The sequence below is a fragment of the Enterococcus sp. C63 genome (assembly GCF_040887215.1).
Classification (GTDB): Bacteria; Bacillota; Bacilli; order Lactobacillales; family Enterococcaceae; genus Enterococcus_B; species Enterococcus_B hirae.
Window position 1 is genome coordinate 230686 of sequence record NZ_JBFOFI010000001.1, and the last position, 57671, is coordinate 288356.

Here is a 57671-nt window from a genome sequence, read left to right on the forward strand (position 1 = left end):
TCGTCATTACTCGTTACAATGGTCAGCCAGCTACGAATGTCTTCGTCAATAAATTAGAAAGACGTGATATCAAAGTCTACAAACATTCAGAAATTGAAGATTATCCAATTAATGTTGAAAAAATCGTTTCTGAAAACGGCTTTGGCAAAAATGAATATATTGAGACCAGTAAGCCAATCGTTGTTGTTACTGCTCCTGGACCTGGTAGTGGCAAACTAGCAACATGTTTGAATCAGCTTTATCATGAAAGCCAAAAAGGACAATCAGCAGGTTATTCAAAATTTGAGACCTTCCCTGTTTGGAATGTCCCATTGAAACATCCACTAAACATTGCCTATGAAGCTGCCACTGTGGATTTAAAAGATGTCAATATGATCGATTCCTTCCATTATGATGCCTATGGCAAGGTTGCTGTAAACTATAATCGAGATGTTGAAACCTTTCCAGTAATCAAACGGATCATTGAAAAAATCACTGGTAAAGAATCAATCTATCAATCCCCTACCGATATGGGTGTGAATCGTGTGGGATTCGGAATCGTTGATGATGAAGTTGTGCAAGAAGCTTCTCGACAAGAAATCATCCGCCGCTATTTCCAAACAGAGTGTGATTTCAAAAAAGGATTGATCGATGAGGAAGCAGTAAATCGAATTAAATTGATCATGGAAGAAGTAGGTCTTCAGCCTGAAGACCGTCAAGTGGTATTGCCTGCTCACGAGTATGCAAAAACTGTTCAAAATGACAGCAACGATCCTTCTGCGGTGATCGCGATCCAATTACCCGATGAAGTGATCATTACAGGACGCACCAGTTCTTTAATGAATGCTTCTGCTGCCGTCATTTTAAATGCGATCAAACATTTGGCACATATCTCAGATAATATTCCATTGTTGTCGCCACTTGTTCTAGAACGTATTCAAGGGATGAAGTCTTCCGCACTGCATTCTTCCGTTGATACATTGAGCCTAAATGAAGTACTGATTGCTCTTTCGATCAGTGCGGTCACCAACCCTATCGCTCAAGTAGCTTATGACAAACTTGCTGAATTAGATGGTGCTCAAGCTCACTCGACAGTCATCGTCAATAAAAATGACGAACAAACGTTGAAACAATTAGGTATTGATATCACAAGTGCTCCCTTCTATCCATCGGAAAATTTATTTTATCAATAAGCATTATTTCTTTATGAACAAATAGCTGAATAAACTCTTAAAAGATTTTATTTAAATTGCACCTGAAAAAGTGCAACTGATAATCTTTTAAGAGTTTTATTTTGTTGTATCCGTTTCAATTGAAATGTATGCGTTTCAGTCTAAAAAAGCGATGATAATCTTAGCAAAAAATTAGTATTTTAACGATAAAACGTGTAAAATTAAACGGAATTTTGATTAGGAGTGATAGTTTGAGTCAGATTTTAGGAATTATTGGATTACTTTTTATTTTTAGCCTTGCTTTTTTGATTAGTACCAACAAGAAAGCCATCAAAGTAAAACCTTTACTATTGATGATCGTGTTGCAATTTATTTTTGGTTTTATTTTGTTACGAACGACTTTTGGTACAGCAGTCGTTTCCATGTTAGCGAAAGTATTCGATCATTTACTGGCGTTTGCAGGTGAAGGAGTCAATTTCGTTTTTGCTGGGGTAGCCAATAAAGGCAGTGCGCCGTTTTTCTTAAATGTTTTGATGCCGATTGTTTTTATTTCTGCAATCATCGGGATTTTGCGATATATCAAGATCTTGCCATTATTCATGAAGGCAGTTGGATTGGGTTTAAGTAAAATCAACGGTATGGGGAAATTAGAATCTTACAACGGTGTTGCTTCAGCAATACTAGGTCAATCTGAAGTTTTTATTTCAATAAAAAAAGAATTGCCTTTCTTATCTGAAAAACGTTTATTTACCATGAGCGTTTCTGCCATGTCGACTGTTTCGATGTCGATCGTAGGTTCTTATATGGCGTTGATCGATTCTAAGTATGTAATTACTGCGCTGGTATTGAACTTATTCGGTGGGTATATCTTGGCCTCCATCGTTAACCCCTATGAATTAGAAGAAAAAGAAGATGAGTTGATCATTGAAGAAAACAAAGAACAAACTTTCTTCCAAATGCTTGGAGAATATATTCTTGACGGCTTTCATGTAGCGATTACAGTAGCTGCTATGTTGATTGGATTTGTTGCTCTTATTGCTATGATCAATGCTATTTTTAGTGGAATCTTTGGGATCTCTTTCCAAGAAATTCTTGGTTACATCTTTGCTCCACTTGCATTTATCAGCGGGATTCCTTGGAAAGAAGCTGTGGATGCGGGTAGTATCATGGCGACGAAACTTGTGACAAATGAATTTGTTGCGATGACAGAACTAGCTACTGGGAATCTGCATTTTACTGAACGTACAACAGCTATTTTATCTGTCTTTTTAGTATCTTTTGCTAACTTCTCTTCCATTGGAATCATTTCGGGTGCTATGAAAGGTCTAAATGAAGAAAAAGGAAACTTAGTTGCGAAACATGGATTAAAAATCTTGTTGACTGCCACATTAGTCAGCTTTTTAAGTGCGATCGTCACTGGTTTATTAGTCTAAATGATTAAATTTAATTGAATTGTATATTTAAAACACTCTCTTTGCTCTTTAGACGATTTTCTAAAGACTCAAGAGAGTGTTTTTTATAAGACAAAATTTATTGTCGTCCACCTGGAATATCTATGCGAAAAGAACAATTGCTAAAAGAAACTTTCTCGTGTATCGTTAATAAAAGAAATAAAGGTTTAAAGGAGATTCATAATGAACAAATGTTATGTATTTATTGGTCCTTCTGGTTCAGGAAAAACTTCCATTGCTAATGTTCTATTTGAACCAAAAGAAAAAATTGTCACTTCGACGACTCGTTCTCCTCGAAAAGGTGAAACTGACCAAATAGATTACTATTTTCTCTCTGAAGACAAATTTGAACAGTTGATCACTGAACAGGCATTTGTGGAATGGGATGAATATGCGGGACATAAATATGGTTCAACAAAGAGGGAGATTTCTCAAAAGTTGAGTAATGGCGATTGTTATACGATTTTAACTGCTGCTGGTTTTTGGGCACTCTACCATGCATTTGGTGAACAGATTCAGCCAGTATTTGTGACTATCGCTAAAAATAAATTGAAGCAACGCTTAGAACAACGTGGAGATGCTCCAGAACAAATCAAAAAAAGGCTTGCTCTTTTTGAGCAAGACACGAAGGAATTAGATGAGTTAAAAAAACGACCAAACCTCATTGTTTTAGCAAATAATGAAGGGTTAGAATCCACCAAAAACCAATTTAAGCGACAAATAAAAATGCTCAAAGAATGATCTTATTTTGATAAACAGGATTGATTAGCAAAAAAATCTCTCACTAGCTTCAAAACATAAACTAGTGAGGGGGATCAAACCAATTTTTGTCGTTCTGCATGTCCAATACCACAAATCAGCGAATGTAGTTCTTCTACTTTAGAATACATGCGTAACCAATTAGTCGGCTGGTCTAATAATAAACTGAGCAGTTCTAAATGATGGACCAATGTCCATTTTTTCAATACACCTAAACCAGGAAATTTTTGTTGTTGTTTCAAAGAAAGCAAGGCTAATATACCCGTTGTAATCAATAGTTGATCTTGGTTCCTCAATACCCACTGTTGCATTTTTTCAACAGCTTCAAAAAACTTTAGTGCTTGATCCTTAGCTGAATCGTTCGTATCAGAAATAAAATGTTTTACTCTGAGATTACCATATGCATCAACATAGGTAAGATGAAGTGCCAATGCCCGACTAGGAAAACCTTTATCAAAATAGCGCCTTCCTTCAATCGTAAAATCTGAAAAGCCATGATTCCCCTCTTCTTTAAAAAACAAATAGTCGTCGCTAAAAAAATCATCTATTTTTTCGCTATAATCTTCTACGTGTTTTCTTGGTTTAAAGGCTTCTTTTATGATGATTTTGTTTTCTGGTAACCAGATATGGAACCGACTATGGTCTGGTAACAAAAAATGAGTATCCATTTTTGAAAGTTCTTTCCATATTTTTGGATCACGCGGCTGATGTTGTCCATCAAAAATGATCAATTTAGGTGGTTGCTCCATGATCTGTTGGTAATTATCGGACGTGATGATCATTGCATGTTGAATGGAACTATTTTCTTTTTCTTCCCATAAATGTAAATGTTCATCAAAAAGTTTGAACTGACCCACTTGGGGATTATCGATGATGATCAGCGGGTGATTTACTTTTTGGAATAACTCGACAACGTTTTTAAAGGTAGCTGAATCACGAACTGGTTCGATGATGGGAACCACCTTTTTAGATAATAGATTCTGTTGAATCATTTCTTTTAATGCTAAAAGATCAAACTGTTTCCCTCTCAAATAAGGATAGTACATACTTATTCACTCCAATGGCTCTGTTGGCAAGCGTCTAACTTGCTGCTTTTGTCGAAGATTCTCATAATCTAGCTGTAAAGCGTTGATTTCTGCTTGTAAATCTTGGATCGCTTGATTTTCTGTTTCCTCAATAAATCGTTCATAATAACGCTCTTTGGCAAATGGATCTTGAGAATCTGAACGTTTTTTTAATTCTTTATACAACTGATCAGTTGGAAAATATTTGACGCCTCGTTCCATCTGTTTGGCTTTTCTTACTTCTCTAAATAATGAAGCCATAAAACGGTTGAGTAGCGCCTCTTCTGCCACTGCTAACGGTTGCTTCATTGCTTTTTTAGCAATAATGAATGTACCAGAAGCTGGCATCTCTTCTGCTATCCCGTAAGGTCGATAAACTAAAACACCGATACCAGTGGGGATTTCAGCTTTGACTTCATCAAAAAGTGTTTGAGGTAATACAAAATAATTGTAATTCCCGACAAACGATAATTTTGCAGTGGAACGAAAGTCCGCTTTTGATACTTTCAACTCATAGCAACGCCACTCTCTTGTACCATCAAACTTTGTAAGACAACTTAATGTATCTACGATACCATGGTCGTCAGGCATGGTCACCTCTTCTACGACAATGCCCCCTTGTTCGATACAGTATTGATAAAGAGAAGTTTCCATTTCGATCGTTAAAGGAGTTTTCAATTCCTCCACCTCCGAACATATTTTCGCCTACCCATTCTACCTTAGATCCAACAAAAAATCTATCGTTAATTATTATTTGAATCGTTTCCTTAAAAATATTTAGAATTAGTTTTTGTTCACTTTAATCCTGCGAAATGAATGGGACAAAACATCGTCACGAGGTAGCTGACAGCCAGAAAAAAACAGTCGAGTCTAAATTTTTCTTAGTCCCAACTGCTTTTCTTCAACTGACTATTATTGATAACTTGGCGGTAAATAGAATTTTTGATGATTTTCAAAGATTTCGCCAATTTGAAAGAGCAAGTCTTCTCGTCCTCTGGCAGCCATGAATTGGATACCCAAAGGCAGACCTTCCTCACTGATATGTGTGGGTAAACTGATTGCTGGTTGTCCCGTCAAATTTGCCAGTTGGGTGTAAGGCGTGATCTTTAAACTTTCCTCAAACATTTCAGAAATAATTGCTAAACTTTCTTGTTCGTTGCATTCGTTGATTCCAGCCATTTTTGCCCGAATTTCATCGCTTTGAAGATCAGTGGAAATTTCTGGAGCAGTAAATGCTGTTGTCGGCGAAAGAAAAAGATCAACAGTTTGAAATAGTTCTTCCATTGTGATTGCTGCATGATCCCAAACATGAAGCGACTGGATATAGTTCGCTGCAGAAACCTTCTTGCCGTATTCTAGTAGTACCCAAGAAATCGGTTCAAGTTCATTTTGAGCAACCGACCGTCCTAACCCAGATTCAATCGAGTGAATCATACTAGCTGTTTCTGCTCCATTCATTTGATAATAAGACTGAATCAAGGCTCTTCCATCAAGAGGGTAATTGATTTCAATGATTTCATGGCCTTCTTGTGCTAAAAATGTCACCGCATTGGTCACTGCTTGTCGTGCTTCATCGCTGATTTTTGTGTGGATCGGTGATTCTGTGCAAACAGCGATTTTCAACCGTTTTTTTGGTGGATGCTCTTGCCATTCCGCTGGCGAAACTTGATAAGGCGCTCCTGAATGGATACTTCGCAGTCCTGCAAATAAAGCTTTGGTGTCTCTCATAGAAATGGTCAAACCAAAATCAATCGCTGCTCCTTGCCAACCTCGCCAAGCATGAGGACCAACTGGCATCGTTCCTCGTGAAGGTTTTAAGCCAATCAGACCACAAAAGGAAGCAGGTATGCGAATTGATCCTCCACCGTCACTAGCACCAGCGATCGGTAAAATGCCAGAAGCAACAACGGCTGCTGCCCCACCACTTGAACCACCTGGCGAATGCGCAAGATTCCAAGGATTTTTAGCTGGACCATAAAGTTGTGGGTCGGTGATATTTTTAAATCCAAACTCTGGCGCATTTGTTTGTCCAAGTGGGATAAGACCAATTTTTTTAACTTGCGAAACAAAATTTGAATTTCTAGATGAGCGATGAGTTTGAAAAAGCTTTGAGCCTGATGTAGCTAACCAACCTTGCTTTTCCTGTCCTAACATTTTCAACGGGAACGGCAAGCCGCTTAAAGGCTGTTCATCCTTTAGAATTGGTGCCTCATCTTTAATCGGTTGGTCTGTTTCAAAAGTAACGAACGCATTTAATTCTGGATTTAATTTTGCTACTTTTTGGCTAACCTCTTTGACTAATTCCTTGTAACTGAACTGCTTCTTTTTTAGACCCTTCACGATCTCCATGCCATCTTTCAAGTAAATCCCTCCTTTTATTTGTCATACCTTTGTGCCATTTTCTCATATTTCTATTCAACAAACAAAAAGAATGATTACGCTTCATGTTAGAAACGGTGGTGCTTTTATCAGTAATTATATACACCTATTGAATCCTAATAGCTAAGGTACTATTCATGGCAAACCAACGAATAGACTAAAAGCTAACCACCAGTTATTATTCTAAAACCACCGGATCGCATAAAAATAAGCCAAAGATTTCCAAAATAAGAGAAACTATGTTTGGATTCTTTGGCTTATTTTTTATTGTTGTCTTTTATTTTATCACTTAGAGAATCGTTAACGATTAGATCGTTTTTAGTTTCCCTCTAAATTCATCGATGGTTCGATACCCTTTTTCTGTCATGATCTGTTCGAGTTCTTTCGTGATGCGATCAAAAATTTTCGGTCCTTCTTTGTGAAGTTCGGTACCGATTTGTAGCATAGTTGCTCCACATAATAAATGTTCAAAAGCATCCTGTCCATTCCGAATGCCTCCAGTACCAATAATTTTGATCTCTGGTTTCAAGCGAGTATAAAAAGCACGGACGTTCGCTAAAGCGGTTGGTTTCACATATTCTCCACCAAGTCCACCGAAACCCTCTTTAGGTTTGATCACGACTGCTTCTTTTTGAGGATCGATATACAAACCATTGCCGATACTATTAATAGAATTTACATAAGTTAAAGGAAATTGATTCAAAATTTCAGCCATTTGATCAAAATGCGCCAAATCAAAATATGGGGGCAATTTGATTCCTAATGGTTTGGTGAAACGGGCAAAAACTTGTTGCAATAAATCTTCCGTCGCCTCAAAATCATAGGCTAACTGTGGTTTGCCAGGAACATTGGGACAAGAAAGATTCAATTCAGTGATTCCTTGAAAGTCACTCTTTTCAATCAATGTCAACATTTCCAAATTTTCTGCTGCACTCATACCTGCAATAGAGAAAAAGAGCGGTTGTGTCTGCTGTTTTTCATAGTTCAATGCATAATCTAAGTAATAATCAAATCCACGATTAGGTAATCCCATGGAATTAATACTTCCAAGAGGTACATCGAAATAACGAGGTTCTGGATTTCCAGCACGTTCATTCAGTGTACAACTCTTTGTGATAAAAGCGCCAGCATTGGATTGTTCCAATTCAACTAGTTCTGTCGTTGTCATGCAATGAACACCGGAGGCATTCATAAAAGGGTTAGCAAAAGTATGATTAAAAAAAGTCGTTTCTAAGGTCAAGTCATTCTCTCCTTTGATGAATCATTTTTTCTAGTTTATCATCAAGTCAAGCAAAAGCAAATAGGCTCAAGACAATTAATCATCATTTTCAGTTGCTAAAACTTCTCCTGTTTGACTATTGAGTTTTACTTGAGTACTCTTATTCCCGTTTTTCACTTTCACTTCCCAGTAAGTGGTACCAAGTTCCTTACTAAGATCCCAGTCAGTGGCTGTTCCCCCACCCGCTTGTTTTTCAGCGATCTTTGCTGCTTCTTCAATACTTAGAAGTTTACTTGTGTCCAAAGCATCTTCTTGTTTCTTCTGTCCATTTTGTTCATCTTGATCTAAACGCTCAGGATTTTGTTTTTGAATTTCTTCGTTTGCTGCATTGATCTTCATTTCGTATTCATTTTGATCATCAACACCATCGATTTTATAGAAGAAACTTCCCCAACTACTATCTAATTCTAAACTGGTAATCGCTGCATTTGGATATTCTTTTTGAAACAACTCAATCGCTTTATGTGCAGATACTTTGATCTCTTTTGTTGCATTCGTCCCAGAATTCATTGTTTGATTTGATGCTTCGGTTGAAGAAGTTGTTTGTTGACCAGTACTTGTTGACGTAGTCGCTGGCGCTGGCGTTGATTCTGGTGTAGCCTGATTCGATTGACACCCTGCTAACAATAGTAAAGAAAACAGCCCACAAAAAATAACATTAGTTTTCATAAAATTTATTTCCTTTCTTGAATAAAAATCACTTTAATTTAAGTATACACAAGTAAAGTTGTTCTGTCATTTTTGAACAAATCAATCATTAAATAGCAAAAAAAGACAAGACTAAAAAAGTAATCAGTCTTGTCTAAAAAATCAAAATAAGAAAAAATTGTCTCCGCTTCTACGAACAAGCAAAACGTGTTTTAAGTAAAAACGCAACGCTTCCTTTCAATTGCTAATATGTAATATCTTTATTGACTGCTATTCTCAGTTTCAGAAATGTCAGGTATGATCCAGTAATTATCTTTATTATGACTATTGATATATGTACGAAATTTTTCTGATTGGTAGGCTTTCTTAATCGCTTTTGCCCAATCCGTTTTTTCATTTTCTTTTGTCACAGCAGCTACGATTTGTAATTCAGGCACCATTTTTTCTAGCTCGATCAAATGAAGTTGTTGTCGAATTCCTGCATCTTCAACTGTGCTTCCAGGTATGACTTCAAAATCAAGGTCATCCAACACGTGTGGTAAAGTGTTCGTGTCCATCTCTTTGATATTTAACTGATAGGGGTTATTTGTGATTGCTTTTGCAGTCAAGTCGGTACTTTTCACTTGTTTATCCACTTGAATAAAACCAGCTTTAGCAAGAACCGCATAGGCTCGTGCTGCATTACTCGGATCTTGGGGAATCCCAATCATCATTCCTTTTTTCACCTCTTCTTTACTTGTATATTTGGAAGAGTACAAATTACACGGAACAGAGGGTGTAGCAACTAAAGGAACTAAATCAGTCCCATTCTCCTTATTGAAAACATTCATATAAGCGGAGTGTTGAGCAACGTTTACATCAATCTTTCCTTCACCTAAGGCAGTATTTGATTGGATAAATTGAGAAAATTCAATTCGTTTAATCGTATATCCTTCCGATTCTAATATAGGTGCAATCGCATCATCAAATAAATCGTTATACGGTCCTCCAGTTACCCCCATGACAATTTCATGTTTTTTCTGAGCGTGTGATGATTGATCTTTTGAATGACAACCACCCCCAATGAGAACCAATACGAACAGACAGACTATAGTCACTATTTTTTTCATGAAGTTTACTCCTTAATATTTAATTTTATGATAAAGATAATTTCCCAGAAATTGGATACTGTTTATTAAAACAATTAAGATAACTACCGTTACAACAATCATCCCACTATTAAATCGCTGATAGCCTTGGGAAATAGCTAAATCCCCGATTCCTCCTCCACCGACAGTTCCCGCCATAGAAGAGGCATTAATTAGTCCAATCATTGAATTAGTAATGGCTAAAATAATCGCCGGTCGAGCTTCAGGTAGAATAAAGTAAAGAATGATTTCCAATCGGTTTGCCCCTAATGTTTTCGCACATTCGATAATTGTAGGAGGGATTTCTAGAATGGCTTGCTCGATTAAACGGCCCATAAAAGGAACAATATATAACGTTAACGGGACAATAGCAGCAGTTGTTCCAATGGAAGTTCCAACAACTAAGCGAGTAAAAGGCAAAATAGCCACCAATAAAATGATAAATGGCACTGAACGCAAGATGTTGATAAGCGTCTGTAACACCGTGTACATAAGAGAATTAGCTAAAACACCTTGTTTTCTGGTCTCTGCTAATAGTATGCCTAAAGGAACTCCTAAGCCGATAGCGAACACCAAAGAAATACTGACCATATAAATCGATTCATAAGTTGCTTTGAGAATGATCTCTGATGAAAGTATTTCAAACATCAACGGTCACCTTCTCATAACTAATTAGTTGGTCAATAAATTCATTATCAGGAATTTTATTTGTTAGAAAATACATCGCAAAAAAACGTTCTCCGCTAATATGTATGGTTTTGATATCATAGACCGTCCCCTCCATTTTACTTTCTTGAAAACGAGCATAATTTGTGGCATTCATCAGGAAGTAAAGGACATAATTAAAGGAAATCGATTCTTTTTTTGGATACTTAGGATAAATCATATCTGCTAAAAATTCACGAACTAAATTGCTTTGAGGGCTTAAAAACATTTTTTTGGTTGTTGCCTGTTCAATAACTTTTCCTGAATCAATGACAGCCACTTCATCACAAATTTCTTTTATCGCCTCCATTTCATGGGTGACCAAAATGATGGTGGTTCCTAGTTCCTCATTCACTTTTTTTAACAAATTTAAAATACTTTTTTTAGCGGTTGGATCAAGAGCGCTAGTAATTTCGTCGCATAATAAAAGCGAAGGCTCCGTTACTAACGCTCTAGCAATCCCCACTCGTTGTTTCTGCCCACCAGATAAATGGGAGGGATATGTATTTTTTTTCTCTATCATTGATACATAACGTAAAACGTTTTCAATTCTTTTGTCGTATTCCTGCTTATTGACTTTGCTAAATCTCAGAGCAAGTCGAATGTTATCAGCGACAGTTTTTGACTGCAATAAGGCATAATGTTGAAATATTGTGCTGCTTTTCACATCTTGTGATAGAGATATCTTACCTTTTGTTGGTTGATCTAATCCGTTTATTAAACGAATCACTGTACTTTTTCCTGCACCACTTCGTCCAATGATACCAAAGATTTTACCTTTTGGTATAAATAAATTGAGATCATTTAGGATCATGGTACCTCCAAAAGACTTTGAAACGTGTTCAAATGAAATCAAGCTCTCATTCCTTTCCGGCGCATTCATATAAAAACTTTAACTATGTGGGAATTAATAGAAAGACGATAAAAATCCTTAATAATTAAGTCTTTTTATGTAGTAGATGCGCACATCTATATTTTAATTTCTTCTTTTCGAATTAAATATAGCATGGAAAAATAGCCATGTCGAGACTAATATGTGATTTCAATCACATGGTCATTGATAAAAAGCGAGAAGCAGAATGTCCTTTCTTACACTTGATGAAAACAGTGATCAAGCAATGAACTACCTCGAAAAATAATCAAATGCAGTGGCGACAAAAAAATAAAGCTAAAAACATCAACAGAACGGCTCTGTATCAATGTTTTTAGCTTTGTATGTATTCAATTGGCGGGAATGTGTAGGAATCGAACCTACCCAAGAAGCTCTTAACTCCTCATACTGGTTTTGAAGACCAGAGGGAACACCAGAACCCATCCACTCCCCTAATAAAAACATTCTAACATTTTTCGTTTGTTCAATCAATATCAAATGCTAGAATGTTTGTAGTTATAAAAGACTGGACTAGCTTTAATATCTGTTAGTTGTTCTCTTTTTATTTTACTAGGATACGTTGCGGTAAACGTTTCATAAACCAAGCAACGAGTAAACAAGAAAGCATCTTATCCACAATATTTCCTGCAACAGTTGCCCAATAAGTTGCAGTGATCATTTCTTTACCGGAAGCCTTGAAAGCAAAAATGAGGATGTCCGTTCCTGAACCGGTAAAACCACCAAATAAAGCTAAACGGATCGGCGCACCGATCATTGGACAAACAACGGCTAATAGTCCCCCTGCTATTAGCGCTTTTTTGTAAGAAAATCCATTCTTCGCTAGTAAAGAACAGATAATTGCTACAACAATATTTACGAATACAAAAGGAACAGCCAACGGTCCACTGATGATCCCCATTAATAAATTAGTGGCAATCCCAGTCATTACCCCATAACTCATACCAAAATTGGTTGAAATATAAATCGTTCCCATCGTATCTAAAAATAATAAGGGGATTTTCATTAGTGAAACAGCCTCACCTAAAACAACATTTAAAACAACGGCATTGCACATAAAGTCAATATTTTCATTTTATTATTCATCGTTTACTTTTCCTTCTAAAAATAGTTTTAATTTCTGATATAAATCGCCTTGTGATTCTTCTGTATACCAAGTTGGAACTTCAAAATAAGGATTAACAATCCCATGATTCTTACATAATTCAAAATACTCTTCCATTAGTACGCCTCGCTGTGCTGAGATGGAACAATTAGGACTTTCATTGATCCCGATGATTCCCAAATAGCGATAATCATTCGCTTGATACTCTTTGATTTGTTGAATGACTGGTTGCAACATACTTTGACATTTTTGACGATAGCCTGGTATAGCAACATATTCTTGATATGTCATTGGTGGTCTCTCTTTTCCTAAGGTCAAAAATTCAGGACAAGGCAATTGTAGCAACGCAACGCCTTGATTTAATAAAGAAATGGCCAAAGGAAAAGCACCACGAGCCCGTTCCCATCCAGGTATCACCGCATGTTGATTCAAGATGCAGTGTGAAACAACCACAAATTCTCTCTTTAATTTCATGTTATTTCCTCACAAAAAATCTTTTCTAAACTGACGAACACCTGATGAAGTTCTTCTTCAAAAATCGTGCGCATATCTAAATAGTTTCGTTCATTTTTTACCCGACTAATCACTGGAACAATTCCTTTTCTTAGTCTTCGTTGCAGCTCTTCCGCATGGCATTGCTTACTTTTTACTGTTACTGCATAGGTAGGTAATAAGCTTTCTGGATACGTTCCACCACCAACCGTACTATAATCTTTTTCGATAGAGACTTCGAGTTGCTCGATTTTTTTTAACTTTTCAGCTAATATTTGGGCTCGATTCAAACAATTTTCGATCTTATCCGATAGCATTTGCAAAGTAGGCAAGGATCGAATGGCTTCTTCTTCATCAAGATAAAGTTCTAAAGTTGCTTCTAATGCACTTAGAGCCATTTTATCGACTCTTAATGCACGCAGTAGCTGATTTTCTTTCATCCTCTGAATATACGTTTTTTTACCTACGATAATTCCGGCTTGTGGTCCGCCTAATAATTTATCTCCACTAAAGGAGACCACATCACACCCTTGCTCGATTACTTCTCGAACAGTCGGTTCATACGGTAAGCCAAAGCGTCGCATGTCAATGAGTAGACCGCTACCCAGATCATTGATTAACGGGACTTGATATTTTTGTGCTAAGAGAGCTAACTCTGATAAGTAAGGAGTTTCTGTAAATCCAATGATTCGATAATTACTGGTATGGACTTTTAAAATCGCTCCAGTTTCAGAAGTCAAAGCCTGTTGGTAATCTCTAATATGCGTTTTATTGGTTGTCCCTACTTCTCTAATTTTCCCACCTGTTGCGGTAATTACCTCTGGGATACGAAAGGACCCTCCTATTTCAACAAGTTCCCCTCGAGAAACCAATACTTCTTTATCAGTAGCCAAAGTATCAAGAATTAACATAACAGCTGCTGCGTTATTATTCACCACTAAGACGTCTTCTGCTCCGGTGAGTTTTTTTAGAATATGCGTTAAATGACTGTATCGGGTACCTCTCTTGCCACTAGTTAAATCCATTTCTAAATTTGAATAGGAAAAACTTATTGTCTTTAATTGTTCCTCAATTTTCTTACTAAGTAAGGAACGTCCTAAATTTGTATGCAGAATTGTACCTGTCCCATTAATTACTTTTTGTAACGAATATGTTCGTTGTTTCAATTTTTCAATCACTCGAATACAGAGTTCTTCAATCGCTGGAGGTAACACTTCTTCTTTTAAAACAGTTTTTCTAGTTTGTTCTAAAACACTTTGTACCTGTTGTTTGACTACTCCGTAAGAATACTTCTTTTCTAATATTTGCAATTCAGGAGTTTTTAATAAACGATCCACTGAAGGCAAATCTGCTAATCGTCGTTGTATTTCTCTAGCCATCGTTTACCTGCTTTCTATCGTTTTGCAATTATTCTCAACGCCTTTATGGTTTTTTCTATTTCTTCTTCTGTTGTAAAACGGGATAAGGATACTCGAACAGTTCCAGTATTTTTAGTTCCTAAATCTTGATGTATTAGCGGTGAACAATGGTAGCCTGAACGTGTGGCAATGCCAAACTCTTCCCACAGAATGTCACTGATTAAAGCTGATTCTGCAGATCTGATATTTAACGAAAAAACATCTATATGCTCTTTCGTGAAATCTCCATAAAACGTTAATTCTGAAATCTTCGTCGCTTCTTGGTAGAAGTAGTTTCCCAATGATGGTGTCTCTTGGGACATTAGCCAACCTACACTGGCTGCTAATCCAGCAATTCCTGGCACATTTGCTGTCCCAGCCTCCAACATTGCTGGCAATTCATCCGGCTGCTCCTTAGAGAAGGACTTCATACCATCACCACCAGTTATTATCGGTGTAAGTTTCAGTTTTTTGTGAATACAGATGCCACCAGTTCCTTGTGGTCCATGTAACGCTTTGTGTCCAGTGAAACAAGCCGCTGCGACCTTCCCATCACTTAAATCAATTGGTATATGACCAGCTGTTTGAGAAATATCTAAGATTAAATACAGCTGATGTTTGTGGCAAAAACGTTTTATCCATTCAATATCTAAAAGATTCCCTGTCACATTACTCGCATGATTGCAGACCACTACTTTGGTTTTTGCGTTTAATTTTTCAGTAAATTCTTCATAATTCAACTGTCCAGTGATCGGATGACTACTGATAATGTCGCAGGAAACGCCTAGTTTTTCTAATTGATAGAGTGGTCGCAGCACGGAATTGTGTTCCCAACTTGTGGTCAATACATGATCACCAGCTTGAATGAACCCTTTTAATACTGCATTAAGAGCAATAGTCACGCTTCCAGAAAAAATAATTTCATATAAATCCCCGGTATGAAAAAAATTTTTTAATGTATCTCTTGCCATTTCTATTAATTGATAAGCACGAATGGAATAGCTATGAGCGCCACGAGCTGGGTTGCCATACCTCTCACTTTCAAGCACATCCAGCATTGTTTGTTTCATACAAACCGGCTTTTGGACTGTCGTAGCTGCATTATCTAAATAAATAGTCATACTAGTCTCCTTCTTGTTTCCCTAAAATCCGATAATTTTCTACTCGTTTCGTGATGCCTAGTTTATCGATTGATTCTAGAATAAGCATGGAAGCTTTTCGGCTCGAGTTTGTCATATCACGAAAATCAGCCAGTGTCATTTTTTTGTTTTTCTTGATATAAGTCTGAATTTGTTGAATGGCTTGCTGATAAATCTTTCCTGACAGAACATATTCGTGGGTTAAAAAAACAGCGCTGTTGGCATCTAAAGCTTCCAATACTTCTTCAGCATTTTTGTCTAAAAGGGCTAACTCTTCTTTTTTTATCGGCATATAACCACTGTTTTTTAGGTAACGTTCAATTTTTTGTTTGGCGACTTGCTGATAGCTATTAAATTGTACTTGAAAATCATAAACAGATAATCGTTTCTGTTGTTCTTTGATTACGTTGAATTTTTTTAATAATTGAATCAAGACGAAAACTTCTTTTTCGGTCAAGCCATTTCGTATTTTAGAACGAAATTCTTCTAAAGGCATACCATCCCGTAGACGATATTTTTTATGATACTCTTCTAAGATCTTTTGTGCTTTTCCTACTAATTGTTGGTATCTTTCATAAAGTAAAAACCCACAAGAGGTAAAGAAGATTTGACTTTTATCCTGTAGTTCTTCTAATGAATGGCTTAGTTGATCAAGGGTGACACCCAGATAGGTCAACAATTCTTTTTCTACTGTAAATGGCTGTTTCTTATTTAACATAAAATCAATTATCATACTGTTTAGATTGCCATTTTCTTTCGCTTTTAAGCTTTCTAAAATCGCCTGCTTGAATCGTCGATGTTTTTTTGGAACGGCGTTTAAGACTTCACCTCCAGCAATCGTATGCATGGGTGAATAAGAGCGTAGAATAAAACGATCTTTTTCTTTTACAGAAACTTTTTCTTCTAATCGTAACTGCAAAAAGCCTTCTTCGTTTGGCCCAATCCAATCTAATCCTAATGGAACAGTACGAGCCATTACTTCTTTTGTTCCGATCAGCACTCTTACCCGATCCCATAGACTAATTCCCCCATCCGTTCCTGCCAAACAAGATACCTTAACATCCAGCATCCAGCTTTCCTCTAAAGAATCCGCGGTCGATAAAACATCCCCTCGCATGACTTCTTCACGGGTAATGTTTGCTAAATTGATAGCAGTTCGTTGTCCAGCATATGCTTTTTGAACGTTATTTTCATGTACCTGCAGATTTCTTATCCGAACTTTTCGCTTATTTGGGTAGAGATAGCAGTTTTCTCCAACGGTTAGTTCCCCTTCCAGCAAAGTGCCTGTAACTACTGTACCGAAGCCTTTTACACTGAAAACCCGATCGATATTTAGCCTTGGTGTTCCATTACTTACTTGTTCTGATGTTTGCTCCGTGTAGGCTTCGATTTTTTTTAGTAATTGTTTGATCCCTTTTCCGCTAATGGCATCGGTTTCAATTATTTCCGCTTTTTCTAAAGGCGTGTGAAGTAATTGATCACGTATATCTTCGATGACTAGTTCTTTCAATTCAGCATCAATCGTATCAATTTTTGTTAATACAATTAAAAAATGGTGGATTCCTAATAAATTCAAAATATCAATATGCTCTTTTGTTTGAGGCATGATTCCTTCACTAGCATCAATGACTAATAAAATAAGATTAAGACCAGGTAGTCCAGCAACCATATTTTTAATAAATTTTTCATGGCCAGGAACATCTACGAAACCCACACGTTGTTGATTTGGTAAATTTAAGTAAGCAAATCCTAGATTAATCGACATGCCCCTTTTTTTTTCTTCTTTTGTTGTGTCAGTGTCTATTCCAGTCAGCGCTTTGATCAATGTTGTTTTTCCATGATCAATATGCCCAGCTGTTCCAATTACAATATTTGCCATTTCTTTTACCCCTTATAATAAGTAATACGTTACATCCAGTCCAACTTGAAGCGCTTTATAAAAACCTTCTGATGACACATTATTTTTAGCTAAAATATGACGTATCTGATTTTCAGCTTCTAGCGGAAATTTTAAAGAAAAACCACAGCTAAGATATATTTTTTCGGGTGTAGGAATGATTCTTACAGATAGTTTAGCTGATTGGCACATCAGCTCAGCCCTCATTGCTTCACGTGTCGAATGAAATAATACCACTCCATATGACTTCATTGTTTACTCCTTAAGGTTTGATGATTTTCTTAGATTGTCGCATCATTTCAACAATATGATACATATTGGTCACTTCACCGACTTTACATTTTTCACTGAGATTATAATAGTTAAGACAGGCTCCACAAGCATAAATTTCTACCCCATTTTCCGCAAGAATCTGTAAATCCTCCAAGGAATCTGAGTTGTCGCTTACTAAATGGACCCCACCATTGTAGAAAATGATTTTTTCGGGCAAATCAGGTTGTTCGGTTAAAGAATAAATAAACATTTTTAATAATTGTTTCCCTAATTCTTTCGACCCTTGCCCCATCGTATTCGTGTCGACAACAACTATATAATTGTCTTCAATATCATTTTCTCTTGTAAGTTCTTGTTCATAAATAGAAGCTACCTCTCCTTTTTTCTTGGAGATACGTACAGTAAACGATTGTGCATCATTTTGCTTTACTTGATAATCATAACCTAGTTGTCCCGCCATTTTTTTTAGGTTTTGTGCAGCAATCTCATTATCGACAGTTGTTTCTACTATATCGTTTTCTTCCAAAGCTTTCTTTGTTTCAATCACTGGAAGGGGACATACTTTTCCCAATGCGTTAATTTTAACCATTTTGATTCTCCTTTCCATGTGTAGTTAATCATGGGATCAGTTTATTAGACTAATCGAACAATTTTTTTCTTAATAAACCATGATTTCTGCTGTCTTTTTTTTCGTAACAACGCCAAAATCTTTGGCTAAGATATTGGCTGATTTCAGCTCTTCTTCTAATTTTTTTGCTTCTTTAGCCGGGATACTTACCAATAATCCTCCAGATGTCTGTGGATCATATAGCAACTCTTCGATTCCTAAGTCATCGACATAAAAGGCCATCTTTTTTTCCATAAAATTTCGGTTTCGTTGTCCTCCAGCAGTAAAAAGAAAGGCTTTTGCTCCTTCATAAGCTTCTTCAAAATATGGCAGTTTTTCTGAATAGATTTCAGCTGAAAAATTGTCATGTAACATTTCATGAAGATGTCCTGCTAACCCAAATCCTGTTACGTCGGTACAACTAGTGATTGGATATTTTCTGATGATAGCCATCGCATATTTATTTAAGGTTTCCATACTTTTTGTTGCTTTGGCAAACCCTTCTTTGGTTATTGCCCCGGCGCTATAACCAATGGTAATAATGCTTACACCTAGAGGTTTTGTTAAGATTAAGTGATCTCCTTCTTGACAAGTATTATTTTTGTAAATATTGTTTGGATGAATTGTGCCAGTTACAGAAAGTCCATATTTGACTGAACGGTCATGGATTGAGTGCCCACCTGCTAAGATTCCACCTGCTTCTTGAACTTTTTCAGCCCCACCTCTTAAAATCTCTTTTAAAACCTGTAGTTCTTTTTCTTCAGGAAAAGCAACAATATTTAAGGCAGATAATACATCCCCTCCCATCGCATAAACATCACTCATCGCATTGGCAGCAGCAATTTTGCCAAATAAATAAGGATCTGTCACCATAGTAGGAAAAAAGTCTAACGTCTGAATAATTGCTAATTCATCGGTCAATTTGATAACGGCTGCGTCATCTGTTGCATCAAAGCCCACTAACAATTTTTCATCTTGGGATTTAGGGAGGTCTGCTAAAATATTTCCTAAATTTCCAGGACCAATCTTAGCGTTACATCCACCACAAATAATTAATTGTTCGATTTCTTTTTTCATTGGCATCCACTTCCTTTTCATATAGTGTAATAATTGATGACTTTTCCTCTACTGCTTACTGCTTCATTTTCTATAGTTACACCAACAATCAGAAAATAGCGTGCAAATCATTAAAATAACTATGCTAGTTTGGTGTACTAAAAATGAAGAAGTGGCTGTACAGTTCTTTCCACTCCTTCACATTTTGCTACTAGATTAAGCTTTTCTATTTTTTAGAAAACATTCCTTTTCGCATATATGTAATTCCTGAGTAAATAATTACAGCAATGATTACCCAAGTCAGCATATTCAAATCTAAGCTTGTGACAAATTTAACAGCAATAATTACCCCAATCACTCCACCAATCGTAATTGCCAAACTAACTTTACGCGCATAATCACCAGATTTAATAAAGTTACCTGAAGCAACGGGCATCAATCCTGCACAAGAAGCCATCATAATAGGAAAAGCAACAAGTGGACTTAATCCCAACATGTATACTAATGCCATGCATGGTGCATATAAACCTACGCCAATTGTCATTAATGCACCTAAAAGGAAATTACCGATGACGCCGATGATTAGCTTAAGACCTGTTAAAGCAGTCGCTTCATTTCCAGAGCCTAAGAGATCCAGCATTCCAGCTTGTTTTAGCCCCATTAAAATTGCTGTCACAATCAAAGCAAGTCCCATAAAAAACTGCACCTTTTTTTCAGGTAGCTTACTGACTGTTTTCGAACCCACAAACGAACCCACAATTGCTGCTGCAACTAATGAAAACAGAGTGATGGGTGATACTTTAACAACAGTAATGAAAATAAAAGCTTCAATGATTACCGGAATAGAGTGTGCCACATTGAGCGTTCCTGGTAATTGTCGATCGTTATCTAATTGCTTGGTAAATTCTAGTAACATGGTTGTTGGCGCAAAACTACCAATCCCTAATGTATCTAAAAAATCGGTAATTAACCCAATTGTTCCAGAAATAAGATAATTTCCTCCACCCCAATTTCCTTTATTTGCAAGTAAGTCGAGAACAAAAAAGAATAAGAAATAGAGTAATAAAACGCTTAATAAACCCAACAGTAGTTGTACCATGATACCTCCTTAATAGTAAGCAGAGTTTTACTAACCCATCATTTTTTGTGTAACCATCTGTAAATGGCTAGGACTAGAGAATTTAATTCACATTTTGGATGGTTATACCGTGTATTTTAATCAAGTAAAAATCCATTTTTTAATGAGTCTTTAGGATCGACAAGGAATTGATTAAATCCTGTAATATAAGCAGATCCCGTCACTTTGGGAATAATCGCTTGATAATTTCCTACACGTGTTTCCTTTGTAATTTCTCCCTTAAACATCGTTCCTAAAATACTTTCATAGACAAAACTTTCACCAATTTTCAACTCGTTTTTTGCATACAAAGTTGCTAATTTAGCACTCGTTCCCGTTCCGCAAGGTGAACGATCAACTTGTCCATCCCCGAATACCACGACATTTTGATAAGTAGCTTCAGGACTTTTAGCAGGACCATAAAATTCGACTAAATCGACGGTGTTAATATGTTTTAACCGAGGATGTTGGATCTCAATCGTTTGATTAATCGCTTCGCGGATTTTTAGACCTGCTTCAGTAAATCTTGACGCATTCTTCGGTACAATGGTTAAACCTACTTCTTCGGCTTTTAATATGGCAAAAAAACTTCCGCCAAAAGAAATATCCACATGAACTGTCCCAATATCGGGCACATTCACTGCCACATTTTCTTTATATAGAAAGGATTCCACGTTTTCAAAAGAGACTGATTCCGCAGAGTAATCTTCATCCAGACGAACCTCTCCGCAAACAATCCCCGCAGGTGTATCTTGCGTTACTTTAACCACACGGGTGCCTTCTCCTACATCTACCCAGCCCAATTCTACAGCTGCTGTCATTGCCGCAATGGTGTTGTGACCGCACATATTTAAATAGCCACCAGAATCCATGAAAATAATCCCGTAGTCTGCCTCATCATGAACCGGTTCACAAATAAAAGCCCCGAACATATTTTTATGCCCTCGTGGTTCATGCATCAGCATTTTACGTAAATCATCTGCTTGTGTTTCCAGGTATATTTTTTTATCCGCCATCGTTTTTCCATGAAATTTAGGAATGCCTCCTACAATTAACCGAGCGGCTTCACCAGCTGTATGGGTATCTACTACTGATATCATTTTTGATACTTTCATACTAACCTCCACGTTACTTCAATTTTTGATTATCTTTACGCATCTTTAGTTTTATAAAAGCGAGCGCTTTAACTGCATCATAGAAAGTGATCGTATTTTCTCCAACCACTTCCGTTTCAATCCCTGCTTGTGATTTATTAAAATCCAGCACATATTTTGTATAATCATTTTCTACGATAAACTTGGCTTGTTTCCCAATAAATTTGAGCCCAATAATACTGATGCCACGACGACCTATTTCTTCTAGGGTATTGGCAAAATCGATGTCTGAATTTCCCCAACCATCTGTTGATAAAACAACGCCATCTGTAGCCATCGCTTCTAGCCAAGTAGCTGTTCGTTGTCCGACTAGATGTTTCATTTCATTGCTTTGAGGCGTGCCAATAATAATAACACCTTGGAAATCAATGTCAGGATCTTTGCTTAAAACATCCAGTAAAGGATCTTTAAAAAGGTGCATCGAAGTTTCTTTAGTTGATGGTCCTATTCCCATAAAAATCCCCTTTTCTAACAATTAGACCATTGAACGAATGGCACCATCACGATACTCATTGGCAGATAAAAAGATGGGCATATTATTCATATCGATAATCGAATGACCACCCTTAAACCCACTAGGTTCATCTGGAAATAATAACATATCGTACATCGCACCTTGGCCAGCTACCTGCTTGACCAACGTCACTTTTGGCTTTCCCGGATTTCTTTTTTCTTCATAGATATGTGTTTCCGTTGCTTCCTTACCATCTAGCAACTTTAATTGTTCTCGGATTTCCTGCAGATAATTGTCAACTATCCGAAACAATTTTAAACATAACTCACGATCGAAAGGTGTTCCTTTCTTGACAAGTAAGTCAATCAAAATAATGTAATCCTCTGCGTTAGGTGTGCCCGGTCGATTTAAAAATAAATGATCATGCAATACACCATCAGAAGAACCAAACTCATGGAGCTGTTCACCCTCATCGATTGTGCCGGTCATTATGACCGACACTCCCGTTAATGTATGGGTGATACCCGTCCCCAAAACGCCTAATACTTTAGCAGAAATTGGTAAAATATCCATGATAGTATTTGTGTTGAGGTCTAACTGATGGGGTTCTAACAATCGGATCGTCAAGGATTTGACATCCTCACATAGACAATCAAATTCAGTTTTTATTTGTAGTTGATTGTGATCAAGCTTAAATTGATTTCCTATGGAAACTTTTTCCATATGGAAAACTTTCATTTTTAATGTTTCTCCTTGCATGCTGATCCCTCTTTACACATGAGCGATATATTCATAAGGTAATGGCACAATTTTCCCTGGTGTTTCAATTGAAACTAGGCTTTCTAAAGTATCTTTTAAGATACCTGTTTGCATGTCAATATTATGTGGTTCTCCGGCATTAGCACCCATCGGCACACGTGGTGCTACAGCTCTAGGTGAACCATTTTGCCGTACTACTGGTGGTAATGCGGCGATTAAAATAGTAGGAATCCCTGCTTCCTCAATTGCTCTCTGCACGATCACGGCAGTTCTGTGACAGGTCCCTCAACCAGCAGTCAAAACAACTGCGTCAACTTCTTCTTCCACGAGTTTTTGTGCGATTTCTGGTCCCGTCTGTTCATTAAAGGCATCTTGGTCACCGCCGCCTCCCATAAAGCCATAATGTACAGGGGCTGCTTCTTTAATAAAGCCAGCTTTTACTAATTCATGCAGTCGATCAATCGGAAACATTGCATTGACATCCCGATTAACGTCTGCGTTGTCATATCCACCATGTGAGACCATTAAATCTTCACTTGGTACTCCATCTGGAATCTCACGATACGTTGTGTCACCTGCCAAATTAAAGCGTGTATCACTTTTTAAGTGGACACCAGCTGCCGTTGCCAAAGCAATCCGCATTTCTTTCAGCTCTTTTTTAACGGGCGTAAAGACGGATTTGGGTGTGATTGGTACAAAAATTTCTGACTGTAATCCTTCGAATACTGTTAAACTCATCTACTCATTTTCCTCTCTCATTTTTATTTTCTTCTGTTGATTTTTTAAACGTCGACGTTCATGTTCTGTGATTGCTTCCACGTAATGAGTATTGGCTGCTTCTTCCAAAACCTCTGGATAACTCATCAAAAATCCAACTTCTTGTCCTATTTTTAAATCGTACTCTGAAATAATCATGCGCCGCGGAATTTTTAATTGACCTAGTCGTCCTTTGATATCAATAGTTACGCTCGCATCTCGAACTTCAACAAGTATCCCTTCAAACATTTGTTCAGTAGAGACATACTTTAATTTTTCGATTCTATCCATTTTGCACCTTATTTTATTCTTTTTCATAAATTTCTTGACGTTTTTTACTTTTCGGCAAAGATTGCTCATTTTCTTCCAGGTCTATTTTTCTTCCTGTTGTTTTTTCGATAATCTCAATGTTGTTTTGTTTGACATTCGGATTCCATTTACGTTCAGCTGGTTTAATTGTTCCTCCACCCATTAACGTTTTTAACATAGCTAAATCACGAATGGCGTCTTCTCTACACAAGGTATTATTTGATAAAATTTCATTTTCAATCCCTTGTTTTGATTTATTATTATCAACCATTGCGCCCATTTCAGAATTACCAACAACTAAGGCTCCTTGAACAGCACTATAAGAGTCGCCAACCACTTTGATTCCACGTTTTCCAATTTCTTCCATGTGAGAAGCGAAATCAATATGATTATTTCCGAAACCTTCAGTGGTTACAATGGCACCATCAATGTCCATGGCTTCGACAGTCATTCCTAAACGTTTTGAAACATAATATTTTTCAGTATTCGCTTGTGGAGAGCCGACGAACATAACACCGACTAAATCAATTTCTTCATCTGCCATTGCTTCTTTAACAAGCGGTTCTCGCCAATAATGGCGTGAAGTTTCTTTCGAAGCCGGTCCAATACAAGTTAACGCATGGATTCCTCCATCTAATACTTCTGTTGGTGCCAATAGGATTGGCAAATTGCCAAGGTCAACATTTGGTTTTGCGCCAAATGTTCCAACTGGCTCGATGGGCATAATCAAATTATCATGCATCGCACCTTGCCCCATTATTTCTTTGATGATCAAAACTTTCTTATTGCCAATTCGACGTTTCTGTATAATTTCTTCTGAATGTATCACCAATGATTCATCCGCTTTTTTGAGGGCTTCACGAATTTCTTGAGTGATGTAATCAGAAGCTTTGTGAGCGGCTAGCGGACCCGGACGTTCCATATTCGCGTGTTCTTTGATTGTCACTTGGGTTTTAATAAAGATTTCTCCTTTATCTGGTGCTCCAGGTCGTCCCCACATAATGTTACGATCTAATTCTCCTTCAGAAGAACCAAATTCACCGATTTGAACTCCATTAGCATCCGTCCCTGTAACAACCATGACGACACCATCCAGTACTCGGGTAATTCCATGCCCAAGATCGCCTTCAACTTTTGCGGCAATTGGCTGAACGTCCATAATCGTTTCACTATATTCAGTGTATTTATCTGGTGTAATGATTTCTAAAGTCATATCTTCAACGAGCTGTTCCAGTTCAACTGCTTCAGCACAAATTTCTGTCATTTTTCGTAAAATTAAAGTTGTTCCTTCGATTTTTGTTTCTTCCCCAAAAATCACCCGATCAATTTTTAGATGATCATGTCGTACAGAACGAATCACTTTTTCTTTCACCTGATTTGAGTTTTCCAAAACCGGCGCTGGTATTACTGGCGTTACTTGCTCAGGAATTATTGATTCCGGTGCAGGATTTACCGTTTCGGTTAACTGAGTAGCCATCATTAAAGGAAGCTCTAAATCAATTCCTTTTCCTTCAGCAATATGAATTTTAATAGTCTGACCACTCGTTACAAAAGATGAAGCAGTTTGAATTGGCGTCGCAATTGTTTCAGAAGTCTCAACTTCTTTTTTTTCATTTAAATGAACTTCTTTCATTCCTTCAGATACACCTTCCAGTAATTCTTTTGTCAATGGAATCAACGCATCCGTTGTTTCTTTTAATGTTGTACCAAGTACTTGTTCAATTGTTAACACATCTTCAGAAAATTCAAGTAACCCTGATTCTTCCAGATCAAGAAAAATTGCGGGGTCCTCTAAATTTTCTGGCGTAATCACTGTGCCTGCTTCCGCACGACAACAGAGTACAGCTAGATCTTTTGCATGTTCTTGGGCAGTTTCAGCCGTAATAGACATTCGTTAAATCATCCTAAAATTTAAATTTATTTCGTTGTAGGTAATTTACGATATAGTCTGTGCCCATCTGCCCGAAGTACATGATCTGTATGATGATAAACCGGAACTCCTAACCTAGGAGCTACACCAATAACGGTGTTCGTTCAATCAGAACAAGTTCCAGTCATCACAACTTCAGCACCTGCTTTTTTCAAAGCAAAGACTGTTTGTGCTTGTCCTGGACATATACCTGGCAAGGTACATCTATATCTTCCATTCACTTTTACCATTCGCTTACAGCGTTGTGTAGCAACAACTTCAGCACCCATGTTTTCAGCTATTTCAGTCATTCTTTCTTCTGAACCGCCGCATTCACAAAGTAATAGTCCTATTTTTCGATGTTCTTGAGGAAATGGCATAGCAACCAATACCCCTCCGCTGGTTTTCGTAATGGGGGTTTCTTCCGTGCCGCTATGACCAGTCATTGGTCCACCGATCACAATTTCTCCATGGGGCTCAATAAAACCTCCAACTTGATCAATTAATTGCTTGACAGGTGTTCCAATTGGGACATCTTTAAAGACTGTTTTCTTTTGTTTTACACGACCAGATACCGTAAGATCTTTATCAATAAATGGCTTTCGCTGTTTAATCGCTTCGACAATGCGTTTAATTGTTTCAACATTATCCACTACTGCTCCGATTTCGATTGGTAGTTGACCAGGGTCTAAAGTGATGTTCAACACTTCACGAATCACTACACGTTCATCGCCTGCAGGATAGATGTCAGGTAATTGGTAAACATCTATTGTCGGTTCATTGTTGGTAAACTTTAACAATTGTATGACTAACTCTCGATGTTTTCCTTTAACGGCAATGATTCCTTTGGGTGCTTTCGTAATGCTCATGCAATACTTTATTCCACGAATCAATTGTTTGATTTGACTTTTCATTTGCTTTACATTGTGAAGTAATAAAGCTTCACATTCTGCACCATTTGCGATAAAGATGCCTTCTGGTATTTCACAAGATAATTTTATATCTGTCGGAAACCCAGCTCCACCAGCTCCGACAATTCCGGCTTCTTTGATTGCTTGAATATAAGAGGATGTTTCTGGAATAGGAAGATAACTTGAAAAATTTTGCTTTTCATCAATCTTTAGCACAATCTGATCGTTGGTTACTTCTGATACAACACCTGAAAAGCTAGAATGAATGTTTGCTCCTAATCCATCTGGTTTAGCAATTTTTTGTCCACGTTGCACATATTCGCCTATTTTTACCATACTCTTTGATGAAGCGCCTACATGTTGTTTTAATGGTATAAGAATTTTTTCCACTCTTTTCACCTCCCTTGTTTTACTTGAACTTGAGTAAACTAGCCACCCACAGCTCATGTTTATAATATCACAACATGGAGGTTTGATGAACGATTTATTTATAAACAATTGTTATTTATAGTTCTATAAATACTTTTATAAAAACGAAAATATATGTATTGTTTTTTATTTAAATATAGATAAAAAATAACAACATGTACTTAATGATTATATACATAGAGTGAGAACTGATGGAAAATCTTTTTTCACTTTATTGAACGACACATATAGTCTATGCAATTTTGATTATCATAATTTTTTCATTTTCATTCATCAAAAAATACAGTTTAGCACGGTTGCTCTTTCAATATCTGTTCTATTCTATTGGCAAAATCAGCTCGATAATCATCTCCTTTTTAGCTAATAAAAAATCTAAAAAATAGGTTGGCCAGCATTAGACATTTTCACAAAAAAAAAGGGACTGGGACAAAAGTTGTCTCAGTCTCTTCTAGTATCTCTAAAAACGAATAAACGGTGTTCAAACATCAGCTACTTGAAATAAGCCTGAATTTTTCAAAACATGAGAAGCTGTTTCAAAAAATTCAGGCTTATTGTCATCAGAGCTACCCGATGTTTTTACGACCTCTGATTCACGGCGTTCAAGAAGCAACTCCTTAATAACAAGGGAGGAGCTAAACGCTTCTTTCAAAGCCTCTTTTCATGCGAATCTTAATTAATATTTTTTATTAGGTTTCTCCCCTTATGCACGATGCATTGGAAGATCATTATTACTTGGTTGAACAAGTAAGTATTGGATAACATCAATGTTACTTGATTCAAAAGATGCTGCACAAGCTTGAAGGTAAAGATCCCACATTCGATAAAAGGAATCGCCCATAGTTTCTGTTACCTTGTCTTGTACTTTATGGAAATTATTTGTCCAATGTTCTAAAGTAAGCTGATAGTCCCGACGCAAACTTTCTAAATCAATTAACTGTAAATCATTATCCGTAATATCTGTTACGATTTCTGCTAATCCTGGAATGTATCCACCCGGGAAAATATATTTGTTGATCCAAGCATTAACTGCCCCACCTTGCTGACGAGTAATACCGTGAATCAACGCTGTTCCTTTAGGAGCTAGTAATTTTTGGATGACACCAAAATACTCTTTTAAGTTGTCTGCTCCCACATGTTCAAACATCCCGACACTTGTAATATGATCAAACGTTTCATCTTTTAGATCACGATAATCCATTAATAAGACCCGACATTTATCTTCCAGATGTTCTTCTTTGATCCGATTAGTAATATGGTTATATTGTTCTTCACTCAAGGTAATACCAGTTGCTTTTACATTGTATTCTTTGATAGCTGTAAACATCAAGGTTCCCCAACCACAACCGATATCTAATAACGTATCATTATCCTTGATAAAAAGTTTATCTAAGATGTGGTGGACTTTATTGATTTGGGCTTGTTCCAATGTATCTTCAGGTGTCTCAAAATAAGCACAAGAATAGGTTAATGTTGGATCTAGCCACATTTCATAAAAATCATTTCCTAGATCATAATGTGCATGAATATCTGCTTGATTTTGTTTTTTTGTGTGTTTTTGCTTTTTAGGAAGCCATTTTAAATAGTCGCTCCCTCTTAAAAAGCTGTTTGCTTGTTGGTAAGCATCGTTGATCAACGCTTGGATACTTCCCTCAATCTCAATACGATGATCCATGTAAGCTTCACCTAGAGCTAGAGAGGCGTTATTTGTGATTTCTTTCATTGGTATTTCTTCATGGATCTTAATTTTGATTTGGGGAGGATTGTCAGTATCTCCATAGCGTTTTGTCGTACCATCCCAGTAAGTAACTTCGACTGGAAGGGAGAAAGAACGTGAAAATAATTGATTATATACTGTTTTTTCTAACATGATTTTCCTCCTTAGAATTGCTACTATTTAACGTTAATACTAAAAATTAAAAGAATCAACTCAGAAGGGTATTTTTCAGAAAAAAATCTATGTTACCTATCAAATTTTCATTATTTTCACATTTATTTTCTCATAATTAGTTGATGATCTTAGGCCTTGACTTCATCTTTAAATCCAGTTTTAGCAAAAATCCATAGCAATAAAAGAACTGAAACAGTTGATTGAATACCTAACATCAAAACAAAATCAAAATAAAAGAATCCAACAATCGTGGCAATAATGGAGCCAACTCCAATCACATTCAACATTAAATTGGCACTTTCTTTGAATGTTTGGATGGAAGAAAAACGACTCTTTCTAGTTAGCCATAAAAAGAAAGAAGCACCAAATAAAATGAAGCTAGTCATTATAAATAAGATGATTCCTAAACTCATACTATAAGATAAAATAATCATTGGACGATTACTGGCGTAAAATTCCTGTTCTAAAAATGCTTGAAACTCTTGTGGCGTTCGGACTGATTCGGGATTGAAAGACGCTTGGTAATTCATTTGATAGGTTCTTATACGCCCCTGTTCTTTTTGCTGGATTGTCCAATGATTTTTTGCGAAATCAATAAAGGCGTTTTTTTCGTTTTTTTGTTCTTTCGTCAATCCTGACCCAATCAGTATTTCGTTATTCTGATAAATCGTTATTGGTGAGTGATTTATTTGCCCATTCTCCATGGGTAATTCTGAAAATTTATTTACTCCATCTTGATCGATTAGTTGGTGAACTGTCAAAAATTGCTCCATAGGGATTGCTTTTACCTGATTGGTATAATACATGGTAATCGGCATAACCATCAACGCGACCAAGAAAAGAAAGATCAGACTCAATTTAGGCCATGACAACTGTCTTCTACCAGCAAAAAGACGTCTAGGACTATTTAAATGAGAAAAGTAATTCAAAGGAAATGTTTGCATCAACACCTGCTCCTAACCTTTTGTGCCACCAGAAGTCAAACCAGTGACAAAGTTTTTTTGTAAAAAGAAGAACAATAAACAAATCGGTAATGCAATGAGGATCGCTCCTGCGGCAAATAATGAAACCCGTTGATTTGTCACATCAGAAATGAATGTTTGCAAACCAACTGCCACTGTTTGATTTTCTGGTGTGCGTAGTAAAAATTTAGCGAGCATGAAGTCTCCAAACGGTCCCATAAAGGCCCACAATGCTTGAACGGCAATCATTGGTTTAACTAACGGTAAAACGATTTGTAGAAAAATCCGGAAATGACCAGCTCCATCTAATTTAGCAGATTCATCTAAATCAAGTGGAACAGTATCAAAATAACCTTTCATTAGCCAGGTATTCATCGGAATTCCCCCACCAATATAGATCATTGTTAAGAACCAGTATCGATCTAAGGCGTTAAGTAGAAAAGCCATGACGTAAAAAGCGGTCAATGCAGCCATCGTTGGAACCATTTGAATCACCAGGAAAAACATCAAGCTTGATTTGCGTCCAATGAAACGGTAACGACTATAAGTGTAACCAGCCAAAGTTACAACAGTCACTTGGATAACCATTGTTAAAATGGAAATAATCAAGGTATTTTTATACCAAGTACCATATAACGTTTCTGAGAATAGCCGTCTAAAATTTTCTAGTGTCCAGTCACTGGATAAATCCAGACTAAAAGCAGCGATATTACCTGATTTAAATGCTGTACTGGCTGTAATCAACAATGGATAGATAATGATGATCGACAAAAGAATCAAAAAAACATAGGTCAAGAATTGTGACAATCTTCGTTGGAATTTAGCACTTGAATTAAATTGTTTCATCGCTTAGTCCTCCATATTAAATGCATTAGTCTTTTTAAACACAAGTAAAGAAACACAAATGACAATTGCAGAAATAATTAGTGTAATGGCTGAAGCCATGGAGTATTGTGGCGAGGTTCCCGTCGTTAGTTTATAGATCCAAGAAATCAAGATATCTGTTGAACCTGCGCCCCCTCCTACACTTCCAGGACCACCGTTGTTAAATAAATAAATCATCGAGAAATTGTTGAAATTACCAGTATACTGAGTAATAAACGTTGGCGCTGCTACTAGAAAAATAGCCGGTAACGTGATATTAGAGAAACGTTTCCAAGCATTTGCACCATCGATTTTTGCTGCTTCATATAAATCTTCAGAAATGGATTGTAAAATACCTGTTACCATGACATAGATATAAGGGAATCCTAACCACCCTTGAACCATAATGATCGCAACTTTCGTCCAAAATGGATCTGTTTTCCATGAAATCGCGCTAATGTCTACGAATGGCAGATGATTGATAAAAGGAATCACTTGGGTGTTGATCGCCCCCACACTATCATTGAAGATATTAGAGAAACTCATAATTGTTATAAATGCTGGTACCGCCCATGGTAAAAGGAAAATAATACCAAAAAAACGTCTAAATTTAATAAATTTTTGGTGAGCAATAACGGCTGTAAAAATACCTAATGTGATTTGAAGTGTCGTTGCACATAGTGTCCAAATAACAGTCCAAGAAAACACAGAGAAAAAGGTATTACGGTAAGAACTTAAGAAGAAGATACTAAAAAAGTTTTTTACTCCGATCCAATCAATCAAACTAGCAGGTGGGATATGTTTGAAATCATAGTTGGTAAATGCTGTAAATAATGTGACTAGAACTGGAAAAATAATCGTAAAAATCATCAAAAGATAGGCTGGAAGTGTAAGCAAATAAGGAAAACCCTCATCACCAATATTATGTATAACTTCCTTCATCGTTCGGTTGATTTTCTTACCTTCTTTGCGTAAAACTGCGACACGTTTGGCATCTAACAGATTCAGTCCATAGAAAATAAAAAAAATAACCGTAATGATTAGTTGCAGCGTTCCTTGAATCAAAATAAATAAGGAGTGATCCTCCATCGGAACCGTTCCCAGTGTGACTATGCCAATCAAAGAGTGGAAGCCACCAACTATCAGTTGTAGAATAAATGCTACGAAAATACCTAGAAATACGATTCCTTTGAACGCTTGGCCATTAGCAAATTGCCCTAAGCCAGGTATGAGAGACATAAGTGTAATTTTTCTTACATTGATATTATTTTGTTCGTCTTGCATAACGATACCCCCAGTACTACTATTTTATTCTTTGCGCAAGGAAATGAATCAGTCGGCTATCCATAATAGCCATCTATAAGTAACTATTCATAGCAGTTATACATAGTAACTATAAATAGTAGCTATCCATGACAGTCATCAATAATTGCTATCAAAAACAATTTTCCATTCATTTGTAGTCCTCACTCAGTTGCTATAAAAAACTCTGCTCGTGGATGTTATTCACACGAATCAATGTGAAACAGTTAAAGAAAATACACCGTTCAACTGTTTCACCTATTGATCCATGATTTGTTTTATGATTTGGTTGACCAAATGAGATTTAGTGGTCTATTATCACCACATCTAGTAAAAATATCCATTTGATCGTGAATAGAGATCGCTTTGTTACTTTTAATATTTTTGCTCAATCGCTTCTTTTATGGTTTTCACTGCTTGGTTAGCAGATTCTTTTGGCGATTTAGAACCTGAAGCTGCATCAAACATTAAGTTTTCAGCACCAGTCCAAACTTCAGCCATTTCTGGAATATTTGGCATTGCTTGCGCAGTTTCATACTGATCAATCACCGCAGTTGTCAATTCATCATTTTTTGATTTAGCTGTTTCACGTGCTGCTTGATTGGCTGGAATCTCATTGACCATTTCAAAGAATTTTTCTTGATTTTTTGTGTTTGTCACATAGTCTAACCATTTTTGTGATAATTCTTTGTTTTTAGAATAGTTACTTGCTACCCAACCTTTTCCTCCACCAAACGGTTGATAAGATTCGCCGTTGTTCAATGTTGGAATTTTTGCTACCCCATAATTGATTTTGTTGTCTTTATAAGTTTGTGCTTGCCAAGGACCATCAATGATTGCTGCTGCTTTGTTAGACATGAATTGTTGGCTAACGAAATCGCCTGCACTCTTGATATCTTGCATCCCTTTTGGCCAAACATTTTGGAACCAGTTTGTAGCATAAGTGATTCCTTCGATTGATCCTGCATTATTTAGACCAATATCTGATGGATTAGTTCCGTTGTCACCAAAAACATACCCGCCATAGCCTGCTAGTAAACCATAAGAATAATAGAAATCAGTCCATTTTGCTAAGAATCCAGTATTTTTTCCTGCTTCTGATTCAAAGGCAAAGCGTTTGTCTTTGGCTAGATTTTCTAATTCTTTGAAAGTGGTTGGTGCTGCATCTACTAGATCCTTGTTGTAGTACAAGACTAATGTTTCGATCACCGCTGGTTCGCCGTAAATTTTTCCGTCATAGGTCACTTGTGCTTTATCTGTTTCATCATAGTCGGCTTCATTTCCTAATTTGACTTCCGCTAAATGGCCTTGTTGTCCTAACGCACCAATTCGATCATAGGCTGCCATCATCACATCTGGTCCTTTACCGGCAGGTCCATCCAAAGAAAGCGCTTCTAATTGATCGAACATATCTTTTTCAACTAGCTTGATTTTGACATCATTCTCTTTTTCAAAATCACCCTTGATCTCATTGATGTAATCTTTATAACCAGAATCTACCGATACAGTTAATGTTTTTTCATCATTTCCACTGCTAGCTGTATCAGCTTTTCCATTACCACAAGCTGCTAATCCACCTAAAATACCAAGTGACAATAAACCCAACCCTAATTTTTTAACATAGTTTTTCTTCACTTTTTGTTCCTCCACTTCCATAAATGTTGTTTGTATAAAGAGTATACTGTTATAAAACGACAACTTGCAAACGCTTTCTGCATGTTACCGGTAACAAGTTATTCACACATCAAAATGAATCCGAATTGTTGAATTTCAGCTTTCCCATCATTTAATAATTCACTATTTTGGCTTAAGATAATTTCATTTTTCTGATCAACCAAATAACTTGTAGAAGATTGATTAAAAATAGCATGGATCTTTTGGCCGTTCAATTCACGAGAAAAATGAATCACGTCTTGACTATCATCAATTAGCTCCCAGCAAATCGTACCTGTGATTAAAATTTCAGATAATCGTTTCCGAAGATAAATCAATTCTTTAATAAAACCGTATAATTCCGTATCTTGTTGCTCTTTCTCCCAGATCATACATTTACGACAATCAGGATCATCTTCTCCAGTCAATCCGATTTCCGTTCCGTAATAAATACAAGGTGCGCCTTTTTGTAAAAACATGAAAGTAAGTACAGCTTTCATCAACTCTTTATTTCCATTACACAAGGTTAGGATTCTCGCAGTATCGTGGGAATCTAATAAATTAAATGTCCCTTCGTTTACTTGATCTTGGTACAGCATCTGCTGATGGTTCATGCCACTTGCCATTTGTGAAGCAGTGATTTTTCGTTTGACAAAATAGTCTTTGATTGAGTCTGTAAACGCATAGTTCATTACAGCATGGAACTCATCTCCTTGTAACCAAGCTTGGGATGAATGCCAGATTTCGCCTAAAATATAAATATCTGGTTTGATTGCAGTGACTTTTTCATGGAACAATTTCCAGAAATGATGATCGACTTCATTAGCGACATCTAAACGCCACCCATCAATATCAAATTCTTTCACCCAATAAGCAGCAATATCTAGTAAATACGATTGAACCTCAGGATTTGCTGTGTTGAGTTTAGGCATGAAAGGTGTAAAAGCAAACGTATCATAAGATAAATTTGCTGCTGTTTCGGGTAAATTCGTCATTTGATAGGCATCCACAGGAAAAGAATGAATATGGAACCAATCTTTATAAATTGATTTTTCGCCATTTTTGATCACATCTTGCCATTGGGGCGAGTCACTACCAATATGATTGAAAACAGCATCTAACATAATGCGGATACCCTTTTTATGCGCTTTTTCGATTAATTCTTTTAACAAGCGTTCGTCACCAAAGGCTGGATCAACCTTCAAATAGTCGATCGTATCGTATTTATGATTAGACATAGCTTGGAAAATCGGGCAAAAATAAATACCATTGATTCCCAAATCGACTAAGTAATCGAGGTGATCAATCACACCCTGTAAATCACCACCAAAGAAATCATCTCGGTCAGGTGCTTTACTTCCCCATGGTAGCGTATGAGCTGGATCGTTAGTTGAGTCGCCATTCGCAAATCGTTCAGGAAATATTTGGTACCAAATCGTTTCTTTTGCCCATTGCGGTACTTTGAAACGATCAATTTCATGAAAATAGGGTATCCGGAAATAGTAATTTGCTTCTGCTAAGTTTGCTGGTTCATACGCAAAAATCCCTTGATCCCCGTAAAAACATTCTGTGCCATCAATCCCTACGATATGAAACCCATATTGTAACCTTCTAGTCGAGCTTGTTTGTTCCACTTCCCAGTAATCATGAACTAAAGTACTCAGACTTTTTTTCATTGGTATTTCTTCCAGATACCATTTTTGTAAATCAATCGTATAAGGATCGCCACTAATAAGATAAACCATTTTTACATCGTCTTTACAGGTACGTAAACGAATTCTGAAAGTATCAGCTGTATATAAAAAAGCATATTCACTTTCCGGTCGATGATAAATTGCTGCGGTGTTCATGTATTTCCTCCTTCATATTTAAGATTACGTGTTCACTATAAAAGAGTGAACAACAAAAGACAAAGCTTTCATTTATGTTATCGGTAACAGAATTCTGTTTCCCATGATTATCTCATCAAAAGGAGAAGTTAGGTCAATGGCGACATTAGCTGAATTATCGGTATTGTAGAAAGTGTAATTTTATACTCGCTACTTGCTGATTCATATAAAAAAAGTTCAACAAAAAGAAAGAATCCAAAAGAGAAAGAGCTGCTTTTGGATTCTTTCTGATTACTTGGTGTATCTCTAAAACGACCACAGTGATCATATTATTTGTCAAACGTTTATTATTAAGAAAAAAGGAGTTCCTTTTTGTAGCAATAACGTTCGATTTTTTCTTGATCAAGGACTGCCCCATTGCCTTTTCCTAAGGGAACTGCAAGTTTCCCATCAGTGAGGCAAGCTTTATTTTTGATGATATCATCGTAGTAATAGCGATCTGATGCCGATATATCGCTAGGGAAAGTAAAGTCATTTTGGCTGGCAAATTGTATATTTAAGCAACGTCCTACTCCCGATTCAAACATTCCACCTAGCCACACCGTCAAGTTATGTTCACGACAAAATGTTACGATGGATAATGCCTCAGCGATCCCACCCACTCTGGGGATTTTTAGATTAATCCCACGACAACTTCCCAAGGTATGAGCGGTTTTAACATCATTTAGTGTACGAATATTCTCATCTAAACAAATTGGTGTTTTTAATTGTTTCTGTAAATACGCATGCTCGATAAAATCCCGTTGATTAAAAGGCTGTTCAATCATCGCTAGGTTTAATCGATCCAATTCTAACAATACCGGTAGATCCTTTAATGTATAAGCAGAATTGGCATCTGCCATCAAAAGTAAGTGAGGAAATTCCTTTCGTAATAAGGTTAATGGTTCGATATCGTAATCTGGTTTGATTTTTAACTTCAACCGCGTATAGCCTTGAGAAACATACATTCGAGCTTGTTTTAACAATTTTGCAGAATCTGTGTGGATACCTAAACTAATCCCAACTGCTAATTCTGTTTTCGTACTTTTGAAAATTTCTCGGAAACTGACATTCTTTCGTCTGGCATATAAATCCCAAATAGCTGTTTCCAAGGCTGCTTTTGCCATAAAATTCCCTTGCACTTTCGTCAATCGTCGCTGAACTTCGAAAGGCTCTTTGATTGGAGACATAGTAAGTAAAGGAATCAATTCATTTTTGATGATCAAGCGACTCATGTCGATCGTTTCTTCAATATAGTCCGCTTGTTGGAAAGAAACCAACTCTCCTACTCCTTGATTGCCTAATTCATCCTCGATTATCAATAAATCAAACGCTTTTTCAGTTAGAATTCCATAACTCGTTTCAAAAGGGGTAGTCAAAGGTAATTTAAGTTGTAATTGCTCGATTTTTCTAATTTGTATCACTTTTTTCTTTCTCCATTATCCATTGATTTACTAGGGAAACAAATTTCGTTGGCTGTTCTAGATGAATACAGTGTCCACTTTTGGGAACCAACGCCATGGAAAACAGACTATTTTCTACAACCAATTTTTTTCCGATTTTTTGAAACTTAATATCATATTCTCCTGCTAAATAAAGGATCGGTCTTTGGATATTTCTAAGCGATGGCCAGTAATTCGTCTGTTGCCCAGTTCCCATGTACATCAAACTAAGCGCCAAACCAATTGGTTGTTGCATAAGTCTTCCTTTGCGAATCTTTCTTCTTGTCGAATCAGGTAGTTCTTTTTGACTTTCAAATAATGGAATTGATTCCCAATAATCTACAAAACCAGACAATGGTTCAGTCATGATCTTTTGCGCTAATAGAAGATCTTTTTTTTGACGTATGAGTCTTTCGCTTACAGAACTGATGCCTGGTGTACCACTTTCCATAATGATGCCTAAAATTCCTTTTGGTTGTTCAATCAGCCAAGTTAACGCGGTACGGGCCCCCATGGAATACCCCAACAAATAAAAGGCATCGATCTTTAATTGCAAAACCAATTGTGCTAAATCTTGAACAAGTAATGGAAGCTTATAGCGATAAGGATGAACATAAACATCCGTCTTACCATGCCCGATCAAATCGATTGCTAAAATATTTAAATCTTGAAAAGGCAAAGAAAAGCTCATGGAAGTTCCGGTAAATCCGTGTAAACAAATGATAGTAGGTCTCATTGGAGATGTTCGCTGTAACCAACGATAAGCATAATTAACACCATTGATTTTTATTTTTCCCTCACTCATTTCGATTACCGTATCCCTCAATCATGTGTTGCCAAAGCTCTGCTGGTGCTTTTTGTTCGCCAACGACTTCAATCAACGTCCAAGTTGAATTTTCTTTCTCTTCTCTATTGTCTTTACTGTCTATTCTTTCTCGACTTTCACAAACTATTTGTTCAAATTCAGTCAGCGATTTGGGCTTTTTATAAGCGCCGCAGTACAGATCTGCCACTTTCTCCAAGTCTAGATGTAAGGGTGTTGAAAACAAAGGATCAAAAAAGGAGTTATCTAATTCCCTTTGAGGAAGGAAAGAAAAGATACCTCCCCCGTTATTATTCAAAACGATCACAGTCACCGGCAGCTCAAGTTCTTTGATTATTTGTAACCCATTCATATCATGAAACAAAGCTAAGTCACCAATCAACAAAAACATCTGCTGTTTCTTAGCCGCACAAATACCTGCAGCTGTTGAAACAATCCCGTCAATACCATTTACTCCCCGATTCCCATAGACTGAAAATCGTTGTTTTGAAAAACCAGCGTAGCGATCAATAAAACGAATAGCATTACTATTGGACAAGAAGAGCGTTTCGTCAGACTCTAGCAACTGAAAAAGATGCTTACTGGCATTGCTTTCGTTATAGGCCTCTAAGGGTAAGGTTGTTTCTATCGTTTGTCGAGCAAGCTTTGCTCTTTCTTGCCAGTAGGATAACCAGTTTCTATCTTCATGAGTATGAAATGCTTCATCGCTCATGTTCTTAACCATGCTACAAAACGTCAGTGGATCAATTGGTAAAACATAATTACTTTGATGTAACCAGTCTTTCCAAGATTCGCTTTCATCAATGATGACATAAGTCAGTTCTTTTGACTGCTTTAAATAAAGCATGAGGTTTTTGGCCAATGGCAAGTTACCAAACTGCCAAACGATTTCGGGTGTTTCTAAGCGTTGATCGGCAAAGATCAAATCAACATGAGAAATATAATTGTCGCTTTCTTTCCCGCAATTTCCTAAATTTGTAAGTGGATCACCAAGAATAGGCCATCCTACGATTTCAGCTAGTTCAATCATTTTCGTTGCCTGTCGTGTGGTCAATTCTCTTCCAACAATAATCAACCCTTTTTTGGTCAACCAAGAATCAAGTTCTGGTAACGAAAAGGAAGTTACTTTATTGATCGTTTCCCCTTTTCTTGAATAATGACGTGTAAATGATTGTGATAAATCCGGCAGTAAAGGTTCTCGAAAAGGTAGATTCACATGTACAGGTCCTTTAGGAATTTTTATTGCAGCAGCCGCACTCTCCCAACCCTGAAAAAACGCATATCTTTCAAAAGATTCTCCTTCTTCTGGCAAAGCCATTCCGATATACTTTTTGACATGGCTTCCATACAAATGTTGCTGATCCATCGTTTGTGGTGCTCCTACGCCCTGCGCCTCTGGTGGACGGTCAGCGGTCAACACAACGAGTGGAACATTTGACGCCTCAGCTTCACAAATGGCTGGATAATAATTTGCTGCAGCAGTTCCTGATGTGCAAATCAGACCCACAGGTTCCTTTTGTGCTTTTGCTAAACCAAGCGCAAAAAAAGCAGCCGAACGCTCGTCCACGTTGATATAGCAATTGATTTCCGGGTCACGATAAGCCAATAAGGCCAGTGTTGTCGAACGTGATCCTGGGCTAATGACCATTTCTTTTAATCCACTTTCTTTCAATCCATGGATAAATGCTAATAAATAAGCAGTCAGCTCTTTTGTGTTCGTCATTCTTTTACACCTCGAATCATCGGTTGAAATTTTAGAGCAGTTTCTAAGTATTCCGCTTCAGGCGTTGAATCTGGCACAATTCCACAGCCAGCATACAACTGGACCTCAGTATCACTCACTACTCCAGAACGAATACCAACTGCAAATTCACCAACATCCTCAGTTAAACTACACCAGCCAATTGGACCACCGTATAACCCTCGCCCAATAGGTTCTTTTTCCGCTATCCAATCAATGGCTGCCTGTTTAGGAACACCGCCTAAAGCTGGTGAAGGATGTAGTTGTCGTATGACTTCTAAAAATGAGAAACCGTCCTGACGGCTCCCTTTCAACGTCAAACAAAGATGTTGAATGTCTCGGTTTTTTAAAAGACTTTTTTCTGATACTGTTAGTTTCCCCTTAATAAATGAGTGCATCTGTTCTGTTAAACGTTCGACGACTAATTGGTGTTCTCCAATATTTTTAGAGTCTTTTAAAAGTTTCTCTCCCAATGTAACGTCTTCTCTTTCGTTTGAACTTCTAGCGATAGAGCCAGCAATGCTAGCGGTCAAAAAATGGGTATCAGTCGCCTGAAGCAAACGTTCAGGTGTTGCGCCAATAAACGCTTGACCTTTTGCTTCTAAAACAAAGTGATAGGTGTTTGGTTGTTGACTAATCAGATGAAGTAAGATTTTTTCAACAGAAAATTCTTTGCCAACTAATTGAATCTGTCTTGCTAAAACCACTTTTTTAAGTGCTGATTTTTTATTTGCTGTGACTTCGATCGTCTCTTCAACAGCTTTTAAGAAATGAGGAACAGCTACTTCAGTTTCTTTTAATATTTGACTTGGCGAAAAATCTGGGACACATCGCTCTTTCATTTCATTAATGAGTCTCATTTTTTCTTTAATAAACTCATCGAGTTTTTTTAAAGTTTTAAAATGATTCCTTGCGGTTATTACAACGGTTAGTTGTTGATGATTTTGCTTGATTAATAGTTCGGGTAGAATAAAACAGCCCTCTGCCAATTCTCCCCAAATAGGCGCTTGTTTTTTGTTTTCAGCATCGAAAGGTAATCCTCCAAAAAGAATCGGAGTCTCTTTTTCAGGAACCAGAAACGAAAGTTTTTTAAAAAACTCTTGTTTAGCATTTATCAGGTCTTCGGTGGACCAGTTTCCACGCTTCTTTAAAAGATTACGCCCAAACCCCAAGAAACCGACATTTTTGTCTGGCGTTTGCCAAAAGAAACGTGTGCCTTTAAAGTCACTCGCTTTTGCAAAGAGATTTGCTAACGGTTCATAAGGAATCTTAAAGCTATAACATACATAGTCAGCTTCAGGTACTTCCTGTAGATTTAGATTAAATAAGTTGGTAGTCAATATAGTTCACTCTTTCTTCTGTTAAAAAAAGTCGTTTTAATGGTTTTCCTGAGGCTGTTTTTGGTAGATCATGGATGACAAAAATTTCGTCAGGATGTTTATAGGAAGCAAGTGGCTCCATGAGATTGCAAATTTCATTAACGCTGACCTTATCTATTAATTTCAAATAAGCTACTGGGCGTTGCCCCCAGTTAGGATCGGCTCTACCAATAACAATAGCCTCTGTAATTTTCTGACTTTTTAAAAAAATTGCTTCAATCTCAGCAGGGTAAATATTTTCTCCGCCAGAGATGATTCGCTCACTCATTCGACTAAGAATTTTTAGTTCACCAGTATCTGTTAAATAGCCCCAATCACCAGTACAAAACCAGCCCTCTTTCGTCCACGAATGTCGATCTCGTCCGTTGAGATATCCTTTAACGATCGACGGACCTTTCAAAAGAATTTCTCCAGATTCATTCGCTTGATCTGTCCCATTGATTTTAATTTGCACACCCATTAGCGGACGACCAACCGTGTCTTTAAACTTTGAATGCAAATTGATTTTACCTGCGACAACTTGGGAACATGTTTCTGTCATGCCATAAGACAACATAACGGGTAGCTTCAACTGGCAACAGTCTTCAAGTAAGGTAGATTCAATCGGACCGCCACCTAATAAAACTTGCTTCAAAGAAGAAGGATAACCGTCTTCTGGTACAAACGGCAACAGATCTTTTAACATTTTCGTGACTAACGACAAATAAGCGGTTTTTTCGCTTAAAATCAGTTGGTTGACTTCTGATGGGTGAAATTTTTCACATAAATGAACGCTAATTCCTAAAACAAGGGAACGTAAAAGAATCGATAAACCACTGATATGGTACAACGGGACGCAACAAAGCCAATTCTCGCCAGACTCGATAGCCATACTTTTTTGTGTAGCTAGGCTACTTGCTTGATGGTTTGAAAAAGTTTGAGGTACTCCTTTTGGCTTTCCAGTAGTCCCAGATGTATACATGATCGAGGCTATTTGCTCCAATTGATAGCCGAAATCAATTGGTGGTTCATTAATTCTCCCGATTAGTTCCTTTTTTTTCGGGAAAGAAATGATGGTTACATTTTCAAAGGAAAAATGTTCAGGATGTTCAGTGATCAATAGTCGTGTATTGGCATCTTTTAACTGATAAGCTAGTTCTTCACTGGTTAACCTTGTATTTAGAAATTGGATCTCCATTCCTAATTCCCATAGAGCTAAGATCGACTGATACATCATTGTCTGATTGTCGCTCAAAATGGCTACTCTTTTAATAGTTTTTTGTTGATTGCTTATAAAACGTTTGAAATAATAAGCAAGTTGCTGTACATAGTGATTCAATTCACTAAACGTTAGACAAGCATCTTTCGTATAAAAGGCTGGCTGATCTGGCTGTTTTAATGCTTGTCGTTGCAACCAACTATTTGGTTTTTGTTTAGGGAAATTTAGGAAATTGGTCAAAGTCCGGCTCTCTCTTTTCTTTGAATGCATCTCGTCCTTCTTGAGCTTCAGCCATCGTGTAGTAAAGTAAAGTGGCATCCCCTGCTAATTGTTGGATCCCCGCTAGTCCGTCTGTATCTGCGTTCATTGCAGCCTTGATCATTCTTAATGCTAAAGGACTTTTCTTCAACATTTCTTCTGCCCACTCTATCGTTACGTCTTCAATTTCGGCTAAAGGTACCACTGTGTTGATCCAATTCATTGCTAAAGCTTCTGTTGCGGAATACTGTTTCGTCATAAACCAGACTTCTTTTGCTTTTTTATGACCGATCACTCGAGCTAGATAGCCTGATCCATAACCGCCGTCAAAACTTCCTACATTCGGACCTGTTTGTCCAAATTTCGCATTTTCAGCGGCAATTGTGATGTCACAAACAAGTTGTAAGACATTGCCTCCACCGATCGACCAACCTTTGACCATAGCAATCACAGGCTTTGGAATGACCCGAATCAAGCGTTGGAGATCTAGCACATTCAAGCGAGGGATTTGATCATCACCTACATACCCGCCATTTCCTCGAACTTTTTGATCTCCACCAGAACAAAATGCTTGATCTCCTGCCCCGGTTAAAATAATCACACCAATATCTTGTCGCTCTCGACAAATAGTAAAAGCTTCAATCATTTCAAACACTGTCTTTGGAGTGAATGCATTGTGTACTTGAGGTCGATTAATTGTTATTTTTGCTATTTTATCATGTTTTTCAAAAAGTATTTCTTCATAGTCTTTAATTGTTTGCCATTCTCTCATATTATTCCTCCTCTAAGTTGAACATTCTTATTATACACAAAAGCCAAAGAAAATGTTTGTAATTTTATGTTTTTTAAGAATTTCTGTTATACTATTCAAAAAAACAAAAAAAGGAATGAAACCTAAAAATGAATTTAATCGAATATTTACAGATTGAGACAATATCTATCTCAAAAGAACAGGTTGAATTGTTACTACCGATTTCTGACATCCATCTCCAACCTTTTGGCTTCCTTCATGGCGGAATCAACGGTATCTTGATTGAAACCGCTTGTAGTATTGGTGCTAACCAACATTTAAGCTCGCCACAATATGCGGTAGGTGTAGATTTACACGTCAACCACCTTAACAGCGCTCAAAATGGACAATTACGAGTGATCGCACGTCCGACTAAAATTGGACGCTCTATCCAATTTTGGGCAGCTGAAATTTATTTAGAAAAAGAAAACGAACCAACCCCTGCTCATCTTATTGCCAATGGTTCTTGCACACTAACTGTTCGTAATGAATCGACATGACGTTGCATTTATGTCCAACCTTTTATCCATTAAATTTCCATCTTTATTTGCTCTTTATCGAAATAAGTAAAAGTAAAAGACATCTTTCATTTTTATTTCAATCGAGAAAAAATATTAATATTCACTATCTATAGCAACATAGTGAACTCATAGCTCCTCTATTTCTCAATCTGAAATGTTAGACTAACCTAACATTTTTTTAAAATAGTAGTTAACTTTAGGTGAATATTACGTTATAATGAAAAAAGCACTAAAAAATTAAAATACAATAATGAATGGATGAAGCAAATGAAAACGATGATTTGGACATACATAAAAATAATGTTTGCCTTAACCATTTTAGGCGTAGGTATCAATATGTTTTTAGGCCCCCACCATATCGCAGCAGGCGGTGTGAGTGGTTTAGGTATTCTCTTAGAATCGGCTTTAGGTTTTGATCGTGCAATGGTCATTTTAGTATTAAATATCATCATGTTGGTATTAGCTCTTGTATTTCTTGGAAAAAAACCTTTTTTCAAAGTGCTTTTTGGAAGTCTTATCTTTCCGCTGATTATTGCGGTCGTCCCTGAAATGATGGTTACGTCGGATCGTTTACTTTCAGTGATCTTTGGTAGTGCGATCTTTGCTCTGGGTGTCGCTATTTTATACAAAAATAATTCTTCAAGTGGCGGAACAACTATTCCACCACTGATCTTCAAAAAGTACTTTCATTTGAATACTTCGATTGGTTTATTGGTAACAGATGCGTTTGTTGTATCACTTAATTTATTTATTTTTGGGTTTGAAGAATTTTTATATGCCATTCTTTCGATCGTCATTACCTCGATTGTAATGTCTTATATTGAAACAGGAATGAATCGTAAAAAATCGATAATGGTGATGAGCGAAACCTCTATCGAAGAAATCCGCCAACGTTTAAGTGCGGAAATTGGTCGTGGCTTAACTTTATTAGAAGCAAAAGGTGGCTACAACCGCAAATCTAAAGAAGTTTTATTGATCGTCGTAACAGACCAGGAGTTTTCAAGAGTCAAACCATTGATCGAAGAAATCGACCCTACTGCTTTTGTGATTGTCAGCAGTGTAGCTGAAGTAACTGGTAGTGGCTTCACTTACCATCCAATTGAGTAATAAGAAGCTTATTCATAAATACTTCCTCTTCTATTTTTGTATTTCTTCTAAAAATTGATTCTGCTTAAATAATTTATCTAAAACGAGTGATACCATAACGTGTAGTCGCTCGTTTTTTTATGCCCATGCTGAAACGAATTAGTTGCCTTTCTCAATTAAGTTGTATACAATTTAATTGTACAAAATCAAATTTAAAGGAGTGTTTTTTATGAAAAAAATGTATTCTACAAAAATGATCAATACTGGTGGTCGTTCAGGTGAAGTTCATAGTCCAGATCATTCATTTGAACTTGCAATTGCGGCTCCTGGACGTCGTGTAGCCGATGCAACGAATCCTGAGCAATTATTTGCAGCAGGTTTCAGTGCTTGTTTCAATAGTGCGTTAGAATTGATTAAAAATCAAAAAAATATCTCTGGTGCTTCTACCATCAGTGCTCAAGTATCTTTGTATGCTGAAAATGAAATGAGTTTTGTTTTAGGCGTTGAAATTGAAGGTCATGTTGAAGGTCTTTCTTTAGAAGAAACACAAGAATTATTGGAAGCAGCTCATAAGGTTTGCCCATATTCTAAAGCAACTGCAGGTAATATTGAAGTGACATTGACTGCTGTTAACAGCTAGACATTTATTATAAAATCAGCTATGCTAACAAGGAACTACGAGAATCGAGGTGGAGAAAATGGAAGATTTATATTTAGAAAACCAGTTGTGCTTTCCTTTATATGCCACCTCTAAAGAAATCATTCGCTCGTACAACCCTTTGCTGAAGCCTTTAGATTTAACTTACACGCAATACCTGGTAATGCTTGTTTTATGGGAAAACCAACAAGTCACAATGAAAGAACTTGGTAGCTTACTTTGTTTAGATTCTGGAACCTTGACGCCCGTCATAAAAAAAATGGCTGACAAAGGCCTACTTCAAAGAAGAAGAGCAGATAAAGACGAGCGTATTACGATTCTATCACTGACTTCTAATGGAAAAGCTTTAGAAGAAAAAGCAAAAGATATTCCTGTTAAAATATTAGCGAGTCTTCCACTTGAACCGGATGAGCTTGTTCTTTTGCAAAAACTCAGCAAGAAAATGCTAACTAATTTTCGGGAAAAACACTAGGAACTAAACAGTCAAACTGCAGACATTGCTCATCAATGTCTGCAGTTTTTATTTTTTTCTTCCTAATTCCCTATTTCCGCTTTATAATCAAATATGTACGCTATGACTTAAATTACTTGGAGGTTGTTGATTTGTCTGTTTACCAACGCTTTTTGGCGAATGAAAAAATTCGTCGTATGACTGTTCTATTAATCATTATTGTAGTCCTTTTTCTTGTAAGAAGCATGATTACAACAATTTTACTAACTTTTATTTTTACGTATTTAATGATTCACTTAGTGCAAATTATCCAACGATTCATTAAGGTTCCAACCGGAGTATTAACCATTATTGTTTATGCTCTTGTGGTTTACCTAATCTATTTAGCATTTACAATTTATATCCCCGTCTTGGTACACCAAACATTTGACATGGTCAAATCAGTCATCAATTTCTATGAACATCAACCCAAAGACGCTGATCCGGTTTTACTTTATATCCATAATTACATTGAAAGAAATGATTTCTTTGAACAATTACAAAATGGTGCATCAATTGCTTTAGGCTATTTGCAAGACTTTGGTAAGATGGCTGTCGCCTTTACTATGTCTTTTATCTTAAGTTTCTTTTTTATGATCGAAAAGAAAAAAACAATCCTATTTTCCCGCTTATTCTTAAAAGGCGAATTTTCTTGGTTCTTCCAAGACATTTATTACTTTGCTGATAAATTTGTCAATACCTTTGGATTAGTATTAGAGGCACAGTTCATTATTGCTTTATTAAACACGATCCTCACAACGATTGCTTTAGCTGCTTTTGGTTTCCATCAGTTGCTTAGTTTAGCAATTATGATCTTTATTTTAAGTTTGATCCCAGTTGCTGGTGTCATTATCTCTTGTGTGCCCTTATCCTTTATTGCGTATTCTCAAGGTGGCATAAAAGATGTGGTTTACATCTTATTAACGATTTTAATCGTCCATTTACTTGAATCTTATGTTTTGAATCCAAAATTGATGTCTAGTAAAACAGAATTACCGATTTTCTATACCTTTATTGTATTATTGATCAGCGAACGCTTTTTAGGAGTATGGGGTTTGATTGTTGGTATTCCAATTTTTACATTCTTATTAGATATATTAAAAGTGAAAGAAATTCCCAACCATCCCCTCAAAGAGTGACTTTCTTTGAATCAGAACCTGTAAGATTTACTTCAGTTTAATTGTCATAAAAATTTTGTAACGTCTCTAGCTCTGAGAAATAAGTCGAAGAATCCCTTCTAGTTAGGGCATTCTTCGGCTTATTTTCCGCTAAAATTTTCTAGAACACCGCACACTTGTCTTGTTAATCCTTACAAAGTAAATCCATCTTAGAAAAGATCTTTTTTTATAAAAAGAGTTTTTTTATCAAAAATCAGTTTTTCTGGTAAAAAATTAAAATTGGTATTATCATTAATTTATATTAATAAAAGGAGGAGATGTATCATGTGTACATCCATTGTTTATGCAACTAAAGATCATTATTTTGGACGAAACTTAGATTTAGAGCTTTCTTATGGACAAGTAGTGACAATTACGCCTAGAAACTATCCTTTTAAATTTCGTCGAACGGATCCTCTACCCTCTCACTATGCGTTAATTGGTATGGCTGCAGTTGTTGATAATTATCCGTTATATTTTGAAGCAACAAATGAAAAAGGACTTAGCATGGCAGGTTTGAATTTCCCTGAAAATGCTCATTACTTTGAAGAAGACACTGGTAAAACCAATATCTCACCATTCGAATTTATCCCTTGGTTATTAGGAAAATGCGCAACAATCGATGAGGCAAAAAAATTACTTGCTGAGATCAACTTAGTAAATATCAATTTTAGTGAAGAACTTCCACTTTCTCCTCTTCACTGGATGCTTGCTGACCAAAATGAAGCTCTCGTGATCGAATCAACCATTGATGGTTTGAAAATTTACAATAATCCAGTCGGTGTATTAACAAATAATCCACCTTTTGATTATCAATTGTTTAATTTAAATAACTACCGTCATGTTTCTCCTACTGTATCTTCCAATCATTTTGCGAAAAATCTAGAGTTGGATGTGTATAGTCGTGGAATGGGTGGATTTGGCTTACCAGGCGATTTATCATCTGCTTCTCGTTTCGTAAAAGCTGCCTTTACAAAATGGCAATCAGTCTCAGGAGATTCAGAGATGGAGAGCGTGAACCAATTTTTCCATATATTAACATCCGTGGAACAACAAAAAGGATTGTGTGATGTAGGAAATGGGAAGTTTGAATATACGATCTATTCGTCTTGTTGTAACATGGACAAAGGGATCTATTACTATACTACTTACAACAATCACCAAATCACCGCAGTTGAAATGCATAAAGAAAATCTCGAAGGCACTGAATTGATTACTTATCCAGTGGTTGATCAAGAACAAATACATTATTTAAACAAATAAAAAATAAGTGATTTAATACTTATGGTTCATCACTTATTTTTCTAGTAATTTTCTATTTTATAAAGAAGAGAATGAGGATGTGCTCCTCATTCTCTTCTTTTAATAATAATGTTATTTGTTTGCTTTAACTTTGTTTTTCACTATTTCGTAACTTTCTCACTCCGAAAATAGAGAAAATGATAAATGTAAACCCAAGATACATAAAACTTGGTGTTGCTTTATCTGCTGTTTTTGGTAATTGACCACTTATACCATTACCAAGAGATTTTTCATTATTTGAGAAATTATCATTGTTTATTTCATAATTGTTTTCATTTTTAGGCGTTAAACTACCTGATAAAGACATCTGATGCGATTTTTCTTTGATCATATCTGGCAAAATTACTTGATTTTTCGTATTAACGTCAATTAAAGATTCCCCCACAGTTGGAAATTCTTCTCTCTTAGGTATCTCGATTTCCACTTGAGGTTTTTTCATTTCATCTGGCGTTGGATCAGTCGGTTCAACTGGATCTGGCTTTTCTTCCGGCGTTGGATCAGTCGGTTCAACTGGATCTGGCTTTTCTTCCGGTGTTGGATCAGTCGGTTCAACTGGATCTGGTTTTTCCTCCGGTGTTGGATCAGTCGGTTCGACTGGATCTGGCTTTTCTTCTGGCGTTGGATCAGTCGGTTCGACTGGATCTGGTTTTTCCTCCGGTGTTGGATCAGTCGGTTCGACTGGATCTGGTTTTTCCTCCGGTGTTGGATCAGTCGGTTCAACTGGATCTGGTTTTTCCTCCGGCGTTGGATCAGTCGGTTCAACTGGATCTGGTTTTTCCTCCGGTGTTGGATCAGTTGGTTCAATTTCTGGTAATTCGGTAAAATTATCCTCATCAACATTAAGCATTTCTTCAACTGTCTGACGTTGACTATAAGGCGTAAGATGCTGATTATCTGTCGGACTGCCATCAGCTACTTTGATCGTAAATAATGCTGGCTTTGTTAAATGTTGATTTAATGTTACAGTAAAGGTAAAACTAGCCTTATGTCCATTAATCTGAAGCGTAGTTGGATCGTACCCAATCGTCAATGCTGGATCAACATTCTCAAATACTACATTGGATTGTGAGATTGGTTGTCTATCGCCTGAATAGCTGACACTGGCTTTGACTGGTACCGTTTTTCCCACCGGAAATTTCATGATTCCTGAATTTGTTGTGGAAAATTCATCCTGTAGTGTGATACAATTCACGTTTGCCCACCCAGGCTCTTTCGTTTTAGTAACGATTGGGTGGTGCTCTTCAATCTTTACTTGTTGCGTTGCTTCGGCAGTTACCGATAGGCCTGTCAAAGCAACAGTAGCCATTATAAGTTTTAAGTGATTCATTTTTACATCTCCCCCGTTTCAAACACTTTTGGCTTGCAATACATAAGATAATACAAACGGCTAAAATATTATTACTGTTTTTTTGTTCAAAATAGCTAATTTTTTAGTAAAATGCTGGATGGAAAATCAAATGGAGGAATAACATGCAAACACAAGAAGCAATCAAAAAGTATCTTTTAAATAAAAAAAGTGTTACCAAGCTCAATATTTTTCTTTTTCTTGCAGAACACCCATTCTTCATTACCACTCACTACCTCGCTGATTATTTTGAGATGTCTGATTCTAATTTTTTGCTTTATCTCCAAGAATTAGAACAGGATTTTATGACACTTGATTTAGAAGATGTTTCTTTGATCAGGCAAAAGAAATTTGTCCAGTTAGATTTAAAGAATACAGATAGTGCAAAATGTTATTATGAATTATTTGGTAAATACTGTTTAGAATCGACAAATTTTAAAATTTTAACAGCCCTGTTAGAACCAACTGGTCATTCAATTGTTAGCATTAGTCAAACAACAAATTACAGCTCCTCTTATCTTTATTCCAAAATGAAAGCTGTCAATCAGTTCCTTAAATTGTATGGGATTGCATTTAAATTTACAGCTAAAGGAAAAAAAATCGTAGCAGGAACGGAAGTACAGATCCAGTATTGTTTTTTAGATGTTTATTGGAATATTTTTTCAAATACTTCTGTCCCCTATGGCATGGAAACCCCACAATCTATTACGTATGAACTAACAACTTATTTTAAACAAGAATTACTTGATGCCCTAAGTGGAGGGATGAAAGAGAAATTATTTTTACTATTAAAAATCTGTGTAGAGAACTTTCCAGTTACATCGTTGAAGAATGTCCAAAGAGAGTTTAAAGAATATGACTATATTGAGTACTTGGTTACTCCAGAATTTGATTTGCTTAACGATCATTTATCTATTTGTCATGAACAGCGGGTTTTAATCAACCTGTTAGCAAGATTAGCGATTTCAAAACTAGAAAGTGACGAGCTTAGCTTTCAACATTACCAAATGTTACTAGAAGCTAATGTTCCTTACATCGTTTACTCTAAAAAGCTAGTGGAGTCTTTTAGCCGACACTTTCATTTAAAAGTACCAGTCAACCAACAAAAACTTTATGCCTTGAACTTTGCTCGAAATAAACTTTTCAGTACTTTTTTGAATCCTGATCAACCCAATACTCCTTTACCTACCTATACTTTATATGAAGGAAAAGAAAATTTTGAAAACTTACAAAATGAGATCAAACAATTCTACGTCACTTTTAGACAAAAAATCAGTAAAGAGCTGCCAGATCTATTGATCAAAGAAAATATGCAATGGATCGTTGAAGACTTACTTCATTTGTATGATCGCTTTAAACCTCAACACTCGATCGTCATAGGTATCAATTACACCAAGGATTTTTATGTAAGTAAAGATTTGATGGTCAAAATCGAGCAGATCTTTTCTTCCGAGTCGATCATCATCCAAAAAAATTATATGGAAGAATGTGATATCATCGTCAGTGACTGTCCCTTAGAGCATCTGCCGCCACATATCAAAAAAATCTATTTATTGGACAATTATGTGACACCGCAAGAATGGAAAAAAGTAATTACTCAAATTGCTGGATATATCTTTGAATTAAAACAAGAAAATGATTATACATCTTGCACACCATTTTCTAATAAATGATCCAATGCAGCCGTTCATGGAAAAATAGTCGATGAATCCTACTAAACAAAGGAAGCAGCCACTATTCCCATGTACGGCTTTTTCTATTCTACCTATAAATAACCTCCTATTTTTACGAGACATTCTTAAAATAACCAAAAAACCTTTGACTTTGCAACCGTTATTAAATTATATTAATTATAAATAAAGCAAAATAAATTGGAGGTTTTCATATGTCATTGATTGGAAAAAAAGTTGGAGAATTTACCGCACAAGCTTATAAAAACGGAGAATTTATCGATATCAGCGATGCTAATCTTACTGGTAATTGGAGTATTATTTGCTTTTATCCAGCAGATTTCACTTTCGTATGTCCAACAGAATTAGAGGATTTACAGGAACAATACGATGAATTAAAATCACTAGGCGTCCAAGTATTTTCTTGTTCAACGGATACCCACTTTACACATAAAGCATGGCATGACTCATCTGAAGCTATCGGAAAAATAGAATATGCCATGATTGGCGACCCTTCTCACCACATTTCTCGTCTATTTGATGTATTGAATGAAGAAAGTGGACTTGCACAAAGAGGAACTTTTATCATAGATCCAGATGGTATCGTACAAGCAATGGAAATCAATGCTGATGGTATTGGACGTGACGCAAGTGCCTTGATTGACAAAATCAAAGCCGCACAATACGTACGTACGCATCCTGGTGAAGTTTGTCCAGCGAAATGGAAAGAAAGTGGTGAAACACTAAAACCTAGTTTCGATCTTGTTGGAAAGATTTAGAGGATGAGCCGATGTTAGATAAGGAAACGAAACAAAATTTAGCTCAATATCTTGATTTAATGGAAGCACCAGTTGTTTTTTCGGTTAGTATAGATGACACAGCCAATTCCCAACAACTATTCGAGTTTGTGAACGAAGTGGCAGATATGACTGATAAAATTACGGTTGAACAAAAGAAGTTGCCACGTACCCCTAGCTTTGAAATCAATTCTTTACAAAAAACTAGTGGGATCACTTTCGCAGGTATTCCTTTAGGCCACGAGTTTGCATCTTTCCTCCTTGCTTTATTACAAGTAAGTGGACGACCACCTAAAATAGCTGATACTTTGATTCAATCCATTTTAGAAATTAATCAGCCTCTACATTTTGAGAGCTATGTCAGTTTAACCTGTCACAACTGCCCTGATGTTGTTCAAGCGTTAAACATTTTAGCGGTTTTGAATCCGTTGATCACCCATACGATGATCGAAGGTGGGATGTATCAGCATGAAATCACTGAAAAACAAATCATGGCCGTGCCAACCGTCTTTTTAAACGAAAAAGAATTTGCTAGTGGACGAATGACGATTGAACAAATTTTAGGAAAAATAGCTGGCCCGAATCTAATGGAACAAAAGGAAATCAATACAAAAGAATTATTTGACGTTCTAGTTATCGGTGGCGGTCCAGCAGCAAGCAGCGCAGCGATTTACGCAGTTAGAAAAGGCCTCCGTACTGGACTCGTAACTGATACACTTGGCGGTCAAGTCGTAGAAACGTTAGGCATCGAAAATCTAATCGGTACACCTTACACAGAAGGTCCACGATTGATGAAACAAGTCGAAGAACATTTACGGTCTTATCCTGTTGATGTTATGACAAATCAACAAGTTGTGTCACTAAAAAAAGTAGCAGATCTCTTTGAAATCAATTTAAAAAGCGGCAATCAGCTGAAATCAAAAACAACGATTGTTGCAACAGGAGCTCATTGGCGTTCAATCAATGTTCCTGGTGAAAAAGAATTTAAAAACAAAGGAATTGCCTATTGTCCTCATTGCGATGGTCCCCTCTTTGCCGGAAAAGAAATCGCAGTGATTGGTGGTGGAAATTCAGGGATTGAAGCTGCCATTGATTTAGCTGGGTTGGCGAAACATGTATATATTTTAGAGTTTCTTCCGACACTTAAAGCAGATCAAGTATTACAAGATAAACTAGCTACTTTAACAAATGTCACTGTCATTCTAAATGCCCAGACGAAAGAAATCAGTGGTCAGACAAAGGTTGATTCGTTGAGTTATATCGACCGTTCCACCCAGGACGAACACACAATAGCTGTTTCAGGTGTGTTTATTCTGATTGGTTTGGTTCCTAATACGGATTGGTTAGTTGGAACACTTGAGTTAAATGATCGAGGAGAAATCATCACTGATGCCCATGGTGCTACCAGTGAATCAGGACTTTACGCTGCTGGTGATTGCACAGATAGTGCTTATAAACAGATCATTATTGCTATGGGTTCGGGTGCTACAGCAGCCCTTGGTGCATTCGACTATTTGATGAGAAAAGAATAACTTTGCTACAAATCTCAAAAGGTTAAGACAAGTTTATTCATCAACTTGCCTTAGCCTTTTGTTTATTCTTTTTTTACAATTGCGATAAGTACACATTTATTGAACAAACGAATATAATAAAAGAAAACTTATCGTAGGAGGTGCTATCATGAATCAACGAATTTTCACCATGAGTTTCTCAAGTGTCTACCCTCTCTATGTAAAAAAAGCTGAGAAAAAAGGATACTCTCGGTCAGAAGTGGATGAAATCATCCGCTGGTTGACTGGTTATACCGAAGAAGAATTACAAAAACAACTGAAAAATGAAGTAACGTTCCAAGTCTTCTTTGAACAAGCACCCAAACTGAATCCAAACAGACAGTTGATAACTGGGGTGATTTGTGGTGTGCGAGTGGAAACGATCAAAGACCCACTGATGCAGGAAATACGTTATTTAGATAAGCTAATTGATGAACTTGCAAAAGGCAAGAAAATGGATAAAATATTAAGAAGCTAAATCAAAAACAGGTTTTTGTTTGGTAGAATAACCGTTTACCGTTACAATAGAATAAAAGGAGGTTATGTTATGTTTGAAATGATACGTACTAATTTTCAGCGTTACGCATTGCTAAGGTCAGCCATTTACATCATTGCCGGACTTGCAATTGTGATCAATCCGACAGCTGTATTCCATTTTATTGGCTACCTCATTACAGCGTATTTTGTTTTATTGGGGATTTTGAATCTTTTAGAAGCAAATAAAAACCGAAAACAAACGGGTGCATGGGGATTTGGTTTAATTAGCGGGATTGCATTTTTTATTCTCGCACTAATCGTGTGGGTCTTTGCAGCAGCAATCGTCTCGCTCTTACCAGTTATCTTAGGTTTAGTTATTATCCTAAAAAGTCTCTTTCAATTATTCGTTGGACTTAACACCCGTTCGAAAGGTTGGAGTGCTTATAGTATTCTCTTATTGATTGGTGGTTTGATTTTATTATTCAATCCATTCAAAAGCGTCATGGTACTCTTCCAATTATTTGGTGGACTACTAATTTTCATGGGTATCTCAGAAATCATTAGCTATTTTAAAGTGAACAAGAGATATTCGTAAGTAAATAAGAGGTTGCATGACTATTAGTTTACCTAGAAGATGGAAGAAGTTGCTTTTTCCAAATGACTTTCGTTTCTAGGGGGAAACTTTCTGATTGCTCCCTCTTTTTATTTGCTTTAAAATTTTTCATTTTCCGAGTCTCTGATTGCTGATTTCTTATGCAATCTCTTTTTACCACAAATAAAATAATTAATGTTATTATATATTTGAGACTATTGAATAAAGAAAGGTTTGACTATCTTATGGAGTTTATTGGTATCTTGTGTCTAATCCTTGTTGCAACTACAATTGGTTCGCATATTTCAAGAAGATTTGGGATTCCGGCTGTTATTGGGCAATTGTTAGTTGGTGTATTACTAGGACAAGCAGGACTTGGCTGGGTTCATCCAAATATTTTAGTTCATGATTTTTCTGAAATTGGTGTCATTTTGCTGATGTTCTTAGCAGGTTTGGAAAGTGATTTATCCTTATTGAAAAAATATTTTAAACCAGGGATGTTTGTAGCACTTTTAGGAATCCTCTTCCCTGTCTTTTTCGGTTGGCTTACTGGCGAGGCGTTTCAAGTAGCGAACAATGAAGCAATCTTTTTTGGGATTATTTTAGCTGCGACTTCTGTTAGTATCTCTGTCGAAGTACTAAAAGAACTGAATGTTGTGAATACGAAGGAAGGATCAACGATTCTAGGTGCCTCTGTTGTTGATGATATTCTGGTTGTTCTAGTGCTAAGCTTCAGTCTATCTTTTTTAACAGGTAAGTCTACGAGCAACCTTCCCCTTCCTTTACTCTTGTTGGAACAACTATTCTATTTCTTATTTATCTTTTTATTAGTGAAATGGATCGCTCCATTTTTAATGTCTCTAGCAGAAAAAATCTATGCGAATTCAGCCATTATCATTATGTCATTAGTCATTTGCCTAGGAATGTCTTATTTAGCAGACCTGATTGGGTTAAGTTCAGTAATTGGGGCATTTTTTGCTGGGATTGCAGTGAGTCAAACAAAAGTAAAACATGAAGTTTACAATAATGTTGAAGCTTTAGGATATGCAGTATTCATCCCCGTCTTTTTTGTGAGTGTTGGTTTAGAAGTAGATTTTTCTAACTTTAGTGAACAGATACTATTTATTTTGATTTTGACACTCGTAGCGATTCTGACTAAACTTATTGGCGGATATATTGGAGCAAAATTCTCTGGTTTTTCTTCCAACAGTGCACTCATGGTAGGAGCTGGTATGATTTCTCGTGGTGAAATGGCACTGATCATTTTACAGATCGGACAACAAAGCAACTTGATTGAAAATCAGTACTACTCTCCTTTAGTGATCGTTGTTTTGTTAAGTACTCTGATCTCACCTCTGATTCTTAAATATTTCACTAAAAAAGTATACGCCAATTAACTTACTATCTATCAATGAATGTTGTGATGATAATGTCCATTCGTTATACTAGAGAAAAAGGACGGTGAAAAATGGACTCAAGACTTAAATTGATTAGTGAGATGGTCGATCTGACTAACGAGATCACTTGGCGTAATAAACCAAAATTAGAACAAGTACTCGAAGGCTATTCTTTAAATGAGATCGACTTAATCGAAAAAGTAGCATCAATTCCAAATCCAAATGTAACCAAATTAGCAAATGCTAGTTACATGACTCGTGGAGCGATTAGTAAGCTAACTAAAAAAATGATCACTAACGGCTTACTTGAAAGCTATCAGAAACCTGAAAATAAAAAAGAGCGTTACTTTCGCCTGACAGCTGAAGGTCAGCGTATTAACAAAATGCATCAAAAGCTCCATGAAGAATTTCTCAAAGAAAATGAGGTCGTTTTTCAACAAATGACTAAGGAAGAGTTTGATACTGTTTTTCGTTTTATCGGTCGCTTTAGAGAAAATTTAAAAAGAACAAAACTAGAAAAATAAAGTGCATGTGTAATCAACCGTGATCTTAAGATCACGGTTGATTTTTTGCTCTCTTCTTCGTTAGATTTCATTCTTCTATCGTAGTATCTCTCCGTTTATTGTTGACAAGGAAACAATAAACAGATACTATATAAAATGTTTCCTAGGAAACATTTTATAGCTAAGGAGTTTTGATATGAATACAACAATCAACAAACATGCACTCGTTTTTGGTTTCACTTCGGTCTTTTTGATTGGATTAGGGTTAACAATCGTTAATCCGGTCATCCCATTTATGGTAGAGCAATACACAAAAAACACACAGCAACAAGCAACCACGGTGACACTACTCAGTGCGATCTATGCTTTTTCCATGTTTTTAGCCGCCCCTATGTTAGGCGCACTCAGTGATCGGTTTGGTCGGAAAATTATTTTGATCAGTAGTTTGTTTGGCTCTGCGATTGGGTACTATTTATTTGGCTTTGGTGGAGCTTTATGGATACTTTTTCTTGGTAGAATAATTGAGGGGCTGACCGGCGGCGAAATCTCAGCTATTCTTGCCTATTTTGCTGATTTGACGCCAATTGAAAGTCGAACAAAATATTTTGGATGGATTAGCGCGACGGTTGGGATTGGAACTGCAGCAGGTCCTTTGATTGGTGGGTTCTTGGCACAGTACGGACCAGCAACTCCCTTATACGTTGCCTCCTTTTTGTCTTTGAGTAATGCGGTTTACGGTTAT

The 57671-nt window shown here is 36.7% G+C and carries 55 protein-coding genes and 1 tRNA gene (2 of these 56 only partly in view); 17 read left to right on the top strand and 39 right to left on the bottom strand.

What is annotated here, in order from left to right:
- From AB3H90_RS01025 to AB3H90_RS01035, 3 genes are all read left to right on the top strand, one after another.
- Nucleotides 1–1172: the 3' portion of a DUF1846 domain-containing protein gene (locus tag AB3H90_RS01025; protein WP_053766017.1), read on the top strand. The gene continues 331 nt to the left of window position 1, outside the view; 1172 of the gene's 1503 nt are visible here — the last part of the coding sequence; its start codon lies off the left edge, out of view; its stop codon occupies nucleotides 1170–1172.
- Nucleotides 1173–1402: 230 nt separating this feature from the next.
- Nucleotides 1403–2584, top strand: coding sequence for a NupC/NupG family nucleoside CNT transporter (locus AB3H90_RS01030; protein ID WP_010719151.1), 1182 nt, complete (start codon nucleotides 1403–1405; stop codon nucleotides 2582–2584).
- A 201-nt stretch (nucleotides 2585–2785) separates the two neighbouring features.
- Nucleotides 2786–3343, top strand: coding sequence for a guanylate kinase (locus tag AB3H90_RS01035; RefSeq protein ID WP_368015972.1), 558 nt, complete (start codon nucleotides 2786–2788; stop codon nucleotides 3341–3343).
- A 74-nt stretch (nucleotides 3344–3417) separates the two neighbouring features.
- On the opposite strand, the gene AB3H90_RS01040 is transcribed toward AB3H90_RS01035, so the two are convergent.
- From AB3H90_RS01040 to menB, 38 genes are all read right to left on the bottom strand, one after another.
- Nucleotides 3418–4407, bottom strand: coding sequence for a sce7725 family protein (locus tag AB3H90_RS01040; RefSeq protein WP_368015973.1), 990 nt, complete (start codon nucleotides 4405–4407; stop codon nucleotides 3418–3420).
- 6 nt (nucleotides 4408–4413) lie between these two features.
- Nucleotides 4414–5103: a hypothetical protein gene (locus AB3H90_RS01045; protein WP_034697974.1), complete on the bottom strand. Its 690-nt coding sequence runs from the start codon at nucleotides 5101–5103 to the stop codon at nucleotides 4414–4416.
- Between the two features lie 234 nt (nucleotides 5104–5337).
- A complete protein-coding gene (locus AB3H90_RS01050) occupies nucleotides 5338–6786 on the bottom strand; it encodes an amidase (protein ID WP_368015974.1) in 1449 nt (482 codons plus the stop codon).
- Nucleotides 6787–7111: 325 nt separating this feature from the next.
- A complete protein-coding gene (locus tag AB3H90_RS01055; protein WP_034697978.1) occupies nucleotides 7112–8044 on the bottom strand; it encodes a dihydroorotate oxidase in 933 nt (310 codons plus the stop codon).
- 75 nt (nucleotides 8045–8119) lie between these two features.
- Nucleotides 8120–8752, bottom strand: coding sequence for a PepSY domain-containing protein (locus AB3H90_RS01060; RefSeq protein WP_368015975.1), 633 nt, complete (start codon nucleotides 8750–8752; stop codon nucleotides 8120–8122).
- Between the two features lie 239 nt (nucleotides 8753–8991).
- Nucleotides 8992–9840: a MetQ/NlpA family ABC transporter substrate-binding protein gene (locus AB3H90_RS01065; protein WP_094940302.1), complete on the bottom strand. Its 849-nt coding sequence runs from the start codon at nucleotides 9838–9840 to the stop codon at nucleotides 8992–8994.
- Between the two features lie 12 nt (nucleotides 9841–9852).
- Entirely contained in the window at nucleotides 9853–10506 is a 654-nt protein-coding gene (locus tag AB3H90_RS01070; RefSeq protein ID WP_010719143.1) for a methionine ABC transporter permease, read from the bottom strand.
- The gene (locus AB3H90_RS01075) at nucleotides 10499–11377 is read right to left on the bottom strand and encodes a methionine ABC transporter ATP-binding protein (RefSeq protein WP_368015976.1); all 879 of its coding nucleotides are present in this window, start codon (nucleotides 11375–11377) and stop codon (nucleotides 10499–10501) included. The genes AB3H90_RS01070 and AB3H90_RS01075 overlap by 8 nt, the downstream gene beginning before the upstream one ends.
- Before the next feature lie 412 nt (nucleotides 11378–11789).
- A tRNA-Sec gene (locus AB3H90_RS01080) sits at nucleotides 11790–11886 on the bottom strand.
- 110 nt (nucleotides 11887–11996) lie between these two features.
- A complete protein-coding gene (locus AB3H90_RS01085; RefSeq protein WP_228012150.1) occupies nucleotides 11997–12458 on the bottom strand; it encodes a CD3073 family putative ECF transporter S component in 462 nt (153 codons plus the stop codon).
- Between the two features lie 72 nt (nucleotides 12459–12530).
- Nucleotides 12531–13031: a CD3072 family TudS-related putative desulfidase gene (locus tag AB3H90_RS01090; RefSeq protein WP_034697986.1), complete on the bottom strand. Its 501-nt coding sequence runs from the start codon at nucleotides 13029–13031 to the stop codon at nucleotides 12531–12533.
- Nucleotides 13028–14428, bottom strand: coding sequence for an L-seryl-tRNA(Sec) selenium transferase (gene selA / locus AB3H90_RS01095; protein ID WP_368015977.1), 1401 nt, complete (start codon nucleotides 14426–14428; stop codon nucleotides 13028–13030). Before selA ends, AB3H90_RS01090 begins: the two co-directional genes overlap by 4 nt.
- A 14-nt stretch (nucleotides 14429–14442) precedes the next feature.
- Nucleotides 14443–15567, bottom strand: a complete 1125-nt coding sequence (locus AB3H90_RS01100; RefSeq protein ID WP_368015978.1) for an aminotransferase class V-fold PLP-dependent enzyme — start codon at nucleotides 15565–15567, stop codon at nucleotides 14443–14445.
- Nucleotide 15568: 1 nt separating this feature from the next.
- Nucleotides 15569–17464, bottom strand: a complete 1896-nt coding sequence (gene selB / locus AB3H90_RS01105) for a selenocysteine-specific translation elongation factor (RefSeq protein ID WP_368015979.1) — start codon at nucleotides 17462–17464, stop codon at nucleotides 15569–15571.
- A 12-nt stretch (nucleotides 17465–17476) separates the two neighbouring features.
- The gene (locus tag AB3H90_RS01110; RefSeq protein ID WP_010737598.1) at nucleotides 17477–17734 is read right to left on the bottom strand and encodes a DUF3343 domain-containing protein; all 258 of its coding nucleotides are present in this window, start codon (nucleotides 17732–17734) and stop codon (nucleotides 17477–17479) included.
- Nucleotides 17735–17744: 10 nt separating this feature from the next.
- Nucleotides 17745–18344: a sulfurtransferase-like selenium metabolism protein YedF gene (gene yedF / locus AB3H90_RS01115; RefSeq protein WP_368015980.1), complete on the bottom strand. Its 600-nt coding sequence runs from the start codon at nucleotides 18342–18344 to the stop codon at nucleotides 17745–17747.
- A gap of 69 nt (nucleotides 18345–18413) precedes the next feature.
- Entirely contained in the window at nucleotides 18414–19445 is a 1032-nt protein-coding gene (selD, locus tag AB3H90_RS01120; RefSeq protein WP_081001065.1) for a selenide, water dikinase SelD, read from the bottom strand.
- 199 nt (nucleotides 19446–19644) lie between these two features.
- Complete coding sequence (locus tag AB3H90_RS01125) at nucleotides 19645–20517, bottom strand: sulfite exporter TauE/SafE family protein (RefSeq protein ID WP_010737601.1); 873 nt, start codon at nucleotides 20515–20517, stop codon at nucleotides 19645–19647.
- A 116-nt stretch (nucleotides 20518–20633) separates the two neighbouring features.
- On the bottom strand, nucleotides 20634–21650 hold the full coding sequence (locus AB3H90_RS01130; protein WP_368015982.1) for a proline racemase family protein: 1017 nt from the start codon (nucleotides 21648–21650) through the stop codon (nucleotides 20634–20636).
- A gap of 13 nt (nucleotides 21651–21663) precedes the next feature.
- A complete protein-coding gene (locus tag AB3H90_RS01135) occupies nucleotides 21664–22143 on the bottom strand; it encodes a glycine/sarcosine/betaine reductase component B subunit (protein ID WP_368015983.1) in 480 nt (159 codons plus the stop codon).
- Nucleotides 22144–22164: 21 nt separating this feature from the next.
- Nucleotides 22165–22902, bottom strand: coding sequence for a proline reductase cluster protein PrdD (prdD, locus tag AB3H90_RS01140; protein ID WP_368015984.1), 738 nt, complete (start codon nucleotides 22900–22902; stop codon nucleotides 22165–22167).
- A 12-nt stretch (nucleotides 22903–22914) separates the two neighbouring features.
- Nucleotides 22915–23640: a D-proline reductase (dithiol) protein PrdB gene (gene prdB, locus AB3H90_RS01145; protein WP_081001064.1), complete on the bottom strand. Its 726-nt coding sequence runs from the start codon at nucleotides 23638–23640 to the stop codon at nucleotides 22915–22917.
- Nucleotides 23641–23949, bottom strand: a complete 309-nt coding sequence (locus tag AB3H90_RS01150) for a CBO2463/CBO2479 domain-containing protein (protein WP_010719135.1) — start codon at nucleotides 23947–23949, stop codon at nucleotides 23641–23643.
- A 13-nt stretch (nucleotides 23950–23962) separates the two neighbouring features.
- A complete protein-coding gene (gene prdA, locus AB3H90_RS01155) occupies nucleotides 23963–25858 on the bottom strand; it encodes a D-proline reductase (dithiol) proprotein PrdA (protein ID WP_368015986.1) in 1896 nt (631 codons plus the stop codon).
- A gap of 26 nt (nucleotides 25859–25884) precedes the next feature.
- Nucleotides 25885–27234 carry a proline reductase-associated electron transfer protein PrdC gene (prdC, locus tag AB3H90_RS01160; protein WP_368015987.1) on the bottom strand — a complete coding sequence of 450 codons (1350 nt, stop codon included), beginning with the start codon at nucleotides 27232–27234 and terminating at the stop codon, nucleotides 25885–25887.
- Nucleotides 27235–27694: 460 nt separating this feature from the next.
- Nucleotides 27695–27865 (bottom strand): hypothetical protein, encoded by a 171-nt coding sequence (locus tag AB3H90_RS01165; protein ID WP_368015988.1) that lies wholly within the window; start codon nucleotides 27863–27865, stop codon nucleotides 27695–27697.
- Between the two features lie 51 nt (nucleotides 27866–27916).
- Nucleotides 27917–29083: a class I SAM-dependent methyltransferase gene (locus AB3H90_RS01170; protein WP_010719132.1), complete on the bottom strand. Its 1167-nt coding sequence runs from the start codon at nucleotides 29081–29083 to the stop codon at nucleotides 27917–27919.
- 149 nt (nucleotides 29084–29232) lie between these two features.
- A complete protein-coding gene (locus AB3H90_RS01175; RefSeq protein WP_034698022.1) occupies nucleotides 29233–30048 on the bottom strand; it encodes a maltodextrose utilization protein MalA in 816 nt (271 codons plus the stop codon).
- 12 nt (nucleotides 30049–30060) lie between these two features.
- Complete coding sequence (locus AB3H90_RS01180) at nucleotides 30061–30912, bottom strand: sugar ABC transporter permease (RefSeq protein WP_010719130.1); 852 nt, start codon at nucleotides 30910–30912, stop codon at nucleotides 30061–30063.
- Between the two features lie 3 nt (nucleotides 30913–30915).
- On the bottom strand, nucleotides 30916–32214 hold the full coding sequence (locus AB3H90_RS01185; protein ID WP_368015989.1) for a carbohydrate ABC transporter permease: 1299 nt from the start codon (nucleotides 32212–32214) through the stop codon (nucleotides 30916–30918).
- 393 nt (nucleotides 32215–32607) lie between these two features.
- Entirely contained in the window at nucleotides 32608–33867 is a 1260-nt protein-coding gene (locus AB3H90_RS01190) for an extracellular solute-binding protein (protein WP_368015990.1), read from the bottom strand.
- 98 nt (nucleotides 33868–33965) lie between these two features.
- Nucleotides 33966–35735: a glycoside hydrolase family 13 protein gene (locus tag AB3H90_RS01195; RefSeq protein WP_368015991.1), complete on the bottom strand. Its 1770-nt coding sequence runs from the start codon at nucleotides 35733–35735 to the stop codon at nucleotides 33966–33968.
- A 329-nt stretch (nucleotides 35736–36064) separates the two neighbouring features.
- Nucleotides 36065–37174, bottom strand: a complete 1110-nt coding sequence (gene menC / locus AB3H90_RS01200) for an o-succinylbenzoate synthase (protein ID WP_368016120.1) — start codon at nucleotides 37172–37174, stop codon at nucleotides 36065–36067.
- Nucleotides 37164–38000, bottom strand: coding sequence for a 2-succinyl-6-hydroxy-2,4-cyclohexadiene-1-carboxylate synthase (gene menH / locus AB3H90_RS01205; protein WP_368015992.1), 837 nt, complete (start codon nucleotides 37998–38000; stop codon nucleotides 37164–37166). Before menH ends, menC begins: the two co-directional genes overlap by 11 nt.
- Nucleotides 37993–39741 carry a 2-succinyl-5-enolpyruvyl-6-hydroxy-3-cyclohexene-1-carboxylic-acid synthase gene (gene menD, locus AB3H90_RS01210; RefSeq protein WP_368015993.1) on the bottom strand — a complete coding sequence of 583 codons (1749 nt, stop codon included), beginning with the start codon at nucleotides 39739–39741 and terminating at the stop codon, nucleotides 37993–37995. The genes menH and menD overlap by 8 nt, the downstream gene beginning before the upstream one ends.
- Nucleotides 39738–41099: an isochorismate synthase MenF gene (locus AB3H90_RS01215; RefSeq protein ID WP_368015994.1), complete on the bottom strand. Its 1362-nt coding sequence runs from the start codon at nucleotides 41097–41099 to the stop codon at nucleotides 39738–39740. The genes menD and AB3H90_RS01215 overlap by 4 nt, the downstream gene beginning before the upstream one ends.
- Nucleotides 41080–42606 (bottom strand): o-succinylbenzoate--CoA ligase, encoded by a 1527-nt coding sequence (gene menE, locus AB3H90_RS01220; protein ID WP_368015995.1) that lies wholly within the window; start codon nucleotides 42604–42606, stop codon nucleotides 41080–41082. The genes AB3H90_RS01215 and menE overlap by 20 nt, the downstream gene beginning before the upstream one ends.
- On the bottom strand, nucleotides 42551–43366 hold the full coding sequence (gene menB, locus AB3H90_RS01225; protein ID WP_063627140.1) for a 1,4-dihydroxy-2-naphthoyl-CoA synthase: 816 nt from the start codon (nucleotides 43364–43366) through the stop codon (nucleotides 42551–42553). Before menB ends, menE begins: the two co-directional genes overlap by 56 nt.
- 128 nt (nucleotides 43367–43494) lie before the next feature.
- Here menB and AB3H90_RS01230 point away from each other — a divergent pair, with 128 nt between their 5' ends.
- The 6 genes from AB3H90_RS01230 to bsh all read left to right on the top strand — a co-directional run bounded on the left by AB3H90_RS01230 (nucleotide 43495) and on the right by bsh (nucleotide 48559).
- Nucleotides 43495–43884, top strand: coding sequence for a PaaI family thioesterase (locus AB3H90_RS01230; protein WP_096709094.1), 390 nt, complete (start codon nucleotides 43495–43497; stop codon nucleotides 43882–43884).
- 279 nt (nucleotides 43885–44163) lie between these two features.
- Nucleotides 44164–45012 (top strand): YitT family protein, encoded by an 849-nt coding sequence (locus AB3H90_RS01235; protein ID WP_368015996.1) that lies wholly within the window; start codon nucleotides 44164–44166, stop codon nucleotides 45010–45012.
- Between the two features lie 208 nt (nucleotides 45013–45220).
- Entirely contained in the window at nucleotides 45221–45631 is a 411-nt protein-coding gene (locus AB3H90_RS01240; RefSeq protein WP_010719118.1) for an organic hydroperoxide resistance protein, read from the top strand.
- A gap of 58 nt (nucleotides 45632–45689) precedes the next feature.
- Nucleotides 45690–46121, top strand: coding sequence for a MarR family winged helix-turn-helix transcriptional regulator (locus AB3H90_RS01245; protein WP_368015997.1), 432 nt, complete (start codon nucleotides 45690–45692; stop codon nucleotides 46119–46121).
- 131 nt (nucleotides 46122–46252) lie between these two features.
- Nucleotides 46253–47278 (top strand): AI-2E family transporter, encoded by a 1026-nt coding sequence (locus tag AB3H90_RS01250; RefSeq protein ID WP_010737621.1) that lies wholly within the window; start codon nucleotides 46253–46255, stop codon nucleotides 47276–47278.
- A 303-nt stretch (nucleotides 47279–47581) separates the two neighbouring features.
- A complete protein-coding gene (gene bsh / locus AB3H90_RS01255; RefSeq protein ID WP_368015998.1) occupies nucleotides 47582–48559 on the top strand; it encodes a choloylglycine hydrolase in 978 nt (325 codons plus the stop codon).
- Between the two features lie 124 nt (nucleotides 48560–48683).
- Here the strand turns inward: bsh and AB3H90_RS01260 are convergent, their stop codons facing one another.
- Entirely contained in the window at nucleotides 48684–49925 is a 1242-nt protein-coding gene (locus tag AB3H90_RS01260; protein WP_368015999.1) for an LPXTG cell wall anchor domain-containing protein, read from the bottom strand.
- 143 nt (nucleotides 49926–50068) lie between these two features.
- On the opposite strand from AB3H90_RS01260, the gene AB3H90_RS01265 reads away from it, so the two are divergent.
- From AB3H90_RS01265 to AB3H90_RS01300, 8 genes are all read left to right on the top strand, one after another.
- On the top strand, nucleotides 50069–51616 hold the full coding sequence (locus AB3H90_RS01265) for a helix-turn-helix domain-containing protein (RefSeq protein ID WP_034866539.1): 1548 nt from the start codon (nucleotides 50069–50071) through the stop codon (nucleotides 51614–51616).
- Between the two features lie 212 nt (nucleotides 51617–51828).
- A complete protein-coding gene (gene ahpC, locus AB3H90_RS01270) occupies nucleotides 51829–52392 on the top strand; it encodes an alkyl hydroperoxide reductase subunit C (protein ID WP_010737626.1) in 564 nt (187 codons plus the stop codon).
- Nucleotides 52393–52403: 11 nt separating this feature from the next.
- On the top strand, nucleotides 52404–53942 hold the full coding sequence (gene ahpF / locus AB3H90_RS01275) for an alkyl hydroperoxide reductase subunit F (protein ID WP_368016000.1): 1539 nt from the start codon (nucleotides 52404–52406) through the stop codon (nucleotides 53940–53942).
- A gap of 148 nt (nucleotides 53943–54090) precedes the next feature.
- The gene (locus AB3H90_RS01280; protein ID WP_342081738.1) at nucleotides 54091–54438 is read left to right on the top strand and encodes a DUF2200 domain-containing protein; all 348 of its coding nucleotides are present in this window, start codon (nucleotides 54091–54093) and stop codon (nucleotides 54436–54438) included.
- Nucleotides 54439–54507: 69 nt separating this feature from the next.
- Nucleotides 54508–55032: a DUF308 domain-containing protein gene (locus tag AB3H90_RS01285; RefSeq protein ID WP_096710311.1), complete on the top strand. Its 525-nt coding sequence runs from the start codon at nucleotides 54508–54510 to the stop codon at nucleotides 55030–55032.
- Nucleotides 55033–55274: 242 nt separating this feature from the next.
- Nucleotides 55275–56426, top strand: a complete 1152-nt coding sequence (locus AB3H90_RS01290) for a cation:proton antiporter (RefSeq protein WP_368016002.1) — start codon at nucleotides 55275–55277, stop codon at nucleotides 56424–56426.
- A 71-nt stretch (nucleotides 56427–56497) separates the two neighbouring features.
- Nucleotides 56498–56950 (top strand): MarR family transcriptional regulator, encoded by a 453-nt coding sequence (locus AB3H90_RS01295; RefSeq protein WP_063627145.1) that lies wholly within the window; start codon nucleotides 56498–56500, stop codon nucleotides 56948–56950.
- 175 nt (nucleotides 56951–57125) lie between these two features.
- Nucleotides 57126–57671: the beginning of an MFS transporter gene (locus AB3H90_RS01300; RefSeq protein ID WP_368016004.1), read on the top strand. It continues 657 nt past the right edge of the window; the window shows 546 of its 1203 coding nt (coding positions 1–546); the start codon lies at nucleotides 57126–57128; the stop codon falls past the right edge of the window.

Coding starts and splice junctions, on each gene's coding strand:
- AB3H90_RS01285 (WP_096710311.1), top strand. CDS start 54,508: ATGTTTGAAATGATACGTACTAATTTTCAGCGTTACGCATTGCTAAGG.
- AB3H90_RS01235 (WP_368015996.1), top strand. CDS start 44,164: ATGAAGCAAATGAAAACGATGATTTGGACATACATAAAAATAATGTTT.
- bsh (WP_368015998.1), top strand. CDS start 47,582: ATGTGTACATCCATTGTTTATGCAACTAAAGATCATTATTTTGGACGA.
- ahpC (WP_010737626.1), top strand. CDS start 51,829: ATGTCATTGATTGGAAAAAAAGTTGGAGAATTTACCGCACAAGCTTAT.
- AB3H90_RS01240 (WP_010719118.1), top strand. CDS start 45,221: ATGAAAAAAATGTATTCTACAAAAATGATCAATACTGGTGGTCGTTCA.
- selB (WP_368015979.1), bottom strand. CDS start 17,464: ATGGCAAATATTGTAATTGGAACAGCTGGGCATATTGATCATGGAAAA.
- AB3H90_RS01100 (WP_368015978.1), bottom strand. CDS start 15,567: ATGACTATTTATTTAGATAATGCAGCTACGACAGTCCAAAAGCCGGTT.
- AB3H90_RS01065 (WP_094940302.1), bottom strand. CDS start 9,840: ATGAAAAAAATAGTGACTATAGTCTGTCTGTTCGTATTGGTTCTCATT.
- yedF (WP_368015980.1), bottom strand. CDS start 18,344: ATGGTTAAAATTAACGCATTGGGAAAAGTATGTCCCCTTCCAGTGATT.
- menD (WP_368015993.1), bottom strand. CDS start 39,741: ATGACGAACACAAAAGAGCTGACTGCTTATTTATTAGCATTTATCCAT.
- AB3H90_RS01175 (WP_034698022.1), bottom strand. CDS start 30,048: ATGCAAACATTTCCTTTGAATTACTTTTCTCATTTAAATAGTCCTAGA.
- AB3H90_RS01135 (WP_368015983.1), bottom strand. CDS start 22,143: ATGGGAATAGGACCATCAACTAAAGAAACTTCGATGCACCTTTTTAAA.
- selD (WP_081001065.1), bottom strand. CDS start 19,445: ATGCCAATGAAAAAAGAAATCGAACAATTAATTATTTGTGGTGGATGT.
- AB3H90_RS01150 (WP_010719135.1), bottom strand. CDS start 23,949: ATGGATAGAATCGAAAAATTAAAGTATGTCTCTACTGAACAAATGTTT.
- AB3H90_RS01070 (WP_010719143.1), bottom strand. CDS start 10,506: ATGTTTGAAATACTTTCATCAGAGATCATTCTCAAAGCAACTTATGAA.
- AB3H90_RS01185 (WP_368015989.1), bottom strand. CDS start 32,214: ATGCAAGACGAACAAAATAATATCAATGTAAGAAAAATTACACTTATG.
- AB3H90_RS01280 (WP_342081738.1), top strand. CDS start 54,091: ATGAATCAACGAATTTTCACCATGAGTTTCTCAAGTGTCTACCCTCTC.
- selA (WP_368015977.1), bottom strand. CDS start 14,428: ATGGCTAGAGAAATACAACGACGATTAGCAGATTTGCCTTCAGTGGAT.
- AB3H90_RS01125 (WP_010737601.1), bottom strand. CDS start 20,517: ATGGTACAACTACTGTTGGGTTTATTAAGCGTTTTATTACTCTATTTC.
- AB3H90_RS01265 (WP_034866539.1), top strand. CDS start 50,069: ATGCAAACACAAGAAGCAATCAAAAAGTATCTTTTAAATAAAAAAAGT.
- AB3H90_RS01295 (WP_063627145.1), top strand. CDS start 56,498: ATGGACTCAAGACTTAAATTGATTAGTGAGATGGTCGATCTGACTAAC.
- AB3H90_RS01110 (WP_010737598.1), bottom strand. CDS start 17,734: ATGAAGTCATATGGAGTGGTATTATTTCATTCGACACGTGAAGCAATG.
- AB3H90_RS01085 (WP_228012150.1), bottom strand. CDS start 12,458: ATGAAAATCCCCTTATTATTTTTAGATACGATGGGAACGATTTATATT.
- AB3H90_RS01040 (WP_368015973.1), bottom strand. CDS start 4,407: ATGTACTATCCTTATTTGAGAGGGAAACAGTTTGATCTTTTAGCATTA.
- AB3H90_RS01130 (WP_368015982.1), bottom strand. CDS start 21,650: ATGAAAGTATCAAAAATGATATCAGTAGTAGATACCCATACAGCTGGT.
- menB (WP_063627140.1), bottom strand. CDS start 43,366: ATGAGAGAATGGCAAACAATTAAAGACTATGAAGAAATACTTTTTGAA.
- AB3H90_RS01195 (WP_368015991.1), bottom strand. CDS start 35,735: ATGAACACCGCAGCAATTTATCATCGACCGGAAAGTGAATATGCTTTT.
- AB3H90_RS01245 (WP_368015997.1), top strand. CDS start 45,690: ATGGAAGATTTATATTTAGAAAACCAGTTGTGCTTTCCTTTATATGCC.
- AB3H90_RS01290 (WP_368016002.1), top strand. CDS start 55,275: ATGGAGTTTATTGGTATCTTGTGTCTAATCCTTGTTGCAACTACAATT.
- menE (WP_368015995.1), bottom strand. CDS start 42,606: ATGCATTCAAAGAAAAGAGAGAGCCGGACTTTGACCAATTTCCTAAAT.
- AB3H90_RS01180 (WP_010719130.1), bottom strand. CDS start 30,912: ATGAAACAATTTAATTCAAGTGCTAAATTCCAACGAAGATTGTCACAA.
- AB3H90_RS01075 (WP_368015976.1), bottom strand. CDS start 11,377: ATGATCCTAAATGATCTCAATTTATTTATACCAAAAGGTAAAATCTTT.
- ahpF (WP_368016000.1), top strand. CDS start 52,404: ATGTTAGATAAGGAAACGAAACAAAATTTAGCTCAATATCTTGATTTA.
- prdD (WP_368015984.1), bottom strand. CDS start 22,902: ATGCAAGGAGAAACATTAAAAATGAAAGTTTTCCATATGGAAAAAGTT.
- menH (WP_368015992.1), bottom strand. CDS start 38,000: ATGAGTGAGGGAAAAATAAAAATCAATGGTGTTAATTATGCTTATCGT.
- prdA (WP_368015986.1), bottom strand. CDS start 25,858: ATGTCTATTACGGCTGAAACTGCCCAAGAACATGCAAAAGATCTAGCT.
- AB3H90_RS01230 (WP_096709094.1), top strand. CDS start 43,495: ATGAATTTAATCGAATATTTACAGATTGAGACAATATCTATCTCAAAA.
- AB3H90_RS01170 (WP_010719132.1), bottom strand. CDS start 29,083: ATGTTAGAAAAAACAGTATATAATCAATTATTTTCACGTTCTTTCTCC.
- AB3H90_RS01090 (WP_034697986.1), bottom strand. CDS start 13,031: ATGAAATTAAAGAGAGAATTTGTGGTTGTTTCACACTGCATCTTGAAT.
- AB3H90_RS01260 (WP_368015999.1), bottom strand. CDS start 49,925: ATGAATCACTTAAAACTTATAATGGCTACTGTTGCTTTGACAGGCCTA.
- AB3H90_RS01060 (WP_368015975.1), bottom strand. CDS start 8,752: ATGAAAACTAATGTTATTTTTTGTGGGCTGTTTTCTTTACTATTGTTA.
- AB3H90_RS01035 (WP_368015972.1), top strand. CDS start 2,786: ATGAACAAATGTTATGTATTTATTGGTCCTTCTGGTTCAGGAAAAACT.